Genomic DNA, 56,892 nt, shown 5'->3' with positions numbered 1-56,892 from the left:
GGTGGTCTGGCTTTTTTTGCGTGAAAGGATATGATTACGCTGCCTAAGATCATTGACAATTAATGTTAAATTGGTGTATTGTAAATGATAAGTAGTAAGTAGTAAGTAGTAAGTAGTAAGTAGTAAGTGAATCACACGCTCGACATTCGGAATAAATATCATCATCCAGTAAATACGAATTTATGGATAGGGGTGGATGGTTATGATGGATTTAAAATTAGCGCCGAGTTTCTCATTGATTGCGCTAAATGCACAGAGAAGTCTTCATATGACTACTGTCAAGAAAGTGTCTTTACGCTGTATGGCGGCTGCGGTTATCTTGGAGCTTTACTTAGAGGAAAGTATTACGCAATCTGAGTACAACTTAATTTTGCATAAGGAAGCTCTTGAGCAATCTCATTCAACTCTTTATAGAGAAACTGTTCTACAACCCTTATTTCATAATAGTGCTGAGGTGAAGGGTGACCTGAATTGGTGGTTAAAAAAGGCATCCATGCCGTCTAACAATCAATTGAAAAAGTTTGAAACCGCGATTTCAGATTATCTTAAAGCAATGAATTTGCTTGAAGATATCCCAAGTCTGTTAGGGAGCGACATGTTTTTTGACTCTGCTGAAGTTGAAGTTAGAGCTTATCGCAGTAATATGCAGGCATACACAAGCATTACAGAGAACATTCGGGCAGAAATTTTGGAAGAGGGTCCTGTAACGGATGAGGTCATTTGTATGTTATGGCTACTTCGTGAAAGTGGATGTATGCATGCTTTTTTCTCGCTGAATGAATTAGAAAAGGTAAATATCAAACTACATGAACTATACCAAAGTAATTTATGGGCAAAGGCTTTATTTTCTATACAAATTCGCCATGGAATTGAGTTAGGTCTTAAACGTTTCTTAGAATTGAAGACAAAGTTTGCGAAGACATTTATCGGTAGCAGTATCAACCTAATCTTCCCTGCCCTAGAGCGTTCACGAGCTGTCTTTATTGAAACAGAGTCTTGGTTTGATAATTCTAATCAAAGACTAGACGCAGTTATTACAAGATTAGAGTCCTATGGACATGAAGTTAAGGTGATGGAGAGAGGATCGATTGCGACTCTTAAAATTGATAATTTGTTATATGATGCGATCCCGCATTTTGTAATGATGAAAGTGCCAATTCAAGGTGTGCGTATTGTTCCGAAACGCCCGCTGTAAAGGAGTTGGTAATCAATGTCTAGACAACGTACCATGGAGAATATTTTGGCGTCAGAGTATGTATCTATAGGTGAATTGGTAAGAATCACAAATGCCCGTTACAGTACACTCAAACATTACACAGAGGAAGGCATGCTGCCCTTTGAACAGGCGGAGGAGAATTTAACACGCAGATATAAAAGAGAGGAAACCGTCGCACGCATTCTTTGGATCAAAGAGATGAAAGCCAACGGTTTATCTATCCCACAAATGAAAGAAGCTTTAGGAATGAAATAAACACTGGGAATTCCGGTGTTTTTTTCTTTTTTTAGTCAAAGAATTTAACATTCTCTGATAACTACGTACCAATCATCCGAACGAAATGCTCAGCCGCAACAGATAGCTTTCTATCCCGTCGTACTGCAAAACCTATACTGCGAGGTAAAAGCGGATCGTCTAGCTTCAGCTCATAAAGTTTTCGACTATGAATATCCTCTTGCACGAAAGAACGGCTAATAAAAGCAGCCCCGTACCCTAATCTAGCGAACTCTGCTAGCAGTTCTATACTCCCCAACTCAATATCTGGAATTACCGACAGTCCCTTAGCTGCAAACCATTGCTCTACAAATACTCTTGTACTGCTCCCCTGTGAAAATAGGATTAACGGCAGCTCTGACACTTCTTTCATGGTTAATGAACGATTCGCTATTTCTTTATAGGCTTCACCAACTACAAAACAATCCTCCAACACCGCGAGTGTCTGGATGTTTAGCAGTGGATCTTGAAGAGGCATATGTACAAAGGCGCAGTCGATCTCACCATCTTTTAAACGCTTAGTGATATCGGGTGTCTTCCCATGTGAAAGCCGAATTCGTATACCTGGGTATGTGCTATGAAAGGTGTTCAACTGCGGCAACAAAAGATGCTTGATCAGATAATCGCTAGCTCCGATGCGTATTTCTCCTTCATTTAATTGCTTCAAGTTCTTCAGATGTTTTTGTGCAGAATCCAGCATAGTAAAGGATTGCTCTACATATTCGAAAAGAGCTCGCCCTTCTTCTGTAAGTTCTACACCTTTGGATAACCTGTGAAACAGCTTCAGCCCCAAGGCCTCTTCCATCTGTTTAATGGCATAACTCACAGAGGGCTGTGTAATATGCAGTTCCGCTGCTGCTTTTGTTAAATTTCGATGACGTGCCGTTTGCCAGAAAATTCGATACCATTCTAAGTTGAACATGGTGGTATAGATCACCTCTATATCATTATAGTGAAAATACGATTTCATTTATTTCATTTCATTTATTATAATCAGTCTAGAGGAATAATTCAAAGGGGTGGATGTAATGGAATCCAATCAACCGGACTTAGAAGCGCGTTCTCCTTGGTCAACAAATAGCGATAAACAAGTAGTGAAGGTTAGTCCAGCGGAAGCGGCAATCAATGGGACGATAATTATATCAGGGAGCAAAAGTCTGACGAATCGGGCCTTGATAATCGCTGCTTTAGCTGAAGGACGTTCAGAAATAAAGGGAATATTAAGAAGTGACGACTCTTATTGGTGTATTGAATCCTTAAAGAAACTTGGAATTTCCGTTGTGATAGATGAAGAGACAGCAGTTGTCGAGGGATGTGGAGGCAATTGGCCGAATCCGACTGGGGAACTATATGTAGGAGCGGCAGGCACAGTTGCGAGATTCTTACCCGCTGCACTCGCGGCAGGGAATGGCACTTGGACAATGAATGGAAGTAAACGACTGTGTGAGCGACCTCTGGCGCCATTACTCGACGCATTAACGAACCTTGGCGCACAGTTTGAGTATAAGCAAGCCGAACGCTGTTTACCTTTTACATTAGAGACACAAGGTCTGCAAGGAGGAAAGGCAACACTACCCGGCTCTACTTCAAGTCAATTTATTAGCGGATTGCTGCTAGCTGCACCGTATGCCAAAGAACCGGTAACCGTGTTTATTGATGGTGAAGTTGTGCAAAGAGACTATGTCGAGATGACTCTTGCTATGATGGCTTCATTTGGTGTAACACCAGAAGCCTCTCAGGATGGTCACTCGATAACAGTTCCAACGGGAAAGTATCAAGGTCACACGATTACTTTAGAGCCTGATGTATCCACATGCTGTTACTTTTGGGCGGTAGCTGCGCTTACGGCAGGGCGTGTACGAATTGAAGGGATCAATGCTAGCAATACAAGTCAACCTGATATCGAGTTCTTAGACGTTCTGGAGTTAATGGGCTGTACCGTTCTTCATGGGGAGAACTATGTTGAAGTACAAGGTGTCCCACAGATTAAGGGTGGATTCACAGTGAGTATGAAGAAATGGTCGGATCAAACACTAACTGTGGCTGCTATGGCTATTTTTGCCGACGCTCCAATCACTTTGAAAGATGCTACGCATATCAGACATCATGAATGTGATCGGATATCCGCGATATGTGAGGAAATTAGTAAGCTCGGAATCCGTGTGGATGAGTTTGAGGATGGCCTAACGGTATATCCGGGTCAGCCTATTCCCGCTTTGCTAGATTCTCACGACGATCATCGCATGGCTATGGCGCTTTCTTTAATCGGCTTGAAGATTGAGAATATTCAGATAATTGACCCCGGTTGTGTCTCCAAGACCTGTCCAGATTATTTTGACAGATTGTCAGCGTTAGGTGTACAGATCCAATATTAAATAAGGGGTGCATATATAATGGCAGGAAATACATTCGGTGAAGTGTTCAAAATTACAACCTTCGGTGAGTCACATGGTGTGTCGGTAGGTGTCATAGTGGATGGTGTAACACCTGGCGTTGAGATTAACGAAGCTTATATTCAGAAGCAAATGGATCGGAGAAAACCGGGTCAATCTTCAGTGACTACGCCTCGTAAAGAATATGATGTTGTCCACATACAATCAGGAGTATTTGAGGGTAAAACAACAGGGACACCACTCTTTGTAGTTCTACAAAACCACGATATGAGGCCAGAAGCGTATAGTGAGATACAGGATGCTTTTCGGCCGGGCCATGCCGATTTTACTTATTTAGAGAAATACGGCATCCGGGATCATCGCGGTAGCGGACGTGCTTCAGGCAGAGAAACTGCGGCAAGAGTGGCTGGAGGTGCAATAGCCCGTAAGCTGTTAGAGAGAAGAGGCGTGCAGGTAGTAGCATACTCACAAGAAATCGGTGGTATAAAGTGTGAATCCTTCGATGAGGAGATTATTGAACAAAATGCTGTCCGCGCCTGTGATCCGATTGCAGCTGCCAAGATGATTCAAAAGATTGAGCGGTTAGCTGAGGTTGGAGATAGCTGTGGAGGTATCGTGGAATGCCGCATTCGTGGCGTAATTCCGGGTCTTGGAGAGCCGGTTTTCGATAAATTGGATGCAGAACTGGCGAAAGCCATGCTGTCCATTGGCGCAGTTAAAGGGATAGAATTCGGAGCTGGCTTCGAAGCGGCAACGATGCTGGGGAGTGAGCATAATGATGCGATGAATAGCGATGGTTTCCTTACCAATCATTCCGGAGGAATCATCGGGGGAATTAGCACCGGACAAGAAATCGTATTTCGGATTAGCGTAAAACCGACGTCTTCCATCTCTGTACCACAGCAAACGACTAACATCAGAGGCGAAGAACAAGAGATACGCACTGAAGGTAGACATGATCCATGTATTTGCCCGAGAATTGTCCCTGTTGTAGAGGCTATGGTCTGTTTAGTGCTGGAGGATCAGTATAAACGACAAGCTGCTATGCTTGGATAAATCAAGAGTGGCATAATGTTAATGTTTGATTTGATATCACTTCCATAAAACCCCTTATATATAAATATTGGGGATATCTAATAAAAGTTTCACACGTACCTGTCATTGATGAGATGTTGGTGAAAATCAATTTTTCAAAGAAGCTTCTGTTGATGTTATGACGGGAGTTTTTTTGTTTGGAAGTATGGATTTAGTGATCCTATTCTTACATTTAATGGTATGATAAAAGTGAGCTTTAAAAGGGCTGTTTAAACACGATGGGTTTGAATTGTTGTTCTTATTTTTACGGACTTCGTAAATATTACGTTATGTGCAATTGCCAAAAAAAATTGGAGTGAATATCAATGGAGTTTAGACCTTCTAATTATTTGCTAGATAATTTTATCTCTGCGGATCTATCCAGCTTAACTGAAAATAATACTATTCCATATAGTAATGAAGTACAGTGGGTCAATGTTTTTTTGTTAAATGCTACTCTAAGATATCAATATGAAGAAAAGCAAAGAATATATTTGATGAATCTTTTAAGAAGAATAGAATCTACATTCCATCAGTATAATACTGGAAGTTATTTACTAGATGATTTTCTATGTCACGATAAAGTAAGTATATCTACATATTTATCAGCAGTTGTTTGTATTGAGACTTCGATTTCCCATCTGTATCAGGCATATATGCTAGGTAATAAAATGGTTGATGAAGTTAATAAGTTGTTTATAAAAAATGAGGGTTCTTCTATTGATAGACTTAATACACTTTATAATGTATCGAAACACTATGACAGCACTATAAGTAGTGGCATCATAGAGGAATTAAATAGTATACCTATTTGGATAACGAATCAAGGAATTAAATCCAATAAGGTCTTTCTAGATTTTAAGGAATTACATGCAATGATGGGTGAAATGGAGTTTATAGCAAATGAATTAATAAAATAATTAAGATTGCATATTCAAGGAGTTGGAAACCAACAAATAGTAACGTATTTACGAATTAATCTTCGCCCTTGTTCGCGAGAAGTGGAAGGTAAGGATGTTTTCAGCTCATAACCCTGTGAATTTAAATCTGTCTGACCCGGCACAGTGCATTTTTAAGCTTTCGGGTTCGTGAATATAAGAACGTTACGTGGAAGATTGTGATAAATAACTAGTAGTAGGTGAGGCTATGAAGACAGATCCATGGAATAATTTTTTGAATCCTGAAATTCTCAAAGGAAATTTGATCAAGTCTTCAATGTTTATTACTGCATTTGAGCTATTAAAAGACAGTATAATTGCTCACCCCGAAACTTTCTTTACAGATGGGTTTGACTCAAATGGCTGGATAATTAATGAAAACTATCGAACTAAAGTTTTATCGAGGAATAAGAGTCCTCTATATGCTTCTCTAGATTGGTTTAAAGAAATGGAGGTCATTAAACAAGAAGATATAGAAAATTTCAATAAATTGAAAGACTATCGTAATAAACTCTCTCATGAAATGGGAAATAGTATTTTTCATGGAATTAATGATGAGGAGCACTATAAATTATTTATTGATTTGATTAATTTGTATGAACATATTGATAAGTGGTGGATACTCAACTTTGAACTAGCTATTGATACGGACATAGATATTGAACAAGTGGATGAAGTGCATTCGGGACCTGTTTTGATGTTGAGGGTAATGTTAGATATTGTTTTATCAAATGAAGAGGAATCTTGGAAATACTATAATGATTATCTGAAGGGATTTAAAGATTTGTAGTTTGTCTATGATTCGAGGTCACAATCCATCACACAACAACGCATTCACGCATCGGGCCATACGACCCTTGGAACTCCAGAAGTGAAGAAGCTAGGAAGCGGAATCAGACGTGTGAAGTTCTTGTTTATTGGTGAACGCAAGATTTAATTATGATAACAAAGAAGTTTTTAGTGTTGAAGGTGATCCTGATTTATTCGCAGTTTCAAGCCGTGAAAGCTCAAATTTCATTTCGGTCAGTTATTGGTATATTCATAATGATGTGCTTAAGATGATGAAGAGCCCAGAAGGGTATGAGGGCTATACATCCTGAAGGAGAATATTAAATCTGTTGGAACCAATAAATATCAATCGGTAGCTTATTATAACGCAGGCGATGTTTCATGGGTGTTTGATAACTGGATTTTGGATGTATCACATGAAAAAGCACTGACGTTTACTTAGCAACGTTCTAAGGAAGGCCAAAATCACTTTGATTGATTCCAGAAAGAGAAAAGAATATATTGTAATAAAATAATGAAGCGTGCAAAAGGAGTTGATGAAAGAAATGGCAGTACCAGGTTATCAAGATTTTATGTATCCATTTTTAAATCAGTTAAAGGATGGAAACGAATATAAGTTGCAAGAAATATATGTGTTGCTATCTAAATACTTTCACTTAACGAATGAAGATGTAGCAGAACTTTTACCAAGTGGAAAGCAAACATTGTTACATAATCGTATTGGATGGTCCAGAACATATCTATCAAAAGCAGGTCTAATTAAAGTGGTGAGAAGAGCTGTATTCAAAATTACAGATGATGGATTGAAAGTATTGGCAGATACCTCTGTCACTAGGATCGATAATAAGTTTTTAAGTAGATATCAGAGTTTCAATCAGTTTGTAAATAATGTGGATAAACCAAATATTGATGTAGTGGAGAATGACAGAACTCCTTGGGAAATTATTGATCACAATTATAATATTTTAAAAAATGAACTACAAGATATGATTTTAGAAAAGATAATGGAATGCTCACCTGCTTTTTTTGAACGATTAGTGGTTGATTTGATTGTAGCTATGGGTTATGGCGGTTCTGTAAAGGAAGCAGGTAAAGCAATAGGCAAATCAGGTGATGAAGGAATAGACGGGATTATTAAAGAAGATGTGTTAGGTTTGGACATGATCTACTTGCAAGCAAAACGATGGGGCATAGAATCTAAAGTTTCTCGTCCTGAAATTCAGAAATTTGTAGGGAGTTTGGTAGGTAAGAAAGCATCTAAAGGCATTTTTATTACAACAACTAAGTTTTCAAAAGATGCTCGAAACTATGTAGACTCAATTGATAAGCGAGTAATACTAATTGATGGGCTAGAACTCACGGATTTAATGTTCACCTACAACATTGGTGTATCGAATGAAGAAGTATATATAACTAAAAAACTTGATTTAGACTTCTTTGAGGAGTAAACAGTGTTTTTAGAAATCGATCATTGCGTGGAATAACACTTTTACAATTACTTTGAGGTGATAGAATGATTGAGAGTATTTGGAAGAGGATTAGTGAAAATGAAGGTGAAGTTTTTAAGCAGAAAAGAGGTGCTGAGTTTACGTACGAGGTTAAGGGGAATTCTATAAAACTAAGCAGAACGAATAGAATAGTCTCTAAAAACACTTTTATCGAAGCATTGAAACATATACCGCTTGATAACACTGTGCCACTACAACATCTTCAGGGTCCATCATATTTGTTTGCGATACTTATGGACAGTAGAATACGTAAAGATAATTGGTAATGTTTTGATAGTGGGAATTTAAAATGTCATTTTGGACACAGCCTCTCGTTAGTGTCTTTTTATCGTACAATGGGTAATAATAACAATGGCATATTTAGTACAAGGAGGCTATATTAATGGCACTCAAAGAAGGTAAATAATCTAACCGATTAATTAATGGAAATCCCCCTATTTACTGCAACACGCTTTTAATCCTGTAGATTGGTATCCATGGAGAAATGAGGCTTTTGAAAAAGCACGCTCTAAAAATAAGCAGATTTTCCTCTCTATTGGATATAGTTGTTGTCATTGGTGTCACGTCGGTGAATTCCACTTAGTAATTTCAGCAAGTCCATTCGTTCATCTCCTCTTGAATATGCCTTCCTCCTTCCTGCTAATCTTTTATACAGTTAACCCTCATAGGCAATGTGAGAAATGGTTTTATTATGTCGCTTCTTAAGCTGATATCGTTCAATATTATCTAACAGGGGTAAAACTATCAAATTTATTTAGTGGATATGGTATTATATACCTATAGTTTCTAAGGAGGGATGATCCGTGGGAGGATACTCAGAAGAATGGGAGAGAGAAATTGTCAGACTTAGAAATTTGGAGATAAAAGACGGAAGGTTGAAATGGGAGGAATACATAAGGCATCTGTTTCCGATTGAAATTCCAAGTAAGTTCGAATGGATTAATTTGGAGTCAATTTTAAAAGTACTCGCATATGTCCCCTTATATAATATCCCTGCACATATTTTTCTTCCAACTGGTGGTGGGTTAGAACTTTTTTCTGTAGAGCGGGTTGCTGAAGAGGGATGTATTGGCTTGAGTCAGCAAGGTGGCTGCGTGACAATTATGAAACCTAAAAATCTCACTTTTTATTCTTTTGGAGAAGAACTGCAATGGGCTTACTTTCGTTTAGAATCGGATCCCCTTAAACCAGCGGGCATTTATGAGAAGGATTTACACAGTCAAAGCGAAGAACTAACCGAGCTAGGGCGAGGTGTTTATGAAGACAGATCTTACTGGGAGGAGGGGAATATGGGCTGGGATCAAGATGGAGAAATACCCCTTCCTCAAGAATCAAGACTAGTTTCGAGAAGATTTAGTGGGAGTTATGTGATCTTTGGTAAGTATTCTGATTATAATCTTGATAACTCAACTTATGATGCAAGGCATAACAGAATGACTCCTGAGAAATTTCGAGAGTATATAGACAGACAATATATTAGATAATAGCCAGCTTTTAATAAAGTGGACGAAGAAGAAAGATTTGAGAAAATCTAAAACCCTAAGATTACAGATTTAAGTTTCATTAGTAGAAATTGTTAAACTGGTAAAAAACTATTTATTTTTTAGAGAGGGTATCATTCATTAGTCAGAGATACTTGTGTGAAGACCATTGATTCTATTGATGAATTTCCTTAATGTGTGCGTGACTAAAATAAACGAGATTTTCTTATGTTTATTTTCAAAAGAAAGGTCAGATGAGTGTGGGAGATTTTAGATTGCTGTATTTTAAAACAGTTGATGACTATGGAAATAAGCTAGAAGTAGATTTACTAGATGATAAAAAGAAATATGAAGGATTGTTAACTACTTTAATAATAGGACCAAATGGTACACGGAAAAGTACTCTTCTCTCATTAATGACGGATGTTTTTCGTGAATTAGATGATCTTAAAGCTCTAAGAAGAGATCGTACTCCAAAAGTTTATTTTGAAATGGTGTATAAAATAAATGATAACGAATATTCTGTGGAAAATAACATTAAAGGAATCTATTTCTTTTGTAACAAAAAGCAAATATATATAGAAAAGCTTGAACTTCCTCAACGAGTACTTGCGGTATCGTATATGGTTAATGATAAATTCGTGTTTAATAAATTGGATGATAAGGAAAACGGTGGGAAAGAAATATATAGATATTTGGGTGTTAGACAAGCTTCTAATATAACATTCATAAATACAATAGTAAGAAATATAATTGATCGAATTATTAAGAATTCTTCAGATCAACTATTTTTAAAGAGACTTAAAATAATTCTTGAATTTCTGGATATAAAGGGGGATTTAGAGATTTGTTTTGAGCCTAAAAGAAGAAAAAATCTTTTCGAAAGTGGAATCACAAATAAAGACATAAAAATTTTGACAAACAGAATGTCTAATCAAGCATCATTTAGATCAGATAAAATAAAGAATTTTAGTGAGAATGATTTATTAGAAATCTCCAATTTTATAAATACAACTTCTAATCAGCGTAACCTAATTGCAACAAAGAATAGTGTATCCCTTTGTTACAATATTAATTTACATCACTTTAATGAGAATACCAATTTAATTCACGATTATCCTATAATACAAAAACTAATTTCATTAGATTACATTCTAACACCAACTCTCAGATTTAAATCTGAAAATCAAATCTTTGACTTTGAAGGCACAAGTTCAGGTGAAAAACATTTTTTATTTACTATGCTAAGTATCGCTTCAGAAATTAAAAATTCGTCCGTGATATTTATGGATGAACCAGAATTAAGTCTCCATCCAAATTGGCAAATTAAATATATAAGTTGTCTTAAAAAAATATTCAAAGATTATTCCTCTTGCCATGTAATTATTGCGACTCACTCACATTTCATGTTATCAGATTTAGAAGCTTTTTCTTCATCTATTGTATCTTTAAGAAAAAAAACAGATAATTCTATTGACTCAATACTTCATGATGAGAATACATTTGGTTGGTCTGTTGAAGATATTTTATATAACATTTTTGGTGTTATTACCACTAGGAATTTATTTGTAGCAAAAGAAGTTGATGCTATTTTAGAAAAAATTAGTAAAGGCGAAGATTTGATTGAAGATGATATAAAAAAACTTATATATATAAAAAAAAATATGAATGAGAACGATCCATTGAACGGTGTGCTTAAAATCATTTTAGGCAGGTTTGACAAATGACAATTCCATATGAATACACAACTATTGAGCAGAATATGATTGCTGAACATTTTAACGTTCTTGACTCAGAAGATTGGAATAAAAATATTTTTTTTCAGTTGAAAAAAAGAATGAGAAATTATCTAATTAATTTGAATGATAAGAAGTGTTATTATTGCAAGACGAAACTAAAACTAGGAACGAGTTTAATCCCAATAGAACATATACTTGATAAATCAAATAATCCTAGATTCACATTTGAACCTAAAAACTTGACAATCTCCTGTCAAGCATGTAATACAAATAAAGGTAAAACAAATACCCTTCACGTCCACTTAAATGTTAATGAAGAATATCCAGATTGTGGTGAAAGTTTTAATATAGTACACGCATATTTTGATACCTATTCTCAACATATTGACATTGAATCAGGTGTTTTTTTTGTTGCTCTTAATGAGAAAGGTATGAAAACAATAGAGATATGCAAATTATATAGAAGTAAGCTAACTGAAGAGAAATTTTTAGATTTACAGACAGAGCAGTTAACTCTTTGTTCGGATTTTGCAAGAGCAACTTTTGATCAGAGTTTGAGTCAACAACTTGAAGAAGAAGTTCTTCGAATTTTAGGTGATTATGATAAAGCCCGAAAACTTAACGAGTTATCTCAGATATTAGGAGAGGGTGAAGTATATAATCTTATTATTCGAGGATTCTATGGTAATAAAGAGATTTTGGACTGCTTACAATTAGTTCAAGTTGATGAACTAATTAATTATAAGAACTTAATTTGTAACACAATAATAATACAAAAAATAAAACATTGCACTGATAGCAAAAGAATTCGATTACAAATTAAGGAGTTAGTTCAGTTTGTCCAAACTGGTACCTTAAAATCGGATGAATATATACATGAAATTAAAAAAATAATTACAATAACTGATGACACAACAGATTTGGAACTAGGTTTTCTAGTAACTATACCGCAAAAAATAATAACGTTGATTAGTATATTAAGTAGAGCAAATGGGAAATTAAAACGATTAATACTAGCCATAGAAAGAGTGACCGTCTTGAGATTACAAGGTATACTTGATTCCATTCTAGAGGAAGGAGAATTTACCTTGCAATTAAGAAAAATATTAATTTTGAAGGAAATCTTAGAAATTGAAAATGTTAAAGACTATAATAATATATTCAAAGATATTATTATAAGTTAGGAAAATAAAGTAACTGATTGATCATTACAATTTAGTTGTAGTTGAGTTATATATAGGATTTCTCGAAATTTGTTGAAGAGTAAAAAAGAAAATCAATGGCAGTGTAGGCCATTATTACACGGGTACCCATAGACTGGACACTTAGAAAAAAGGAGTGCGGGCTGTGGGTACCTTTTTATATACTGGAGTAAACGAGGGGATTACATCATGAGCAAGAAACGCTTTACGGAAGAAGAACGTGAACAGATGAACAGATATCTTCTAGATATTCAGATATGGAAGATACATGGAAATTAATTGATGTTTGTGTTGAAACATCGAACAAGGGGTTAAACTTCAGAAAATGCCTTAATACTTTCAGGAAGTATTAAAAAAAAAGTTAGGTGATTTTGCGACTTATAATATTACCGAATTGTTAGAGTCAGAAATGGATACTTTTATTTCTGAGAGAATAGAAGAGTATGAATCAGAATATTCGGAGGATTATACATAAGAAATTGTTTATGAAATGGAGAATGAGTTTGCCTTAGAAATCTTAGAGAGGGTAAAATCAACTTTTCAACTTGAGGCAGAGAAGAAATTAATTTATACAACATTGATTTTGATAGTATTGAGTATAATATTATTGATGACGATGGCTACCTCTACGAGGTAGCGGAAAATAAGCTAAACGAACATCTTTCAAATATTTAGTCAGCTCAAATTAATAGTTGGATGATATTTTCGCGATTCCTTATCGAAAAAATTAGTTTAAATGATTTTTTATTAAATTCTTGACAGACGCAGTTTTTACTATGTTTTGGAGTGAATGATAAGTCATATATATGCCAAAAGTCAAAGCTGTGATGCCCCTAACAATTCAATAAGTAAGATCAAGTTTCCGTACTTACTGCAACACGCACATAAGCTGATGAACTGGTTCCCTGATCGGACTAGGCTTTGATATTGCCAAACACGAAAACAAGCCTGTATTCTTATCAATTGGTTATAGCTGCTTATTGACCCACACGTTATTGGTGTCACGTTATCGAGAGAGTATCCTTTATGGGTGAAGAAGTATCAGATTAGTATTTATACATAAAAGCTCATTAACGCATATTGCGCTAATAGGCTTTTTATGGTTCATACAAAATGTACTTTCACACACTAAGGCAGTCTTCTTCCGTACATTCCTATTAACACTAATGGGAATCTTTAGTTCTACAAAAGGAATGGGAAACTTCGATTTCTCCCCATATAGAAACCTCATTTAGTATATTATGGAATTAAACGACCGCAAAAGAACTCTAACAAATACTAAATAAAGGAGGGCCGTTAATAGACAACAATAAGAACAGCAATGAGACATCCAAAAAGAAACAAAGAATGAGTTAAAAAAGGGGGTTTTATGAGAATATTCACGTTAGGTATTGTAGTGTTGATGTTATTTGTTTTAAACCCTACCACAATGAATGACAATTCCATTGAATCGATATCAAAGATAGAAGCATCTGTTGAACCGTCAGAGAAATCAGAAACAGAACTATTAAGTGAGTTGGCTAATCGACAATTTTTCATTAAAGAAGATCAGATCAGTGAAGATGATTATGTTTCCATTGAGGCTTTTGGAAAAGCTTTCGTTAATCTTTATACCGGAGCTGTTACAAAACAAGAAATTGTATCATTTGAGAACTACATCTCGAATGCAAATCTTCTTAAATTCACAGATAAAATGTTGGAATTAACACAAAAGCAGGAATTGAATGGTGCCAGTAGTGTGAATTTCGGCTTCGATAATGAGTTTAAGGAAGTAGAGTTTAATAAACTTGATAAGAATCTTTACTATTTAAGCTTACCTTTTTCAAACGAAGGGTCTGGAATGACTTGCGAATTACTAGTTCAATCTTCAAATAAGTCTTTAGAATTAGTTGATTTGTACTTTGGATACAAAGATGGTGTAGATACTATCACAACGGGTCACCCTGCGGTTAGAAAGCTTAACAATCCCAAGCTATGGGACGACCAAGAATGGGTGAATGGTGTTTTTGAAAAGCTTGAACAATATGAATCCGAACTCAAGTGACCACTTGCTTTCAGTGTTCACCGATAACAATAAAGCAGCGGTGCTAAGGCTTTGGTTTCTAGCACTAGCACCGCTGCTTATTTATTAGGGAGTTCTAGTTCAAATCTGTAATTATTTCACGGCTTTACCCAGGACTCGTTCAGATCCATTTCCCGAATACATTCAGCCGAGTCATTTCTGTTGTTGTTAATCATTGGTGTGACCGGGTACACCTGCATTTCATCTGCTGAATAAGGCCGCAGAATCGGATTCAGTGCTTCAAGATCATTGGTCTCCTCATCAAGCCATCGAGTGATATCCTGGGGGGACAAAATCGCCGGCATCCGGCTCTCAAATTCACTAATCAGCGGGTTAGCTTCTGTCATGACCAGAGAGCAGGTGCGAAGAGGTTCCCCGCGTGTATCACGCCAAATTTCGTATAGACCAGCTACTCCGAACATACTGCGATTATTCATGACTACCCGAACTGGATAAGTCTTCTTGCCTTCTTTTTTCCAATAGTAAAATCCATTGCACGGAATAATACAACGATGCTTGTCCACCATCTTGCGATAGGTTGGATTCTGATGCACATTTCGGAGATCTGCATTGATTGCATCTTTTCCCCAATAAGGAACGAAACCCCAACGGAACTCATCTAGAATTCGCTCGCCATCCTGTTGTAAAACTACCGGCATATCCTGCGTGGGACTAATGTTATAGCGGTCTTTATAGTAGTACATCACCCGGTTAATTTCAAAATGATCCCTAATTTCCTGCAGTTCGGCCGCCAGGGAAAAACGTTGACACATGAAACATCAGCCTCCTTTTGTTTCGTAGTGTTTGTAAAAGAAGGTAAATTATTCATGGCTTTCGTAGTCATTCGAAGTGAGGATGAATTAAGTTTTCAATCAATCCTTGATAGCAAAAGAGAAGCCGTTAGGTAACGGCTCCTCGAATTATTAAGCTTACTATATAACCTGGAGTTTTTTTGCAGATAAGTCATTGCAGACTAACACTATCTACATAAATAGCTGATTGGCCACTACTGTTTGAGGAGGCGCGGAATTCTACCCCAATTTCTTTGACTGTGGACAAATTCGAAATGCCGCTGAGGGATAGTGTCAAAATGGTACCGCCGTTTGACTGAATCAGATTCTCTCTGGAATCGTACCATGTCCACCCGGACCCGGTCTTTACGTATAGTTTTGCATAAATCCCGTTGCCGATATTGCCCCAGTTCGCATGCTTAACCGTTGCTTTCAGACTGCTTTTTCCAGACAGATTTTGATTAGAGGTTATATATAGACTATGCGTGGAATTGGATTGTAAGGAGACATCGGCTTTGAGAGTTTGCGCTCCCGTTGCTTTCCATTCATTGGTGACCCATGGGCCTCCCGAAATATTGTTTCCCGACCAACCTTGAGTTCCTGATTCGAAATCATATAAGATTGTCCCGTTATTCCCCGGACTCGGGGTCGGACTTGGCGTAGGAGTAGGAGTAGAGGTTGGCGTAGATGTAGGTGTAGAAGTAGGGCTTGAGGTTGGAGTTACACCCCCGAAAATGCCGGATAAAACAGAAGTTGCTTTAATGCCGTTACTGCCATTCACTACGGTATTACCGAACGAGGTGAGGGAGTTACCAGCCCAATCATTCGTCATATCGAGATAAGCCAAATCACTGCTATTTCCCTTCCAGGACCAAGCCAACCAGCCGACTCCCTTCTCTTGGGAATAACTCATAATGGTGGCTTCATCCACATCACCGTTTGTATGTTGTCCACCAAATTCGCCGATAATCAGCGCAAGATTCTTGTTCAGCACACCGTCAATATTGGATTTGACGGTACTTGCATTGCCCCCAGCATATTCATACATATGGATAGAGAATACTGTATTTTTTAACGGGTCTGCATTCAGTACTTCTGTCCCATAATTTTTGACGGAATCTGGATATTGTCCCCATCCAGCGGAGTCAACAATCAGCGTATGAGTTAGACCAGCGTTACGCAGTTTGGGTATGGCTTGCTTATAACCATTAGCCCAGGCGACTCCATCCCATGTTCCGTACCACTCGTTAGCTATATTAATGATTACACGGTCTTCCTTACCGATCAATGCGCTTTTAATACCAATCCAGTAATTAACGGCGTTGTCCAAATCGGATAGACTATCGCTTCCTGTAGCGTCATGTACTTCCAAAACGGCAATTAGTTTGTTTTGTTCACAGAGGGTGAGAATATTGTTGACGGTGTTTACATCATCAAGCGTCCATTTGTGTCCATTCGCCAGTACAATACGTATCGTGTTGGCACCTGTTTTGGCAATGGCTGGTATTGCGGTGGATAGTTGATCTTTATACCATGTGTGCGCATGATTGACTCCTCGCATCACAAATGGTTGTCCTGTAGCATCCAATAATTTGGTACCGCTTACATAAAATCCGCTTGCAGCATGTGCTTTGTTCGTAAGTTGTCCAGTCCACGAGAACATCAGTAAAAATGCGACAAAAGCAATCAACCACTTGCGTAAAATCACTAAAAACCACCCCATGAATTTTATTTATGTAAACCCTCATTAGGTTAATACCGGTAGCGTGCGTTCACCTCCTAGTGTTGAATAATGAGGGTGACATATTTAACTATGCTTTCGAGGAATTGCTAACTTCATAGGAATTGTCGTTATTATATTAGCATTATGTTATTTAAGGGACGTATAATTATTTTATGCAGTTGACCATTTTTTTCTTGGAAAATTTGTTTTTAATTGTTAATTAGTGATTTTGAATAAAAAAACTTAATAAACCGCTAGAATATTCGAAAAATATGTGTTTTTGTTATCTTTTTGTTATTGTATTTACTCCTAGCTCCGCGGAAGCTTTCCTCCATACTGCGCTCTTAGCTGCTGCAAATTGTCCAGCTTGCTCAGACTACTATCCCTATTTGCTAAACCTACGCCAAGAATCAGATTCTCGATGATATAAGTGGGACCGACCATAGAGTGAAATTCCCATACCTCACCTCTCCCGGCATACAGTACAATATCTGCATCTTGGGATCGAGGATATACGAGTCTGTCGGTGATCAAGATGACCTGATATTTTACTTCCCGTGAATGGTCCAGAATTACTTCGATTTCCGGTAACAGTTGAACGAATCCAAAGACAAGCACTAAATCTTGTTTATCAGCATGCATCAAGGACTCTAACAACTCGTGTCCGCTGGGAGCCATTTTTTTCATTTGTAATCCAAAACGTGCCATACGATAGATCATCAGCTCCGCCAATCCAGCACATGGACCGGGGCTATATACATATACAATGCGAGCTGTAGATAATGCTTCTATTGCACGTTGCAGTGCCTCGTCGCTCAAATAGCGGCGTGTTTCCTGGAGATGATGTGAGCAATTGTCCAGCAGTACTTGAGGGAGTGAACTATCATCCGATCTTTGCATGGCATCACGCATTTTTATGGAAGGTGTGGACTCGAAACGGAAACGAAGTCGGTTCTTGAAATCCTTGGCATGGTTGTATCCAGCCGCTTTCCAGAAACGAGAGACGGAAGCGATGCTCAATTTAAGCTCATCGGCCATTTCCTGTTCGGTCATATAGACCACACGTTGCTCATTTTTCTGGATAAAGTCAGCAATAATTCGTTGATTTGGTGAGAAAGCGCGGCGATTCCAATCTTTATACAATTTTTCATTCCTCCTAATATGAAGCGATAAATAGAATATATCGTGCGAAGATGTTGTAAATATTTTTACAACGTTAAAAATATTGAAAAAAATATTACTCTCATTTAACAATTGGTAAAAGTTGTGCTGACATGACCTTCTTATAATGAAGATAAATTCCTGTAGGGAGGCCAAATATTCATGAGTACGATAAAAACGCGCTACACGCTGACACAGTCACAAAAAATGATGATTTTTGTACTATCGATGTCGCTTTACGGTTTGTCCAATATGTTCACGGAGCTAGTGCCTGGGATCAAACTAGGCCCCATTGAATTATCGATTGAATATTTTGCTTTCATTCCTTTGACCTTATGTATGCTGTTTCATCCTTTATATGCGGCCATTGGGGCAGCTGTAGGTGAAGTGATTTTCGGGGAACTGATGTTAGGTCAATTTGGTGGGTTAGGTGAACTGGAGAAATTCATTACCTTCTCACTAGCGATGTATACTGCAGGTCGTATGGTATCCGATCCGAAGAATCGCAGACAGGTTGGAGTGGCGGCGATTACTGGTGTAGTGATTCATCAGTTCTTCAGCTCTGTTGTGGATATAGTGAAGGTATGGGTGGGTGTGGAAGAGCTTGAAGCTGTTAAAGGTCTAGCAGAGAGTATCGTAGTCATTGAGGGAGTTGGCTTTTTGAATGATGTACTCTTCTCTGGTATCTTGTTCGCCTTGATTCCTACCATGTATCTGGTTCCACGCTTATATGGAAAGATCGAACCTTTACTTGGCATGAAGCCGCGTGAACGGAATATGAAATATGCAACAGGGGCTTGGTTATCTCCTAAGCTCGTCATTTCTGGAACAATTCTGGTAATGGTTGCGCTTGGATCGGAATTGCTGTCCGAATCCGGATGGAATTTTGGTGATTTTGAGTTTGCTTGGGCAGAGTCCAATGAAGAGAGCTTGATTTGGCTGAGTATGCTGGTAGCAGCGGTTGTTGCAGCAACAGCGATTATATCCCTCATTCGGCGGTCAGTACGTAAAAGACAGGAAGCAGGTCAAGTAGATGCGTAAATCAATACTCGAACTGAATGGGGTCACCTTTACTTATCCGGGAGCCGAACAACCAGTACTGCGAGATGTATCTCTGCAGTTAGATGAAGGAGATTTCATTGCCATTATAGGTAGTAACGGTTCGGGAAAATCCACGCTCTGTAAATGCTTTAACGGCTTAATTCCTCATTATTACACAGGTGATTTCGCGGGTGAGGTGACGATCTGCGGTCAACCGGCGGATGGGAAAAGTGTAGCGGAGCTTTCCAAACATATAGGATATGTATATCAGGATTTTGAGAATCAGTTGGTACGCCCGACGGTACTTGACGATGTGTCGTTTACACCGCTCAATTATGGATTTGCCGATTATAAGGAACGGGGAGAACGGGCACTGGCGCTAACCGGACTTAGCGATTTAAGAAATGAATTTATCTGGCAATTGAGTGGCGGACAAAAGCACTTGCTCGCTCTTGCCGGAGCACTAGCGATGGATCCGGAAATTCTGGTTATTGATGAACCAGTAGCTCAGCTGGATCCACAGCATGCCCGCCATATTTATGATATTTTGCGCCGATTGAACGAGGAGCAGGGGAAGACCATTGTAGTAATCGAACACCATGCGGAATTTATTGCAGACTATTGTAAGAATGTCGTCCTGATGGATAAGGGGGAGGTTCGATGGCAGAAGCCTGTAAGGGAGGCTCTTTCATCTGTAAAAGAACTGTTGGAGCTTGGCATCTATCCACCGGATGTCACCCGTGCAGCTTGGCTGTTGCAATCTGATGCACCGCGAACCCACTTACTTCCCTTAAATGCTGTGGAAGCGAGCGCCCACATGGTGCTTCGCCAGGATGCGATCGTGAGAACGGAATCATCTGAACCTAATTACGAGCAATCCCTTACTATTACTGGGGAAGTGAAGCACGTCGTTCAGATGGAGAATGTTCACCTATCTTATCGCACGATTCATAAGACGATGCATCCTGTTTTGAATGGTGTTCAGTTAGAGCTGCGGCAAGGTGAATCTATTGCTCTTATTGGAAACAACGGAGCGGGCAAATCTTCTTTAATGAAGCTGATTGCTGGAATTGTCAGACCTACAGCAGGAACGGTAAATGTGAAGGGGATGGTTGTGAACGGTCTGCCACCCGAGCGTCTTTCCGGTACCGTAGCTTACGTATTTCAGAACCCAGAGGAAATGTTTATTGAGGATTCTGTACGTAAAGAAATTGCTTATTATTTAAAAGCGCGAAAGCTAGTCGACGCAGAAGAGAGAGTAGAAGAAATGCTCACAGCATTCCGGCTCAGTGAATTAGCAGAACGTGACGCTCGTCTTCTGAGTGGAGGTCAGCAGCGCCGTGTATCACTGGCTATTGGAGCAGCGGTTCGTCCTGCTGTTATGCTGCTCGATGAACCAACGGCGAATCTGGATATTTCGACGAAACAGGAAATGGTACATGTACTAGATACGCTTCGCAGCCATGTTGAGACGGTTGTGATAGCGACTCATGATATGCAGCTTGTATCAGAATGGGCGACTAGGATTATCGTTATGCATCAAGGTCAAATTATTGCTGACGGAACGAAAGATGAAATCTTCGCGGACGGACTTCTATTACGGCGTGCGGGTCTGGCTCAGACACAATTGATGGAAATGAGTCGGTTGCTCGGTCTGCCCCGCATTTGCAGCAGCTTGGAGGACTTCGTAAGTCTAGTGGAAGTACAGAAGGAGGTGGCAGCAATTCATGGAAGCCGTTAAACGGGCACTTGACCGTATATCTGTAGAACAAATCAAACTGGAACTCTTAGGGACGGCTTATAACAGCAGCAGCACTTTTCTAGGGAGACTCGACCCGCGAACTCTGCTGCTCTGGTATTTGTTCTTTGCCATAGTACCTTGGTTCGTACATAACCGTACGGTCCTGTTAGGGATGTTCGTACTTATGGTCTTAACGACAGTCCTCTCCCGCGTCAGTCCATATATTATTTTCATATTGTGTTTGGGATTAATCAGCCAAATTGGGTGGATGTTCATCCTGTCGCTCTTTTTCGGCGGAGGAATTGAATCGTTGCTGCCCATGTTGACGCTGACACTTAAGCTCTCAGTGATTTCACTAGCGAGTATTACAGTGTTCTCCAGTCTCGATCCGGAAAGGCTTAGTGACGGCCTGCTATCTTTAGGAATACCTGATACGTTTGCATTTAGCTTATCTTATGGTTATCGTATTTTACCTACGTTACTGGAGGAATTTCATCAGATTTTGTTGTCTTTCAGACTGAGAGGGCAAAGACCCCTGCAACATGGACTGTTGTATTGGAGAACGGCAACGTATTATTTACGAATTGTAATTTTGGCCTTTTACCCACTTATGCTGAACACAGCTAAACGTTCTCGGACCACGATCGAGGCGCTTGAAACTCGGGGATTTAGCTACGGTTTGAACAATAAGAAAGTGAAGAAGATCAAGCTATCTTACTTGAAAATGAAGCGGTCCGACTGGTATTTTTTATCCGGTTCCACGGCTTATATCATTTTGCTATTCTGGATCGGTTATCTCTACCCTAAACTGGTGTATTAACATAACTTACAAGCTCAAAGGAGACGAATTAGTCATGAATATTGATCTGCATACTCACGGTAAATTATCTAAGAAATCAACGTTTTCCCCAGAATATTTTGCTGAAATGATGTTTGAGGCAAAAGCGAACGGATTACAGGCAGTGGCTTTGACTGAGCATTTTAACACTTCGAATTTCTTTGCAATGTATGAAGAACTGGATCAGACTTATCCCTATAACGGGCATTATTATGATGTAAATGGGCTAAAACTGTTTCCGGGTATGGAAGTAGATATTGCGGAGACAGGTCATATCCTGCTGATCGGACTTAAGGAGAATGTGCTAGCGGTCCGAGCTTTACTGGATGAGCATACTCAGGAGGGCAATTTTATTGCTTTTAAGAGATTGCTTGATATGGCGGACGAACATAACCTTTGGAAAATCGGAGCACATCCCTTCCGCACTTCTACGCCATTACATCAACTGGACCCGGAGCTGCTTCGGAGATTAGATGCTTTTGATTTCAATGCAAAAGATATTTACATGCAGGGAGCAGAGACCTATAAGAACCTGATTACACCCTTTGCGAAGACGTTGGGTGTACCCGTGATCGCCGGCAGTGATAGTCATCAATGTCTGCAATATGGGAGCGTATTGAATCGGTTGAATACCAACTGCTCCACTGTTGAGGAATTGAAAGAAACGATTAAGCAAGGCAACTACGAAATTGAGCTCTCACCTTGTCTTCATACTAAAGTGAAGGCCTCGGTCATGATGAAGAAACTATTGAAGCAGCTGATCGGTGAAGCTCCCTCCAGAGATGAAGCAGAGGTTGGCTATAGGGTCTAGTCGGTTCCAAACATTCCTGTTATACTTTTTTCGTGAATGTATTTGGAGGTGATACTGTGCTAATGCTGGTTTGCCCATTAGCTAGAAGTTCCTCACGCAAAGCCTAAATTAGGGCGATACTTTGCGTGAGGTGCGATAGATGGATGATCGCCCAAACTAAACATATCGTTTCTAATAATGGGCTTTGCACCTTATGGAATTTCCATAATAAATAAGGGGCTGAAAAGCAATGAACACACCATTTATTAGAAACCATCAATATAATTTTATTAAGAAGCAAACAGATTTTCTTCTGAAAACACTGCGAACTGTAGCAGATCGAAGAGTCTTGGAGACAGTGAGATATCGTTCATCGTTGAACGTTATAGAAGCTTTTCCAACACTTAATGATACTCAGCAGCAGATGCTGCAACAAATATCTACCTTTGAGACGGCAGATGATTTTCAGAAGTATCTAAGTGGATTAGAAGTTTATTTAGAACCTTTTCCACAGATTTCGCCGAAACAAGTTCAGAAGTTATTTCCTAAGAATAAGAAGCTGAAGGTACCGGATTTATCAGTGATTGACTTTCGATATATGACATATCTGAGCTGGATAGATATTGCTACCAACAAATTATTTATCGTATATCCGTTCGAAGGGCAGTTTATCGGTATCGAGGGAAGAATGACACCTATGAACAAGAAGGGGTATTGCTTGTTCTGTAATCGGCAGCAACAGCTTGCTTTTTTTACGGTTAAGACCAAGCTTGCGAAATCCTCGCCGGATGATTACTCTTCTATTGGCCAATATATATGCATAGAAAGCCAAGAATGTAATCATAGGATTACGGATACAGCAGCACTTGAGAGATTCATTCTCTCCACACGTGCATGAGGTTTAGATTAGCAAAGGCTGCCCTTGAGGGCAGCCTTTTTTTAACGTTATTGTTTATCTTTGGAATCTTTATTGATGACCCGCGTTGGACGAGTTACCCAGTTTGTACGATTCATCGGTTTAACTGTATCAATTCTAGAATTTGATAGTTCATTCGATGCTTCATTGGTCTCTGTTTCAGTAGATGCTGTTACTTCTTGATCTACACTTTTTTTCCTTGATAGTCCTGTTCCATCATGCTTGCCTCTATTCCATACTCTTCCCTTACTCATACATACACTCCATTTCTATACGCTTATTCATAAACCATATCATATTAGGACAAGTTAAGGAAGAATGACATAAGCACAAATCGAAGGATTTTTCAAGTTATAAAGGTTACTGGAGATTTCATTTTATGCTAGCTATAATAGTACTGATATTGAAAGGAGAGTACTTATATTATGGCAATCAAGATCATAACAGACAGCGGTTCTGACCTACCCCTTGACTACATGGAGAAGTATAATGTTTCCGTCATCCATCTACCGGTTCACTTTGGGCATGAGCTTATGCCTGAGGATACGGATACGAAAACCTTTTATGCTAAAATGGCTGAATCCAAGGAGCTGCCCACTACGGCAAGTCCAAGTCCAAACCAATTCCTTGAGGCATTCAGGCAAGTAGAGGAAGGCACTGACATTATGGTCATATGTATGTCCTCTAATATTAGTAGCACTTATCAGACTGCTATGATCGCTATGGAAATGTATCAAGAAGAAGGGCACTCCAATGCGATAGAGGTTATAGATTCTAAGACCTTCTCAGGAGGTTTGTCACTGATTGTGGGTCTCGCAGCCAAGTGGTCATTGACTTGTACGAGTCTGCAAGAACTGAAGGGAAAGGTGCTTCAGCAAATTGACGAAGTTCGCGCTTATTTCACACTGGATACACTTGAGAACGTGATGAAAGGCGGACGTCTAAGTCGGATATCGGGGGCAGTTGCTTCCGTGCTAAATATTAAATTACTGCTCAAAATCAGCGAAGAGGGCACCGTTGAGGTAGTAGAGAAGACCCGGGGTCTTCCAAAGGCATTAAACCGTCTGCTTGCACATTTGGATGAGAAGCAGCATGATTACGAGAAGGCTGTTATCGCTATAGTGCACAGTAACTGTGAGAAACTTGCGCTTGAGATTAAAGAGCGTATTTTACAAAAGCACCCCTTCAAAGAGGTTTTACTCTCAAGTATGGGGCCCGTAATGGGAACCTATGCCGGTGAAGGTGGAATTGGGGTAGCTTTTTAAGACCTGATATTTTGATTTTTGGGATTTTACGATCGTACATGGGATGAGTTCCTGTGTGCGATTTTTATTTAAATATATGAATTAATATGACTTGGTTGATGGACGTGATAATTTAGCTTTTCTTTAGATTGCATTTAGGTGGGTTTAATAATCGAAGCTTATAGTTAGATGGGGTGATTACTATGTATACAATTCTGATCGCAGATGATGAAGCAGAAATTGTAGAATTGTTGAGATTATATTTAGAGAAAGAGTACAACATTGTGGAAGCGAACAGTGGTACCGAAGCGTTAATGCAAGTTCAGAACCATAAAATTGATTTAGCGATCCTTGATATTATGATGCCTGGTTTAGACGGATTGCAATTATTGAAAAAGATTCGTGAGGTTCATCATTTTCCGGTGTTGTTTTTATCTGCAAAAAGCGAACATTACGATAAAATCCTAGGACTTGAACTCGGTGCCGATGATTATATTTCTAAACCGTTTAATCCATTGGAAATTGTAGCTCGTGCGGGAGCTTTGCTGCGGAGGGTGCATCATTTTGACGCACAAATCATTGAAGAAAAGGCTGCTGAACAGATTGTATTGGGAGAATTGAGGCTGGATCAAAGCCAGTGTCTGCTCTATCGTTCAGGGGAGCCCGTCGTCCTAACCTCTACCGAGTACAAAATTCTGGAATTAATGATGAAGCAACCGGGACGGGTCTTTACACGGAAAAAAATATATGAGGCTGTATGGGAAGATTTCTATGTGTACGAAGATAATAGTATCATGGTACATATCAGTAATATTCGTGAAAAGATCGAGCAAGATTCCAAAAAGCCGGTTTATTTAAAGACTATTAGAGGGCTGGGATACAAAATTGAAGCGCCTATGGAGCAATAGAGATCAACGACCTTTACAATCATCGCTAACGCTGGATTTTTTGTTGTTCATCTGCATTTTGTTTTTTCTTGTGATTGTTTATTATTTGTTCATTAATCTTGATGTGACCCATATGTTCGAAAAAAATAAAATCGCTGATCCGGATTTAAAGGTTGAAGCAAGTGCCTATCGAGATAATCTGGAGCATGGGATAGAAACCAAACGCCTTCTGCGTAGCAGTGGATGGATAGAGGTCTTGGATCAAGACAAGATGGTTATTGAGGTTGTTGGGGAGAAGAAAGATAATGTGACACAATATACCGATGACCAGCTCTTGAAAAGTCTGGAAAACGGAGAAGACCAGGAGTACTACTACTCATTGGCTACACGTAATACTCAGAATGAATCAGAATGGCTGCTTCTAAAGGTTCCTAGAGAAGTGATTGATATTTCAATTAATAGTGACCCACTGGTTGCTTACTTCAACCACTCGATTTCATACTATGTCTTTTTTGGAGTCGGCATGGTTCTCATGCTTATTATCGTGTATAGCTATTGGGTGGCACGAAGAATCAGGAAGCCGCTGCGGATCATTACGCTTGGTTTGAAGCAGATGATTGAAGGGAACTATGATACTCGTATCTCGTTATATGCAGAGAAAGAATTTTCTCAAATTGGGGAGACTTTTAATTATATGGCGGACGTAATTGAGAAGACGACCAAAGAGAAACGCCAAGCAGAGGAAAGTAAGAAACGTATGATGGTCGATCTTTCCCATGATCTGAAGACGCCTATTACGAGTATACAGGGTTTTGCACAGGCATTGGTTGAGGGTCGTGGTGAGGATGAAGAACGCCAAAAACGGTATTTAACCTATATCTATAATAAATCCTCGCAAGTGACTAAGCTGATTCAAAATATGGTGGAGCTGCTCAAAATAGATTCCCCGGATTTTTTGTTACGTATGGAACGTCAAGAACTGGGTGAATTTATTCGTGAAATCGTTGCAGACTCTTATGGTGAGATAGAACAAAAGAACTTTATCCTGCAGCTGAATGTTCCGGAACAGGAAGTATTCGCAAGTTTTGATGCGGAGCTGCTCTCGAGTGTAGTTCATAATTTGATCTCCAATGCTTTGACCTATAATCCGCCAGGCACTCATTTACGCGTGGAGGTTATACCCGCAGAGAGTGAGGTTGCTATTGAAATTGCGGATACCGGAGTAGGCATTCCTGAAGAGCTTTGGTCAACGCTTTTTGATCCGTTTGTTCGTGGAGATAAAGCGCGGTCAACTACAGGTGGAACGGGACTTGGCTTATCCATTGCTATGAAAAATACAGAGAAAATGGGTGGCACGCTTCATCTCAGTCGCGGAAAGAAGGAACCAACGGTATTCACCATACGTATTCCCAAATAGCGAGATGAAAGACACCCAAAAATAGAAGATGGGAGAGAACTATGGCTAAACTGAACACATTCATTCGAGTTTGTATAGCGATCCTTTTGGTGTTAGGCATCGTATTTTTAGGCTCGCAAGTTAATTTTATTTTCAGTCCAATCTTGTCTTTGTTCAATGTTATTATCGTGCCCTTAATGTTGGCAGGATTTTTCTATTATTTACTCCGACCTCTAATCAATACTTTGGAGAGATATAAACTTAATCGCTCTGTTGCGATCATCATCGTATATGTGGTCATTGCATTGCTTTTGTTTGGTTTTAGTATTGGAGTATGGCCTTCACTTCGAACACAGCTCATTAATTTTGTCGATAATATGCCAAATCTGATCGCAGCCGTGAATCAGCAGCTATTGAGGCTCGAGGACAGTGGATTTTTGGCTTCTATTATCCCAGCAGATATGGACCTTGCTTCCCAATTGACTGAATATTTGAATAAAGGATTTAATCTGATTTCGAATTACGTTACGGGTCTATTCTCCTTTGTTTCAAATTTCGCGATTATTTTATTTACCTTTCCTATCATGTTGTTTTACATGCTTAAGGAAGGTGGGAAATTTGGTCGTAAGATTGTAAGTTTCTTTCCAAAGAAGTATCGTGGAGAAGGGACTTCAATGATGAGTGAAATTGACAGTGCGTTAAGTGGATTCATCGTTGGGCGGGTATTAGTCAATCTGGCGCTTGGTGTTCTGATGTATATTGGTTTCCTTATTATTGGACTACAGTATGCATTGTTGCTGACAGTGATTGCCGTAGTGATGAATTTTGTACCTTTCATTGGTGCAATTCTCTCCAGTATCCCAATCTTTATTATAGGATTCATCCAATCGCCGTCCATTGCAGTATGGTCCATCATCATCGTTCTTGTAGCTCAGCAAATTCAGGATAATCTGATCGCTCCCTACATTTTTGGGAAAAAGCTTGATATTCATCCGCTGACAACGATCATCTTAGTGTTGGTTGGTGGAGATATAGGCGGGATTATTGCGATATTGCTGATTATTCCACTGTATATGATTGTGAAAATCCTCTTGACCAAAGTGTATAAATCGTTTGTTAAGAACCACAGGGCAGAGGTAGAAGTAGAGGTAGAGGAGAGCCTTTAATATCTCTTAAATTATCAAATATGATGGAGGTTGTTTATATGAATGAAGGAACGGAGCAAGGATTAATTCATATCTCAGATGATGTAGTCACATCGATCGTTGGACAGGTGGTTCTGGAAACGCCAGGTATCGCTGGAATGTCAGGAAGCAATATTTCGGACAACTGGGCCAAACGTTTGGGCGGTAAAAATGTGAAAAAAGGATTGTCTGTAGAAGTAAAAGAAGTAGACGTTGCCATCGACCTGCGGGTTATTGTTAATTACGGATGTGTAATTCAAGAGGTCTGTTATATGTTGCAGAAAAATGTACGAAATGCAGTGGAAAATATGATGGGTCTGTCCCTTGTCTCGGTAAATGTGAAAGTTGAGAAAGTAGCCCTCCCAGTATAATGATGTCTCTCAAATAGGCACCGTGATATAGGCTTCTGCATAGAATGGAGCAAATCCATTTACGGAGGTCAGAGCATCCATGTCGACATATAACACTGGGCAAGAGCAGAATGTGATTCATCAGGCCGATCCTGCGGTGATCCGGCACCTGCACGGTGTTCGTGATTCCCTGCATCAATCTTGCAAGCCCTACTTAAACCATAGGGTGAATGTACAGACTTTAGATGGCTTAGTGCACGAAGGTACTATTGCCGGAGTAGATAATAAACATTTGTATTTGAACGTTGCGGTGAATGGGCAAATGTCACGCGGATATTATAATCCATACCAGCCTTATCATCCGCATCCGGGTCCTGGCCCATATCCAGGTCCATACCCAGGTCCTCCTAATAATAATGTGATCTTGCCGCTTGTGTTGTTTGAGCTACTTGCTATTTCTTTACTCTAAAGTGTACATTATATTGAATAAGGACATGTGCTGAAATCGCGATTGCACGTTGACGCGACTAGCCATGTTCTTTTTTTGTGTAAATGATGTGTACTCTTGATATAATTGCTATAAACTGGAGGTGTCATATGATTAGATATCCTATTTTGAACAAGAATGCGACAGTAGGGGTAACAGCACCTTCATCTGGTGTAGGCGCTCAAAATGCGGACTTAATTAAGTTGGCTACAAGTCGTTTGGAGTCTAAAGGATTTGAAGTGATTTGTGGCGAGACCGTATGGACGCAAGAGAAGGCCAAGTCCGCACCCGCTAAAGTTCGTGCTCAGGAGTTTAACGAGATGATGGGCAGTGAGCATGTTGATATAATTATTCCGCCTTGGGGCGGGGAGTTGTTGATTGAGATTCTTGAATTTATTGATTTTGATACCATGAAGAATAAGTGGATCTTAGGGTATTCGGACATTAGTGTGCTGCTCCTTGCAGTTACGTTAAGAACAGGGATTGCAACGGCTCATGGGACAAACCTTGTTGATTTAAGAGGGGAGTATTCGGATGATACCACAGCGATGTGGGAAGCGGTACTTACGACGCAAGTAGGCGATTCTATTGTCCAGCGTTCATCCGATAAATATCAAGGGGAATGGCAGCATGATGCTCCAACGCCTTATGTATTCCACTTGACAGAAGTTACCAGTTGGAAGACTGTAACATCTGTCCCTGTAACTATGAAAGGGCGTCTACTAGGGGGCTGCATAGATGTAATTAGGCATCTAATAGGCACACCATTTGGCAATCTGCGGCATTTTCAAGAAAAAATGATTAACAATGAACCAATCCTATGGTACTTAGAGAATTGCGAACTGAATACGGTTGATGTACGCAGGTCATTAGTTCAGATGAAGCTGGCAGGTTGGTTCGAGAATTGTTCTGGCATTATGTTTGGCAGAAGTCCGGCTAATCGGCCAGTAGAGAACTATACGGCCGAAGACATCTACGCTGAGCTTTCTGAGGAGCTTCAAGTGCCCATAGTGTATGATATTGATTGTGGTCATATTCCACCGCAAATTACGCTGATTAACGGAGCGTACGCTGAAGTTGATGTGGCGAACGGAGTAGGAACGGTAAAGCAATTTTTCTATGAATAGGTGCATACAAAAAAAGGGACAACCACTTGGGCTGTCCCTTTTCTTATATTTGTCGCTAAAAGGCTTAATTCTGTGTAGTTACAATTGCGGTGATTTCCTCATCTAGGTCTAGCCTTACATCTTCGCGATAGGCACGAATGCCATATTCACTAAGCATGTAACGCAGGATCGCCTCGATCATGTTGGACTCCACTAGATATTGACTACGGCCCTGTACCCAAACCTCAGCAGAGTAGCCAGTGTCTTCTTCCCAGCTCAGTTCTACCTGAACATCTTCAGGGCGTACCGCTTTACGTTCAGCCATGTGTAAACATAGGGCGTTGATGATCTCATCCATGCTTAGAACCATTGTTGACATTAGTAACGACCACCTTGATCTTCTAAGCGGCGACGTTCTTTTCTACGACGGAAGAAGGACATCACAAGCATTACGAGCACATAGATAGCAAGCATATTAATGGCGAGTCCTAGAATGTTACCGAAGGCACCCATACCGGCGAACATACCGCCGAACATTAACCCAGCCAAACCGCCGATCATCATACCTTTCATTAAGCCGCCACCGCTGAAAAATCCGCGTTTCGTATTTGCAGCAGTAGATCCTGCTGTGGAGCTTTTTGTGCTATCGCTTTTTCTTACGTTATCGGTTGTTGATTTTTTTGGAGTTGTTGAATAGCTGCGAGTGCCGGATTTAAATCCACCACCACCTCGCTTCGCATCCACAAAGTTCGGGGTAGCTACGGCGAAAAATAGAGTAAAGGCCATTACAATCATCATTACGCGTTTCATTGGTTTCATTTAGTACGAAAACCCTCCTGTGAGTATGAATTTGTGTGCATATTCGTTAATACGCAGCACGTCCCATGAGGTTTCAATTTTTATTTAAAATATAAGAAAATTTATGCTTGTCATAACTTATACTTTTTTAATCGAAAAAAGCGTGGATCCAGGATCCACGCAATCAACTGTTATAAGGTTGTTACTTAAATCATTTATACCCGTCAGCGACTAGCTCAAGCGCTCCAGTGGCGGGATCAATGATCATGCCATGAACAGGTACATCAGAAGGAAGCAGTGGATGACGTTTAATCAAGTCTACGGTCTGAATGACCCCTTGTTCTATGTTGTCAAAACCGCGGAGCCATTTGGTTAGCTTGATTCCGGAATTCTCCAGCGTGTTCAGCACCTCTTCGGATACTCCACGTTCTTTAATGGAATTGATCATATGGTCTGCGTTGAGGGAAGCCATACCACATTCATAGTGTCCAACGACAATAACTTCTTCAGCATCAAGCTCATACAGTGCAACCATTACACTACGCATAACACTACCAAAAGGTTGAGAAATAACCGCTCCGGCATTTTTGATGATTTTGACATCACCGTTCTTAAAGTTCATAGCTTTTGGTAATAGTTCAACCAGACGGGTATCCATACAAGTGATAATCAACATTTTTTTATCTGGATAACGACTAGTTAAATATGCTTCATACTCTTTATTCTCTACAAAACTCTTATTAAAGTTAATAATATCGGATACATGGCTCATGGCTGTTTTTCCTCCCTAAAATTACTGAATTGTACTTACATTACGCATATCTCTGACCAGGATATTTTTTCCGTAAATCTGTGAATCACTGTCTAGCTTAAAGGAAGAGAATCGTTCCTCGGCATCTAGACGCATCTTGTCTTCATAAAAAATTTCTTGCTGGCGGCTTACGATAAAGGGAAGGGAATCACTTTCAATCCTAGAATCGCCGTCCTCCATTTCTGAAACAATTAGTAATACATTAATTCCGTCACACCCGCAGCCTTCCGTATCATAAAAGAGCTTGAAAAATCCTGGCCGATCTTCAAGCCTTTCCTTTAACTTCCTTTCTGCGAGAGGTGTAACTTGAATCATCATAGCCTGTTCACGCTCCTTCGAATTTTGTGCGAAGCAGGTCCTGCTTCTTATGTAACCCATTGAATATTTTAAATTAGAGATGTAATCTCTGAAGTTGATTATACTCATTCAAAAAAGTATCATCAAGAGGAGTCGGCAAAACAGAGAAAGCAGGTGTAATAAAATGGAACAGCAAGTGAAGGAACAGTGGGAGAAATTTAGCGAGTTATTATCAAAAATAAGTGGATATTCAGAGGCCATTGAATTACTTCACTGGGATTTGCGCACCGGTGCGCCGCGTAAGGGAGTAGAGGTTCGTTCGGGTACGATAGGGATGCTGAGTGGAGAACTGTTCAGACTCGGAATTTCGGAGGAAATGGGAGATTTTACAGCATTTTTTACCCGTCCTGAAGTGATTACCCAGCTATCGCATGATCAGAAGAAGATCGTTACCGATTGCCGTAAAGAATATGAGCGCAGCAAGAGCATCCCTTCCAAAAGATTTGAGGAGTATGCTGTTCTGTCCGCACATTCCCAAACGATCTGGGAAGAAGCTAAGGAAAACGATGATTTTGCCACTTTTGAGCCTTACCTAAGCAAGATAGTTGCTCTGAAACAAGAATTTATCGATTATTGGGGTGTAAAAGGAACGCGGTACGATACGCTTCTGGATATGTATGAGCCCGATCTTACGGTAGAAAAAGTGGATGAAGTATTCAGCCGGCTGCGTAGCCGTTTGGTTCCACTCGTAGAAGCTATCGCAGCTTCGCCTAATAAGCCGGACACAAGCTTCTTACAGCAGATCTTCCCTAAAGAGCAGCAGGAAAAGTTCGGCAACTTTATTTTAGAGCAAATGGGCTACGATTTTGACGCAGGTCGTTTAGATGAGAGTGTGCATCCTTTTGCTACAGGATTGAATCCAGGCGACGTTCGTATTACGACCGCTTACTTGCTTGATAATGTGACTAGTGCCATATTCAGCTCACTACATGAAGGTGGACATGCGCTTTATGAGCAAAATATCAGCAAGGATTTTGTTGGAACACCACTCGCACAAGGTGCATCGATGGGAATTCATGAATCTCAGTCGAGACTATGGGAGAACATGATCGGACGCAGCCGGGCCTTCTGGCAACGTTATTACGGGGATCTTCAACAACAATTCCCAGAGCAGCTTGCAAATGTGGATTTGGAAGATTTCTACCGGGCGATCAATAGCGTGGAGAACTCATTTATCCGGATCGAAGCAGATGAGCTTACATACAATCTGCACATTATCGTGCGTTATGAGATCGAGAAGCTTATTTTTAATGAAGGACTTTCTGTAAAAGACTTGCCTCAAGTATGGAATGCTAAGTATCAAGAGTATTTGGGTATTACTCCACCTTCTAACGCACTTGGTGTGCTGCAAGATGTCCACTGGTCTGGTGGGGATTTCGGATACTTTGCTTCCTACTCCTTAGGTAATATGTACGCTGCACAAATTTTGAATACACTTCGCAAAGAGTTACCGGAGTTTGATGAATTGATTGCAGCAGGAAACCTACTCCCTATTAAAGAATGGCTAACGGAAAAGATCTATCGTTTCGGAAATAGCTTAACGCCATCCCAAATCATTGAACAAGTAACAGGTGAACCGCTAAGCCCAGATTATTTGGCTGATTATTTAGAAGCGAAGTATACGGAGATTTACAAACTGTAATCAAGTAGGGTACGCGTGGTATAATAGAAAGAAAGCTTAGACGGAAGGATATGGATATGGCAAATACTCACACCTACAGCCGGAGAGAAGAAGTCGCGAATGCGATAACGCACGGGATCGGAACAGTATTAAGCGTGGCTGCACTTGTCCTGCTTGTTGTTTTTGCAAGTCTAAAAGGAACGACATGGCATGTGGTCAGCTTCTCCATTTATGGAACGACAATGCTGCTTCTATATCTAAATTCAACACTAGTGCATAGTCTCAAAGTGGGTAAGGCGAAGGATTTGTTCGAATTTTTCGATCATTCCGCTATTTATCTGTTTATTGCAGGCACGTATACACCCTTTTTGTTAGTCGCCATTCGGGGCACGCTTGGTTGGAGTTTATTCGGAGTTATTTGGGGGATCGCAGTGTTTGGCGTTTTCTTCAAAGCATTTTTTGTTAAAAAGTTTCTGTTCATGTCTACCATATTCTACATCGCGATGGGGTGGCTGATTGTAATCGCCTGGAACCCTCTTTCGGCTGTTGTAGCAGACGGTGGTATGATCCTGCTGATGGCTGGTGGGGTGCTCTATACATTAGGTACGGTGTTTTATGTATGGAGAGGGTTTCCGTACCATCATGCGATTTGGCATGTATTTGTCCTTGCAGGTAGTGTCACACACTTCTTCGCCGTATTGATTTATGTACTGCCGATCCAATAATTTCAAGCGAATAAATTGCATGAAAAAGGATTTTTAATAAAGAAAGAGATGACAAGCAAAAATGCTTGACATCTCTCTTTCTTTTAGGTATCATAAGGGACGTTGTGAAGGTGTAAAGTGTTTTTCCTTGACGAAGGGAGTGCCCTTAATGAGTCAGGAGAATAGACTCGAGAAAACGAATCGTATCAATTTGCTTTTTGCCTTCTATGAACGACTGCTTACAGATAAGCAGCAAACGTTTCTTAAATATTATTTTCACGATGATTTTTCCTTGGGAGAGATCGCCGCTGAATTTGAAATCAGTCGCCAAGCCGTTTATGAGCATATTAAACGGGCGGAGCAAGTCTTAGAGAATTATGAAGAAAAACTTGGTTTATTAGAGAAACATGAGAGTCGTACCAAATATTTAGATGAACTGCGCAGACTGCCGGAGAATGGGATGCTGCCTGAGCAATATAAACTTCGGTTCGCGGAGATCGTGGATCGCTTGCAGAGGTTAGAGTAGCATGAAGGGAGAAATCTGCATATGGCGTTTGAAGGATTAACCGGAAGATTGCAGAATGTGTTCAGCAAGCTGCGCGGTAAAGGTAAAGTATCCGAAGATGACGTAAACGAAGCTATGCGCGAAGTACGGCTGGCCCTTCTGGAAGCCGATGTAAACTTCAAGGTAGTTAAAGAATTCGTGGCCAAGGTGAAAGAAAAGTCTATTGGTAAAGAAGTTATGGACAGCTTTACACCAGGTATGGTCATTATCGACATCGTTAACAAGGAACTAACCGAGCTGATGGGCGGAAGCCAAGCGAAGCTGGCCAAGTCGAACAAGCCACCGACTGTCATTATGATGGCGGGTCTACAAGGGGCAGGTAAGACAACCACTTCGGGTAAGTTGGCCAAGCTGTTACAGAAGGGCAATCATCGTCCATTACTCGTTGCGGGAGATATTTACCGTCCTGCTGCGATCAAACAGCTTCAGGTGCTGGGAGAACAAATTAAAGTTCCGGTATTTTCGCTAGGTGATCAGACTAGTCCGGTAGAGATTGCCAGACAAGCTGTACAACATGCCAAGGATAACGGACTTGATTACGTCATTATCGATACTGCAGGCCGCCTGCATATTGATGAAGAATTGATGGAAGAACTGAAGCAGATTCACAATGTTGTAAATCCAGATGAAGTTCTTTTAGTAGTAGATGCAATGACCGGTCAAGACGCTGTGAACGTGGCTGAGAGCTTCAATAAGCAGCTTGAGCTTACAGGGGTTGTATTGACAAAGCTCGACGGCGATAGCCGTGGTGGTGCTGCACTATCCGTCAAAGCTGTTACTGGTTGTCCGATCAAATTCGCTGCGTTAGGTGAGAAAATCGATGCGCTGGAGCCGTTCCATCCGGAACGTATGGCTTCACGGATTTTAGGTATGGGTGACATGCTGTCGCTGATTGAGAAAGCCCAAGCGAATATAGACACAGATAAAGCTAAGGAAATGGAACGTAAGATGCGTAATGCAGAATTTACGTTTGATGATTTCCTTGAGCAAATGGATCAGGTGAAAAAGCTGGGTCCGATCGATCAAATACTTGATATGCTGCCTGGCATGAACAAAGCCAAGGGCATTAAAGATTTAAAAGTTGATGATAAGCAAATGGGTCGCGTTGAAGCCATAGTTCATTCTATGACGAAGACGGAGAAACGCCAGCCTGAGATCATTAACCATAACCGCCGTAAGCGTATTGCTGCCGGTAGCGGAACCTCGGTCGCTGAGGTCAACCGCCTCATCAAGCAATTTGATGAGATGCGTAAGATGATGAAGCAATTCTCCGGCATGATGGGCGGAGGCGGCAAGGCCTCCAAGAAGAATGCCATGAAGCAGCTTAAAGGACTAGGCGGAAAAGGGATGAAGTTCCCTTTTAAATGATCTTGCTGTTCTAATATCCCGAAACTATTATAAGGAGGTGATTTTTCGTGGCAGTACGTATTCGTCTAAAAAGAATGGGAGCGCATAAAGCGCCCTTCTATCGTGTAGTGGTTTCCGATTCCCGGTCCCCTCGTGACGGTCGTTTTATCGAGGAAATCGGTTATTATAATCCGATTGAACAACCGGCAGTAGTTAAGATCGATGAGGAAAAAGCTCTTAAATGGCTTCAAACAGGTGCGCAAGCATCTGATACAGTACGCAACTTGCTTTCCAAAGCAGGCGTAATGAAGAAGTTTCATGAGCTTAAGCAACAGAAATAATGACTGATTGCGAGGGTCCTCTATGGAAGAATTAGTTGGAGTAATTGCTAAGGCTTTAGTGGATCATCCAGAAGATGTGACGGTACGAGCGGTGGAGAAGGATCACCTAATTGTCTATGAACTGTCCGTGCATCCTGATGATGTAGGAAAGGTCATTGGCAAACAAGGAAGGATCGCTAAGGCGCTCCGTACAGTAGTCACATCTGCAGCAGTCAAGAGCGATAAACGCGTAACTGTAGATATTTTATCTTAAATGATGCGTACAATGAGGGGCTAGGGATAGTATATCCCGGCTCCTTTTTGTTCAAATATAAGAAAGTATAAGTTTCACACCATACTTTATGTCTTATATTTCTCGCATTAACGCTTGCCGTCCTTATAAGGACGCCGAAGGCGTTTATGCTTGAAATATAGATTAGATGAAGCTTGTAAAGGAGAGGGTTGTATGACAGAAGAGTTAACCGTAGGCAGACTTGTGAATACGCATGGTATTCGCGGGGAGATTAAAGTATTATCACATACCGATTTCCCTGAAGTTCGTTTTGCTGCAGGCAAGAAGCTGCTAGTGATCCCTGCAGATGGCGGTGCGAAATTCGAAGTAACTGTAGAATCCGCTCGTGAGCACAAGGGGATGTTCATCGTTAAGCTCAAGGGGTATACGAACATCAACGAAGTGGAAAAGTATAAAGGAAGCCTCCTGAAGGTTCCAAGTAATGATCTGGTTGATCTGCCTGAGAACGAATACTACTTCCACCAAATCGTCGGTTGTGAGGTATACACGGATGAAGATGAAAACACACCACTTGGTACGATAACGGAAATCTTACAGCCAGGCGCGAATGATGTGTGGGTTGTTAAGCCTGCAAAAGGACAAGACATCCTTATTCCTGTAATCAATGATGTAGTGCTGAATGTAGACATAGAAGCCAAAAGAATTACTGTTCATTTGATGGAAGGGCTATTGCCATGATGAGAATTGATGTGCTTACGCTGTTTCCGGAAATGTGCGAAGGCGTATTCAGCACAAGTATTCTTGGTAAAGCGCGTGAAAAAGGAATCGTATCCTTAAATGCTGTGAACTTCCGCGAGTTCTCAGGGAATAAACACAATAGTGTGGATGATACTCCGTATGGAGGCGGCGGGGGCATGGTGCTCAAGCCTGATCCGATTTTTAATGCAGTCGAGCATGTGCTCGGTATTACATCGAATGAGAAAGATAACCGTCGATCTGATGAAGAGGTTTCTGTAAAACCACGTATCATCCTTATGTGTCCACAAGGGAAAACCTACAATCAGAAGATTGCTGAGGAACTGGCACAAGAGCAGCATTTAATCTTCATTTGTGGGCATTATGAGGGGTATGATGAACGGATTCGTGAGCATTTGGTAACAGATGAGCTTTCAATCGGTGATTATGTGCTAACTGGCGGAGAGTTGCCTGCTTTGACGGTTATAGATTCCGTAGTCCGGCTTCAGCCAGGAGCACTGGGAAATGAAACCTCTGCGATATCTGACTCGTTCAGCACTGGACTGCTAGAATATCCACACTACACACGTCCTGCCGAGTTTCGTGGCTGGAAGGTGCCAGATATTTTACTGAGTGGTCATCATGCAAACATCGATATATGGCGGAGAGAGCAGGCACTGCTGCGCACGTTGGAACGCAGACCGGACCTGCTTGAGACTGCAGAACTTACGTTGAAAGACAAGAAGACACTGGAACGTCTAAGAAATGTGGACAAGCCGGAGTGATAATTTAATGAAACAGGTATATCTGACGTCTTTTTAACGTATCTTACGTTAAGGAGGCGTTTTTGTTATGTGAACCTGAGAACAAATAAAATAATAGTTTTCAAATTAATATGCTTATTGGTGCGTTGAAAGCTTCCTTTTAGGGTAATGAATAGAGGTGCCGCACTAATATATGCAGCTGATGATGCAGCAAGCTTAACTATTGAAAGGAATGAACTGAAGTGACTACGAAGACGCATGAAGAATTCAAGCCTAACGTGGACACGATCCACAAGGAAGCGGAGCCGCTCCGCACCGTGAATGATATTATCGATTTTTATACAAATCGCAATTCCCATTCGCCATATAAAGAGTGAACATATAAGATCGAACGTTAGGGATTGATTGTTAGGCTGAATAAAACCATTAGATACAGTGAATTTTGTATTCGCTGTCGCTAATGGTTTTATTGTTTAGAAGGTAACATGGTTTGAACTCTGTTACCCCGATTAAACTGTAAATAACCACTTTCCTTCGAGATCTAGGATCTAGAGAGAAAGTGGTTATTTTTTGAAATTATAAGAAAGTACACGATTCACGATATACTTTATTCTTATAATTCTCGCACAAACGCTTACCGTCCTTAAAAGGACGCTTAAGGCGTTTTAGCTTGCTATAAGAGTTCGTGGAGGCACATGTTATTCTTTGCGTAAGATTTTGTGTACTCCAGTAAGGAGGGAGTACAGCGCAACACATACGAGAACAGTAACAGCCCATGCATAGTTGCGAACGGTGTAAGTAAGCGATGCTAAAATAACGAAAATGGTAATACGCAGTACGCCTTCCTTAATAAACTGTTTTCTTTCTACATTCATGAGATTGGCCTCCTCGAATGGATGGAATAAGACGAACTACAGGTGAAAGAGGAATACGAAAGATACAGGGGACGAAAAAGTAAATATTGACCCAAACTCCGACCTATGTAACTTCGCCGTTACCGACCTGTACTCCTACACATAGAGTATATCATTACTGACAAGGAGGAGTACACTAGTGGAAGCATATTATAACTGTTTGCGTTGTAAGGATAAAAGGGTGCGGATTCTGACTAGAGATGGTAGACAGCACGAAGGCGTTATAACAGATGTAGACAGATACAATGTTTACTTAAGAACTGACAATGGCTCTGTGCATACTTCTGCTTTTTGGGGAAATCCTTTTGCCGCAAATCAGATTTTAACTTTGAGTTTATTCACTTTGCTGGCCATCGCATTAATCTAATCATGGAATCAAAAACAGACCGCCTGGTTATCCCGGCGGTCTGTTTATTGTCTATTTACTGTACTGTAATTGCACCTATATCTGAGCTGAGTGATACCAAAGGACCGCCTCCATTGATATCGGTCTTTCCGCCTTCTACCCCTTTGATTTGTCCGAGATCACTTTTGGCTTCCAAGCTGCATTTCATTCCATCGGCTAGGACAGCGCTAAGGCTGCCAACCTCTGTTTTAGCTTGTAGGCTGCTGTCACCCTTCATCCCTGCTATATCCATACGTATGCTACCCGTATCGGACTTTACAGTAGATTTTCCAGTAAATTTAGCCCCTTCAATATTGATCGCTCCAACGTTGCTGACGATTTGATAATTCCCCTCCAGGTTACGAAGACGAATTTGTCCTACGTTATTTGTAATGATATATTTATTCATGCTGGCAGGGAGCTCTATATTATAGCTTATGCTAAAATCGGAATAACCATATTTGTCTTGCGCCCATGTCCATAAATCCTTCTTAGGATTTGATTTAGAATGCGTAGACACCTTTAATGTATCGCCACTCACCTTAACTGAAACTTCAGCATCATCCATAATCTTTTGACGGTCAGAGGTATGGAAGGAACTATTGTGTGAGGAGATGGTTGCACTTACATGGATCAGATCTCCTGTAACAGCTGCAACTTCTATTTCTCCTACTGCGTTGTCCATGCTGAGTACGGATGCTGTACCGATCGCTTGTGATACTGAGAGTTCTTTGCTAATGCTATCTGCTTTAATTTCGTCAACTACCGTAGTAGCAGTTTCCTCAACGGCTTGCTGTACAGTTGCAGCTGCTTTACCTAGCTCTTGCTTGACAACTTCACCAAAGTTCTGGTGTGCATCCTCAGAAATACTCTTTTCCACCTCATTTTTCGCAGATTGTCTGCCTGGTAATTCTGTACAACCTGCCAAAAGTACGATAGATAATACGGCTACTGCTGCTAATACGCTATTGCTATTTCTTTTCCTCATGAAACGAACTCCTCCTCATATATGGGTGTATGTGATCTTACCAATGTGACTTCGTTATGTACTTCTGTAAGTATAGCTTATGGAATTTTTCAGTAAAAACGGCTGGAGGCGGGTTATTATACTGGACCAAAGACTAGGTCACTAAAGTGTCCACTACACTTCGATTTTTAATTGTGCTAAAATAAACGAAAGATCTCTTATTGAAATACGGTATAGGTACATATAAAAAGGGCGTGGAAGCCAGCCCTCATATAGAACCTTCAGCAGCTTCTGGAAACCGCTTTTTTTCGGATAGAAGTGCTTAGGTGTGCTAAGGCTACTTTGTATACAGATATAGACCGTTACCTCACTTGAAGTACAGGGCGGTCTTTTTACTTTCATTTAATAAATCCTGAAGGGTGGAGGGAGCCAAATGAAATATGTAGCCATTTTGCTTGCCTTAGTAGTTTTGGCAGTCGTGTATTTTTTAGTCAAGAAGCAGAAAATAAATACGACAAGCAATCATTCGCACACCACACGGAGTAACGTGATCTCAATGGACAGTCATCGAAAAGCTAAACAGAGCCCAGGGGAGCAGCCTTGTTCTTCTTGTAAGAAGAAGAATGGAAAATTAATCTTCTACGCTCAAGATAATGGAACTGTAGTTGGCCTGTGTAAGGATTGCCAATCGAAGGCGAAAAAAAGAGATATGTTGCCGCTTTAAATAGACAAAAATAAGAAAAATATGTTGTATTAGCCCGTCCTTTATGGTATTATTATTTCTGTTGTGTGGAATACGGTGGTCCGCTGCGGATAATGAGGGAGAGAAAGATCTCTCCGGAAGAGGCAAGAACACCTGTACGGAAGGAGGAAGTCCTTAATGAATATCCTACAAGCTATTACGCAAGAGCAACTTCGTAAAGATATCCCGAGTTTTCGCCCGGGTGACACTTTGAAGGTGCATGTAAAAGTTATCGAGGGAACTCGTGAGCGTATCCAGTTGTTCGAAGGCGTTGTAATCAAACGTCGTGGCGGTGGAATCAGTGAGACTTTTACGGTTCGTAAAATTTCTTACGGTGTTGGTGTGGAAAGAACATTCCCAATCAACTCGCCTAAAATCGAGAAAATCGAAGTGGCTCGTCGTGGTAAAGTGCGTCGTGCTAAACTTTATTACCTTCGTGAACTACGTGGTAAAGCAGCGAGAATTAAAGAAATTCGTCGCTAGAATAGTGACAAAGGAAAGGGGCTTGAGTTCAAGCCCCTTTCGTTTTATTATTTTTTTTGAAAATATAAGAAAGTATAAGTTTCACGTTATACATTATTCTTATATTTCTCGCATAAACGCTTACTGTCCTTAAAGGACGCAAAGGCGTTTTAACTTGGTATACAATGCGTACGACATATACGCTTGGGGATCAGCTTCTCCGAAAAGGCCTCCTGAAGGAGTATCTGTGGAGGGGTTTTTGGCAGGAGTTTTTTTGTGTTGTATAGTAAGAGTAGTATTTTAGAGAGGACGGTGAACTATGCAGCAGGAACAAAGTGAAACTTTGGAATCAAGCGCGCAGAACCCACGTAAACCCAAAAATGAAGTTTTGGAATGGATTAAAGCCATTGCGATTGCTTTAGTATTGGTTTTTCTGATCCGCTGGCTTTTGTTCAAGCCTTTTATTGTAGATGGACCTTCCATGCAGCCTAATTTCCATACGGGTGAACGTGTTATCGTAAATGAGATTTTGTACGATATTAGATCTCCGCAACGGGGCGAGGTTATAGTATTCCACGTGCCTTCTGAGGGTAGAGATTTTATTAAACGTGTAATTGGTGTAGCTGGAGATACCGTGAAAGTAGAAGGGGATGTAGTTACAGTTAACGGAGAGGTTGTTAACGAGACATATATCCAAGGCGCTATTGATGCTGCGCATAGTAACAACGCTCTGTATAATAATAAAGACTTCCCTAATGAAAAGTTTACGGATGGTACCGTACCTGAAGGACATGTATTTGTTATGGGGGATAATCGCTCGGATAGTACGGATAGCCGAATGATCGGTTATGTACCACTGGGGGATATAGTGGGTCGTGCAGATTTAATCTTCTGGCCGCTAAAGGATATTACACTGATTAACCATTAAGTTGACAGAAGTCAAAGGAGGTGACGGCAATGGCCATTCAATGGTTTCCTGGTCATATGACGAAGGCTAGGCGGCAAATCGAGGATAAGCTGAAGCTGATTGATGTTGTAATAGAATTGCTCGATTCCCGTCTGCCGCTTTCCAGCCGCAATCCGATGATTGACGATATTTTGCGGGACAAGCCAAGATTGATTATTTTGAACAAGGCGGATCTGGCAGATCCGGAGATTACACGGAAGTGGCTGGCGTACTTCAAGGGACAAGGGCATGTTGCTTATCCTGTTGATGCATCTACTGGAACGGGTATTAAGGAAATACCAGAGCAGGTCAAACTGCTGCTAAAAGAAAAGATTGACCGGCAGATCGCAAGAGGAATGAATCCGCGAGCTATGCGTGCATTGATTGTCGGTATTCCTAACGTTGGTAAATCAACACTCATTAACCGGATGGCTGGTAAGAGTATCGCTGCTACTGGTGACCGCCCTGGGGTAACCAAGGGTCAACAGTGGATTAAGACAGCCGGTAATTTGGAGCTTCTGGACACTCCGGGTATTCTTTGGCCGAAGTTTGAGGACCAAGATGTAGGTTATCGCCTAGCGGTAACGGGTGCAATAAAAGAAGAAATTCTGAATGTTGAGGACATCGCCTTTTACGCGGTGAAATATTTGGTGAAAGACTACGGATCTAGATTTCAAGAACGCTTTGGCATTGAGAAGCTTCCTGAGGATCTGGAGAATCCAGATGAGATCGTAGCTGTTATGGAAGCTGTGGGTCGTAAGCGCGGTTGTCTGATTAGCGGTGGACGTGTAGATCTGGAAAAAGCTTCCCGAGCCTTGTTGCATGAGCTGCGGGCAGGTAAGCTTGGACGTTTTACGCTGGAAACGCCTTAAGTGCATTGAATTCAGTGTTTAATGACTAGGTATGGAAGAGCCATCCGAAATTTCGGAGGCTCTTTTTTTATGGAATGGATCAAATTGGAACGTCTATTTTAAGATGACCATGTAAGCTTTACTGTGATAAGCTGACTTATATAGATCATTGAATAATTCATAATTGGCGGTGACAAAATAGTGAGTTCGTTAGATATGTTAGCCTATGAAAAAGAGGGCTGGGAACAGTCTTATCGCCGTATAGCAGGCGTAGATGAAGTGGGAAGAGGCTGCTTGTTTGGGGACGTCGTTGCAGCAGCAGTGATTTTGCCAGAGGGGCTTATTATTGATGGTGTAAATGATTCCAAAAAGCTTACAGCTAAAAAGAGAGACGCTTTATACGAGATTATTATGGAGCAAGCGCTGGCGGTAGGTGTGGGATATGTGGATTCTACTGTCATTGACGAAATTAATATCAAGCAAGCTTCACGCTTAGCCATGAAAAAAGCGGTAGAGAGTCTGGAACACATTCCTGACTATATGCTGATCGATGCTGAAAAGGTAGACCTCCCTTTGCCACAACGGGCAATTATTAAGGGGGATGCAAATAGTCAGTCTATTGCAGCAGCTTCGATTATTGCGAAAGTGACACGAGACAGGCTGTGTGAAGGTCTGTGGGAGGAATTATACCCTGAGTATGGGATTGCGATACATAAAGGTTACGCGACCAAGCTTCACCGGGAACAAATTACGGCTCTAGGTCCAACACCTATGCATCGGCGCAGTTTTATTGGGCGGATTCTCGCGGAGCAGCAAACGTTTTTCTAGAAGCCATGCTTAAAAAAGTAGGATGAATACCGATATAGTAAGAAGAGAGAAAATGGAGGGAGGAGAAACGGTATGAATATCGGAACATTGATCCGTGGATTACTTGGAGATCAAAAACCGGGCGCGGCCAAGTCTTTAGAGTTAAAAGAAGGGCAAGTTGTTCGTGGTGTTGTTCTCTCTGTATCGGATTCAGGAAAAGAAGCGGTTGTACAAATCCAAGGTACACCTGTTCGTGCGGAATTAGAAACACCGCTGCTGCCTGGAGAAACCATGAATTTACAGGTCGGACCACCCGGAGAAGGCGGATTACCCGTATTGAAGCCGGTCTCCCTCGGTGAAACGGCGTTAGTCACCCCTCAAAGCATGGGGGAAGCCTTGGAATCACTAGGGCTAGCTGATTCCAAAGCAGGTAGAGAAATCGTATTAGCGATGCAATCAGGGGGCGTCCCGCTGACCAAAGAGACAGCGGCTGCGCTGAATGCGGTAATGAGTGCCAAGCCAGCTGGTGTGCCTACATCAGAGTGGCTTGACGCGGCAGTCATTTCTGTAAAGCGGGGACTCCCTGTTACAGCTGAGAGTGTGAAAGGATTGCAGCAGGCTGTATTTGGTCCGCAGCTGCATCAGCTTTTGTCAGCACTAGAAGACCAGATTACGATATGGGCAGGGCAAATTGCTAGTGAAGAAACAATAACCGCGGAACCTAAAGCTGGAATGGGCACCAGTACTGGAAAGCTCGATCCTTCTGTAAATACTAGTGCAACAAGTGGGAATAACGTGGGTGTTGCTGAGAGTGACACTACAGAGGCGGATGCCATCCAATTGGCAGCCAGAGGAAATGGACAAGCTGTGAGTAAAGCTACTGATGGTACTGTCGCAAGCGGAAGTACTTCTCTTTCGGGAGGAGCCGCTGTAGATGCCTCCGGCCTTACGGCTACTATGACATCGGATGAACAAGGTGCACCAGTCAAAGCAGCTCTTAACATTACTTCTGATAATGAAACGGGTATTGCAACTGGTAAACCAGTAGCTCTTGATGAAACGGCTGAAGGTGCACAGATTTCCAAGGGTGCACTGGTTACGGAACCTGCGGCTGGTAAAACGACAGCTGCTACGCCTTCTAGCGCTCTGAATAATGCTTTAAGCGCTCAAGCTGATGTTGCGACGAGCAATCTTATCAGCTCCAGTCAAGGTGAGATTCAAGGTAATACCTTAAATTTGAATAAGGATGGAGCACTGGATAGTGCTATTCTTGCAGATAAGAGCTTGGCAATGAATATTGATAAGAGCGGGGCAGGGGTTGGTGGCGCGAGTGTGAGCGCCGAAGGCACTGCTGCTGGTGCTGCGCCCCAGGCAGCTGCACCTAGCGGTGCCGCCCTGCTCGCGAAGCTGCAGGGCGTGCTCACCGAGCTGCGCGGTTCCCTGCCGCAGCTCGCCATGCTCCCGCTCGCTGATGCGGCGGGAGCAAGCCCTGCCCCCGCGGCTGCTGCGCCGCGCGGGGAGACCCCGGCTGTGACGGCTTCGCCGATACAGCCGGACACCGCCCCACCCGCGGACGCGGAGTCGTGGGTGGGGCGGGTGCTGAAGCTGCTCGGTGCGGAGCACGAGCAGCAGGCAGTGCGCGGCGGCGCAGTAGCCGCCGCTGAGACGGCCCGCGCGGCGGCAGGTACGGCCGCGCTTGGCAGTGCAGGTGTCGGCAGCGATCAAGCTGCCGACACCCTGAAAGGCGTGCTGCTGCAGATCATGAGCAGCAGTGAGGTGCCGCCCGCGGTCAAAGAAGCCGCGAGCGGACTAGTGCAGCAGCTGACAGGACAACAGCTGTTGCTCAATACAGATCGAACGGCTCCTTTCGCGCAAGTGACTTTATTTTTGCCGCTGCAAGGTCCAGATGGGCAGGAGACAGCTTCCGTTCATATTCAGTCGCGTCGGGGACGCAAGGGTGAATTGGATGCAGCTAATTGCCGTCTCTGGTTTGATTTGGACATGAAGCAGATCGGTCAGACGCTGGTTGATGTACAGGTTGTTGATCGAATCGTTAGTCTTAAGCTGCATAATGATCATCCTTGGGTGCTTGAGCTGCTGGAACAGCGGCGTGATGATATTAAAACGGCAGTGGAATCTATTGGTTATCAGTTGTCGGGATTAAGAACTGAACCTTTACCGGAACTAAAACTATCTACAGAACTTGCCAATCCCCATAGCAAGCTTGTTGATTATGTTCCTGATGCTTATAAAGGAGTGGATTACCGTATATGAACGAAAATGAGCCTGTACCTCCAATTTCACAAGGGCTCAAAAAAGCGGTCGCTCTCAAATATAGCCCAGGACAAAGCGAGGCGCCTGTCGTTGTTGCCAAAGGACAAGGGGCGATAGCGGATCTGATTCTGCAAAAAGCTAAAGAGAGTGGGGTTGCTGTCCAAGAGGACGCAGCTCTCGTAGAAGTTCTTTCAAAGCTCGATCTAGATCAACAGATTCCATCTGAACTTTATCAGCTAGTGGCTGAAATCCTCAGCTTTGTGTATCAGAGCGACCGTTCCGCCGGTGAACGGAGACCGGAATGAAAGAGCGATACACAAGAGAGCGCTATAACCGCAAACAGAAGGGGGCCGCTGCTGAAGACGGGGCTGTGCAGTACTTATCTACTTGTGGATACAAGATCTTAGAACGAAATTGGCGTTGTCGAACTGGAGAACTTGATATTATTGCGGAGAACGAAGGCTGTATTATTATTGTTGAAGTTCGCAGTCGTAGTGGAGAGCTATATCAGGGGACTCCGGAGGAATCAGTGAATACTCGAAAAATACATCAAGTGCGAAATACAGCACAGGTTTATTTGCATATGAAAGGTTATGGTGATCGAAGAGTAACTTTTGACGTCATTAGCATTTTACTGAATGAAGATTTAAGCATCGCTTCTTTGGGGCATATACGTGAGGCTTTTTAAGCTGCACCCCATATTCTCGCTCCATTCATTATGGGCACTAGCATTCTTGTAAAAAAGTCTTTACATAGCCTCCGCGCAGTGGGTCATTTCTCAAAAGAAATGGGTAAACATTAGAGTAACTTTTTAATGTCATCATGAGGAGGGCTGTTTAAGTGAAGAATAAACCTTTTGAAATGCAGGTTAGTTTTGCTTGCCAATATTGCCAGCAGAAGATTGAAGTGAAATTTACCGCAGAACCAGTATCCGTTGTCTGTTGTGCAAATTGCAATAAGAACTTCACGGTTATGCGGCCCACTATAGCTGAGGAAATATTAATCGATTGGAAAAATGAGGCGCTATTTCAAAAAATCCGTGCTGATAAATCACAAAACAGCAATAGCAGTCTCTTAGCGCTTGTTATAAAAGTCATAGAGCTTCTTACATGGCGTGATAAAGGAAATGGACAGGTAGAAGCGATTAAAGAGATGCGTGGCTGGCTCATTGAGAATGAAGAGACTCCTCCTCTAGCTGAACTGATCCAGAGCGATAATAAAAAAAGATCACATAAGCGGCGTGACTGGAGATAATCATACAAACTATGATCAAAAAAGAAAGAAGGGTGAACATGGCTAACGTTTTTTTTACATCCGACCATCATTTTGGACATAAGTTGATTATTGATTTTGAATCCAGACCCTTTATAGATGTTGAGCAAATGAATGAAGCCATGATTGAGAGTTGGAATTCAGTAGTGGGTCCGGATGATAAAGTGTTTCATTTGGGTGACTTTTCGTTTCTTAACAAGGAAGCGACACGTGCTATTGTGCGGAGGTTACATGGTTATAAGACTCTGATTCTCGGCAATCATGATCGCGGGCGCAGTCGTAGGTGGTGGCTTGAAGCAGGCTTTGACGAGGTAAGTGAATATCCGCTGATTTACAAGGACTTCTTTTTTCTCTCCCATGAACCAATGTATATGAATAAGCATATGCCTTACGTAAATGTGCACGGTCATATTCACGGTCAAAAATATGAGGGGAATAATTATTTTAATATTTGTGTGGAGCATTGGAACTATAAACCGTTGACCTTTGAACAGATCAGAGACTCTGTAGTAGTCAGTGAAGAAGGATGATTTAGGTCTAAAGGGTTACGGATGCGCATTTATGCAATATAGTTTTTTGCTGATAATTATTGAATAATTGTTGATTACGATAAGTTTCTCTCTATATAATAAGATATAATAGCTATTTTATAGTCGGAAAATAAGGAAGCACCTTTTTTCTTGAAGATTTGACGCCCAATCAGGGGTGTATTTCAGGAGATGAGGTGTTTTTATGTATGGAAAAATGCATAGTGCGTGCTTGTATGGAATTGAAGGGGTAATGATTGGTGTTGAAATTGATCTTGCGAATGGATTACCGCAGACAAATATCATTGGCTTACCGGATTCAGCGATTCGTGAGGCGGTAGAACGAGTAAGAGCCGCCGTTAAGAACTGCGGTTATCGCTATCCACAGCAGCGCATCACGATAAATCTAGCTCCAGCCGACCTACGAAAAGAAGGCTCCGCCTTTGATCTTGCGATTGCTCTGGGAATACTGATTACTAGTGGTCAAGTGGTTATGCCCTCAGCTAAAGAGGTACTCTTCATTGGAGAGCTTGCGCTCGATGGCAGTCTGCGGCCAGTATCAGGAGTACTGCCGATGGTGGAAGCTGCCCGGAAGAATGGATTTAAGGCTGTTCTGCTCCCGGAAGGCAATGCAGTCGAGGCAGCTTTGATCAGTGGCATTAACATTTACGCAATCGACCATTTGCGAGCTTTAGCGAACCCAGAAGAACAGCAGTCCAACTCAGCAATGGATATAAAAGGGAGCAACGAGCAGTATCAATTGAATGGGAGAGATTCGGTAGAAAAACCGTCTATATCAACTCTTCCTTTTCCTGTATCTGTAAGCAAGGGGATGGATCTAAATGAACGACCTCCGGTACTTGTCCTTTCTTTGGAACATCTTAAATATACCCCGATTTACGGTACTTCTGAGGTCTCCTCGTGTGCAATGAATGAGATGATGGATGATTACAGTGATGTGCTTGGTCAACAGCATGTAAAAAGAGCCCTAACCATTGCGGCAGCGGGCATGCATAATATTTTGCTCATGGGTCCACCCGGTACAGGGAAGACGATGCTGATTAAACGACTCCCGAGCATACTTCCAAAATTGACTGAGAGTGAGGCACTTGAGGTAACCAAAATTTTTAGCGCAGCAGGAACTTTAAAAGATGCCCACAACGGCTTGCTGCGTAGTCGTCCTTTTCGCTCTCCGCATCATACGATATCAGCCGCAGGCCTTATTGGGGGTGGGGGAATTCCGAAGCCGGGTGAAGTCAGTCTCGCCCATCGAGGTATTCTCTTTCTAGATGAATTGCCCGAATTTTCTCGGAATGTACTAGAAGTGTTGCGTCAACCGCTCGAAGATGGGGTTGTTACTATAAGTCGTGCTCGTGCTTCCTTTACCTATCCTGCAAAATTCATGCTCGCTGCATCGATGAATCCATGTAGCTGTGGTTATTTTGGGAGTGGGCTTTCCCAACAACATTGTACTTGCAGTCCCGCTAGGATTGCTCAATATCGCGCAAAGATATCAGGCCCCTTATTGGATCGTATTGATTTACAAGTGGATGTTCCTCGCCCCAAGGAATGGGGTCGACAGGGGCATGCTTTATCTTCGGCTGAGATGTATGCAGCGGTGATGGCGGCACAGGCGATACAAGCTAAACGGTTTAAACGCTTGCCTATTTCTTGGAACAGTGAACTTTCTGGCGCTTCACTTCGGCGCTATGCAAGTCTTAGCCGTGAAGGTGCCGAATTGCTGTATGATATTCTGGAGAATTTAGGTCTAAGTATGCGAGCGCATGATCGAATAATTAAGCTATCCCGTACAATAGCTGATCTGGAAGGCGTACAGGATATTACTTCTGCTCATCTTGCGGAGGCTGTACAGTACCGTAATTTAGACCGGCAAGTGATGACAGAAGAATAAATAAAATAGAGCAGCGATTCCCGATAATGGCGAATGGCTGCTCTGGAATTTTGGGCCAATGATTCCGCCCGAGGATGTTTTTATAGCTGCTTACAGTACATTCAATTCAACAGCGATATTGCCACGAGTTGCGCGGGAGTAAGGGCACGCGCCATGAGCTGCTTCTACTAAAGAAGTTGCAGTTTCTCTGTCAACACCTTTAACCAGCACATCAAGCTTAACTGCGATGCCGAAACCTCCATCTTCAACTTTACCGAAGCTGACCGTAGCCGTTACTTCACTACCTTCAATTTTCACCTTTCCGAGTCGAGCAACCATGTTTAGCGCGCTATCGAAACAAGCGGAATATCCCGCTGCAAATAGTTGTTCAGGGTTTGTACCTTCGCCGCCGGCACCTCCCATTTCGCGTGGTGTACTGATTGTAAGATTGAGCTTAGGGCTTTCTGATTCGATATAACCGTTTCTTCCTCCTACGGCTTTAACAGTTGTTTCATACATTTTTTGCTGAATAGTCATCATATTGTATCTCTCCAATTCCAAATTAGTTTGTGTACAATCTAATTTAACACAATTAATGTAAAAGTCAAATTGATTTTTCGCTATTAACATGATGTTATGAGTGAATTATGATAAAATAAAGGAATAAGGCAGGTGAATAAGATATGAAAATGAATGAAGAAGATACGCAAAAGATGACGACCACACCTGAGCTGCTGATTGAGAATCAACTTTGTTTTACCATTTATGCTTGCTCTCGTGAGATGACAAAGCTGTATCAACCTTATTTGGATAAGATCGGTTTAACATACTCGCAATATCTAGTAATGCTTGTATTATGGGAACGGCAGCAATGTACAGTTAAGGAAATCGGTGAGGCGCTATTTTTGGATTCGGGTACGCTGACGCCTCTTTTGAAACGTCTGCAGGCTGCAGGTTTAATCGTGCGTGAGCGTTCGACACAAGATGAGCGAAAAGTTCTGATATCATTAACGGAACAGGGCTGGGCTCTTCAAAGTAATGCGGCTTGCATTCCAGGTAAGATGATGGAAGAAACTACGATGTCCAGTGTTGAGACTTTAGAGCTGCTTGAACAGTTCAAAAGCTTGCTGAACCGTGTTCATGAGGCGAACACTCAGGTTAGTAAAAAGTAAGTGTCTTCCGCAGTCAATGCGATCGTTCGCATTCCGGCATGAAACCAAGCGAAAAAATGTGTACAAATCATGAATATATTTAAGGAAAGCGTTTTAAAAACATGTTACACTATTCTGGGTTCCTTTATATGGCATATAGGTAAGTATAAGCTTAGTCTTATAGATTTACTCAATGTCTCTCACAGAAACAAGGCCATTCTTATAGGAGTGGTAGAACAGTTTCTGCTGGTTCCGGAATAGTGCTGCATGTTTAGCATGAGCCTATCCCTAACCCCGCGGCAATCAAAACGGAAGGCGAGATGACAACAGGCTGCCTGTTAGGTCACCACGCTACTTTAGGAGGCTACCGCTATGAATATCCACGAGTATCAGGGAAAAGAAGTGCTTAAGAAGTACGGTGTGGCCGTACCGAATGGAAAAGTAGCTTATACAGTGGAGGAAGCGGTAGAAGCCGCAGAGTCACTGAGTACACCGGTTGTTGTAGTCAAAGCTCAGATTCACGCAGGTGGACGCGGTAAAGCTGGAGGCGTAAAGGTTGCTAAGAATATCGATGAAGTGCGTACTTACGCAACCGAGATTCTAGGCAAGACCTTGGTTACTCACCAGACTGGTCCGGAGGGTAAGGTAGTAAAGCGGCTTCTCATAGAAGAGGGCTGTCAAATTGTTAAAGAGTATTACATCGGTATCGTTGTTGATCGAGGAACGGGTCGAGTGGTCATGATGGCTTCTGAAGAAGGAGGCACAGAGATTGAAGAGGTTGCAGCAACACATCCGGAGAAGATTTTTAAAGAAATCATTGATCCGGCAGTAGGTTTGCAGACTTTCCAAGCTCGTAAGCTAGCTTACAGCATCTCTATTCCGAATGAATTGGTAGGCAAGACTGTAAAGTTTATGCAAGCGCTATATCTAGCTTTTGTGGATAAAGATTGCTCTATTGCCGAAATTAACCCATTGGTAGTTACAGCGGATGGTAATGTGATGGCTCTAGACGCTAAGTTAAATTTTGATCCCAATGCTTTGTTCCGCCACAAGGATATTCAAGAGCTTCGGGATCTAGATGAAGAAGATTTGAAAGAAATCGAAGCCTCGAAGTATGACCTAAGCTATATTGCGCTTGATGGCAATATTGGTTGTATGGTGAACGGTGCAGGCCTAGCGATGGCAACGATGGATATTATTAAATATTACGGAGGCGAACCCGCCAACTTCCTCGATGTAGGGGGCGGTGCAACAACCGAGAAAGTTACTGAAGCTTTTAAAATCATTCTATCGGATGAAAAGGTAAATGGAATTTTCGTTAACATATTCGGCGGTATTATGCGCTGTGATGTTATTGCTAACGGTGTTGTGGAAGCGGCCAGTCAATTGGGATTGACCAAACCGCTTGTTGTGCGTCTAGAAGGAACAAATGTTGGATTGGGCAAGCAAATTTTGGCTGGATCGGGACTTAACATTGTAGCTGCTGATTCTATGGCGGACGGTGCCCGTAAGATTGTATCTCTTGTGCAATAATGGCTTGGAAGTAGGAGCCAGTTATCGTATTTGACAATATAAGTAGGGATGTGACTTAAGGCATGAGCATTCTTGTAGATAAAAATACGAAAGTTATCACGCAAGGTATTACGGGAGCAACGGGCTTGTTCCATACTAAGGGTGCGCTGGATTATGGGACACAAATGGTTGGAGGAGTAACGCCGGGCAAAGGTGGAACGACAGTTAATATCACCCTTGAAAATGGCAGTGAAGTTAGTCTTCCGGTATTTGATACTGTTGCAGCCGCTAAGGCAGCTACTGGAGCAACTGCTAGTGTAATTTATGTACCACCAGCATTCGCAGCAGACTCCATCATGGAGGCTGTTGATGCAGAGCTGGATTTGGTTATTTGTATTACCGAAGGTATTCCCGTACTTGATATGGTAAAAGTCTCACGTTATATGGAAGGCCGTTCTACAGTGTTGATCGGTCCGAACTGTCCGGGTGTTATCACTCCTGGAGAGTGTAAGATTGGAATCATGCCTGGTTATATTCATATGCCTGGTTATGTTGGAGTAGTCTCACGTAGCGGAACGCTAACCTATGAGGCTGTTCATCAGCTAACCACACGTGGAATTGGGCAATCTTCTGCTGTAGGTATTGGCGGGGACCCGGTTAAAGGCTCTGAGTTTATTGATATTTTGAAGCTGTTTAATGAGGATCCGGGTACGAAGGCAGTTATCATGATTGGAGAGATCGGTGGTACTGCAGAGGAAGAAGCGGCAGAGTGGATTCGTGAACATATGACCAAACCGGTTGTAGGTTTCATTGGAGGAGCAACTGCTCCTCCAGGCAAACGCATGGGGCATGCTGGCGCTATCATTTCTGGAGGTAAGGGTACGGCTAGTGAAAAAATTGCCGTACTGGAAGCTTGCGGAATTAAGGTAGCCCCTACACCTGCTGAAATGGGCTCAACGCTCGTAAGTGTGCTAGAAGAACGTGGTATTCTCAATGCTTTTACATCGCACTAATGATTGACGTTATGACATGTAAATCACTCCACGTAGTGAGGTTATTTCGTGTATAATTAATTTAAGAGGTAAGCAACCTTTTGTTCCTATCCAGGGATGAAAGGTTGCTTTTTTTATTTTAAATAGAAATTTATAGAATTTAAAGAAATGCTTGCGTTTTCAGAATGTGTAACACAAAATAGGGAAGGCTAGGCCTTCCATGTTAAGGAGCGAAAAATGATATGGAAGAACGGGAACTACTATTCGGCTTTAATGAAGTGGAAGGTATTGGCTGGAAAACAATCGACAAGATTCGCAGAGCCGGGCTTTTGTCAGAAAAAGCATTTTCTTGTAGCGCAGAAGACTGGGAAAAGATTGGGTTGACCGAGAAAATGTCGATTCATCTTGCTTCCATATACACATTGGAGTGGATAGCAAACCGCCGCTTACTAATGAAAGAAAGTGCTGTGAACATGGTTACGGTTTTTGATGCAGGCTATCCAAATTTATTGAAGGAGACAGTTCAGCCGCCATGGATTCTTTATTATCGTGGGCGTTTGGAACTGTTATCGACACCCAGTGTGGCGATGGTCGGTACTCGTGTGCCAACAGCTTATGGACGGAAGGTAGGGGAGATCCTCGCGGAAGAGCTTTGTACAGCTGGTCTAACAGTGGTTAGCGGATTAGCTAGGGGGATTGATAGTGTGTGTCATGAAGCTGCACTAAGACGCGGTGGAGGCACTATAGCGGTAGTAGCTACAGGACTTGATCGGGTCTACCCTCCCGAGAATAAGGAGCTTGAGCGATTGATTTCCCGTGATGGGCTAGTGCTCACAGAGTATCCCCTTGGAACCAAAAGTCATCCTGGGTTATTTCCGCAGCGCAATCGTATTATTGCAGGTCTCACATACGGAACAGTAGTTGTTGAGGCGGATAGTAGAAGTGGGTCACTCATTACCGCTGATGCTGCCTTGGAAGCAGGACGTGATGTTTTTGCTGTCCCTGGACCGATAACATCCCCTAAAAGTAGAGGTGCTCTTGATCTAATTAAACAGGGGGCAAAACTGGTAACCAGTGCATTAGATATTTTAGAAGAATATACTTCTTATCTCCCGATAAACCGTTCAAAAGCGGATGAAAGCTGTCCCCCAAAACAGGTGATTGATGACTTATTAATTGAAAAGAAATTGACAAATGAGGAGTCACACCTATACCATATACTGCATCAAGGCCCCTTTATTTTGGACGATCTGCTTGTGAAGACTGGATGGGATTTTGGACATTTGCATTCAGTTCTGTTATCTTTAATCATAAAAAAAGCGGTAGTACAATTACCAGGAGCTATTTATAAGGTAATTTAATATAGAGGTACGAGTGTTAACGAGGAGGAAGAGTCTATGGCAGATGCATTAGTAATTGTCGAATCGCCCGCAAAAGCGAAGACAATTGGCAAATATCTAGGTAGTAAGTATATTGTGAAGGCATCTATGGGACACATCAGAGATCTACCGAAGAGCCAAACGGGTGTCGAAGTGGAGAATAATTTTAATCCTAAATATATTACTATTCGTGGTAAAGGTTCTATATTGAAGGAATTGAAAGACGCCAGTAAAAAAGTGAAAAAAGTATATCTCGCAGCTGACCCTGACCGCGAAGGGGAAGCGATCGCCTGGCACTTGGCGCATGCACTAAATTTGGATCAAACACAGGAATGTCGAGTTGTATTTAATGAGATCACCAAACAAGCGGTGAAGGATGCTTTTAAGACGCCACGCAAGATTAACATGGATCTTGTGAATGCGCAGCAAGCAAGACGTATACTGGATCGGCTGGTAGGTTACAAGATTAGCCCCCTATTATGGAAGAAAGTCAAAAAAGGGTTATCGGCTGGACGTGTTCAATCAGTAGCTGTAAAGATCATAATGGATCGTGAGAATGAAATCTCCGCTTTTGTACCTACTGAATATTGGAGCATTACGGCAAAGCTAGGGATTCGAGATTCCGTCTTTGAAGCTAAGTTTCATAAGCTGAACGGTGTGAAGAAAGAACTTAATCAAGAGAGCGATGTTCAAGAGGTCCTTGAGGCAATCAAAAACGCAGCTTTTAAGGTGAGTAATGTGAAAGAGAAGGAAAGACAACGGCATCCTTCGGCTCCTTTTACAACAAGTTCCCTTCAACAAGAAGCCGCACGTAAACTTGGGTTCCGAGCAGCTAAGACAATGTCTGTTGCCCAGCAACTATACGAAGGTGTGGAACTAGGCAAAGAGGGAACCGTAGGTTTGATCACTTATATGCGTACGGACTCGACTCGCTTATCTGTCACAGCACAGGATGAAGCTAAAGAGCTGATTACTGCTAAATATGGTGAAAAGTTCTTACCAGAGGCGCCGCGCCAGTATTCAAAGAAAGCAGCTGGAGCCCAAGAAGCGCATGAAGCGATTCGACCAACTTCAGCACTTCGTGAACCTGAGATGGTTAAAGAGTTCTTGAGCCGCGATCAATTCCGTCTTTACAAGCTGGTTTGGGAGCGGTTCGTATCCAGTCAAATGGCTTCAGCTCTTCTTGATACACTCTCAGTTGATATAGAAGCGGGT

General features: G+C 41.6%; 62 protein-coding genes and 1 pseudogene (1 of these 63 cut by a window edge). 51 read left to right on the top strand and 12 right to left on the bottom strand.

Going from position 1 to position 56,892, the window contains the following annotated elements:
- Positions 1-202: 202 nt before the first annotated feature.
- Positions 203-1,195 (top strand): hypothetical protein, encoded by a 993-nt coding sequence (locus ACDZ28_RS27700; protein ID WP_341113726.1) that lies wholly within the window; start codon positions 203-205, stop codon positions 1,193-1,195.
- Between the two features lie 15 nt (positions 1,196-1,210).
- The gene (locus ACDZ28_RS27695) at positions 1,211-1,471 is read left to right on the top strand and encodes a helix-turn-helix domain-containing protein (RefSeq protein WP_042129035.1); all 261 of its coding nucleotides are present in this window, start codon (positions 1,211-1,213) and stop codon (positions 1,469-1,471) included.
- A gap of 61 nt (positions 1,472-1,532) precedes the next feature.
- On the opposite strand, the gene ACDZ28_RS27690 is transcribed toward ACDZ28_RS27695, so the two are convergent.
- Positions 1,533-2,411, bottom strand: coding sequence for a LysR family transcriptional regulator (locus ACDZ28_RS27690; RefSeq protein ID WP_375105426.1), 879 nt, complete (start codon positions 2,409-2,411; stop codon positions 1,533-1,535).
- Positions 2,412-2,517: 106 nt separating this feature from the next.
- Here ACDZ28_RS27690 and aroA point away from each other — a divergent pair, with 106 nt between their 5' ends.
- The 11 genes and pseudogenes from aroA to ACDZ28_RS27635 all read left to right on the top strand — a co-directional run bounded on the left by aroA (position 2,518) and on the right by ACDZ28_RS27635 (position 14,657).
- Complete coding sequence (aroA, locus tag ACDZ28_RS27685; protein WP_375103321.1) at positions 2,518-3,864, top strand: 3-phosphoshikimate 1-carboxyvinyltransferase; 1,347 nt, start codon at positions 2,518-2,520, stop codon at positions 3,862-3,864.
- Positions 3,865-3,882: 18 nt separating this feature from the next.
- The gene (gene aroC / locus ACDZ28_RS27680; RefSeq protein WP_341113719.1) at positions 3,883-4,938 is read left to right on the top strand and encodes a chorismate synthase; all 1,056 of its coding nucleotides are present in this window, start codon (positions 3,883-3,885) and stop codon (positions 4,936-4,938) included.
- A gap of 344 nt (positions 4,939-5,282) precedes the next feature.
- Positions 5,283-5,876, top strand: coding sequence for a hypothetical protein (locus tag ACDZ28_RS27675; RefSeq protein WP_375103320.1), 594 nt, complete (start codon positions 5,283-5,285; stop codon positions 5,874-5,876).
- 226 nt (positions 5,877-6,102) lie between these two features.
- Entirely contained in the window at positions 6,103-6,684 is a 582-nt protein-coding gene (locus ACDZ28_RS27670; RefSeq protein WP_375103319.1) for a hypothetical protein, read from the top strand.
- A 130-nt stretch (positions 6,685-6,814) separates the two neighbouring features.
- Positions 6,815-6,994: a hypothetical protein gene (locus tag ACDZ28_RS27665; RefSeq protein WP_375103318.1), complete on the top strand. Its 180-nt coding sequence runs from the start codon at positions 6,815-6,817 to the stop codon at positions 6,992-6,994.
- Positions 6,995-7,228: 234 nt separating this feature from the next.
- Entirely contained in the window at positions 7,229-8,131 is a 903-nt protein-coding gene (locus tag ACDZ28_RS27660; protein WP_375103317.1) for a restriction endonuclease, read from the top strand.
- A gap of 478 nt (positions 8,132-8,609) precedes the next feature.
- A pseudogene (locus ACDZ28_RS27655) lies at positions 8,610-8,764 on the top strand (DUF255 domain-containing protein); the annotation flags it as partial.
- A 230-nt stretch (positions 8,765-8,994) separates the two neighbouring features.
- Positions 8,995-9,675 (top strand): hypothetical protein, encoded by a 681-nt coding sequence (locus tag ACDZ28_RS27650; RefSeq protein WP_375103316.1) that lies wholly within the window; start codon positions 8,995-8,997, stop codon positions 9,673-9,675.
- 251 nt (positions 9,676-9,926) lie between these two features.
- Positions 9,927-11,399: an AAA family ATPase gene (locus ACDZ28_RS27645; RefSeq protein WP_375103315.1), complete on the top strand. Its 1,473-nt coding sequence runs from the start codon at positions 9,927-9,929 to the stop codon at positions 11,397-11,399.
- Positions 11,396-12,595, top strand: coding sequence for a hypothetical protein (locus ACDZ28_RS27640; protein ID WP_375103314.1), 1,200 nt, complete (start codon positions 11,396-11,398; stop codon positions 12,593-12,595). Before ACDZ28_RS27645 ends, ACDZ28_RS27640 begins: the two co-directional genes overlap by 4 nt.
- 1,387 nt (positions 12,596-13,982) lie before the next feature.
- The gene (locus ACDZ28_RS27635; RefSeq protein ID WP_375103313.1) at positions 13,983-14,657 is read left to right on the top strand and encodes a hypothetical protein; all 675 of its coding nucleotides are present in this window, start codon (positions 13,983-13,985) and stop codon (positions 14,655-14,657) included.
- A 116-nt stretch (positions 14,658-14,773) separates the two neighbouring features.
- Here ACDZ28_RS27635 and ACDZ28_RS27630 read toward each other — a convergent pair whose 3' ends face one another.
- From ACDZ28_RS27630 to ACDZ28_RS27620, 3 genes are all read right to left on the bottom strand, one after another.
- Positions 14,774-15,448, bottom strand: a complete 675-nt coding sequence (locus tag ACDZ28_RS27630) for an SOS response-associated peptidase (protein ID WP_042129026.1) — start codon at positions 15,446-15,448, stop codon at positions 14,774-14,776.
- 190 nt (positions 15,449-15,638) lie between these two features.
- A complete protein-coding gene (locus ACDZ28_RS27625; protein WP_375103312.1) occupies positions 15,639-17,174 on the bottom strand; it encodes a glycoside hydrolase family 5 protein in 1,536 nt (511 codons plus the stop codon).
- A gap of 324 nt (positions 17,175-17,498) precedes the next feature.
- Positions 17,499-18,332: a MurR/RpiR family transcriptional regulator gene (locus ACDZ28_RS27620; protein ID WP_375103311.1), complete on the bottom strand. Its 834-nt coding sequence runs from the start codon at positions 18,330-18,332 to the stop codon at positions 17,499-17,501.
- Between the two features lie 180 nt (positions 18,333-18,512).
- Between ACDZ28_RS27620 and ACDZ28_RS27615 the strand changes: the two genes are divergently transcribed.
- The 5 genes from ACDZ28_RS27615 (at position 18,513) to ACDZ28_RS27595 (ending at position 23,658) form a co-directional block, all read left to right on the top strand.
- Complete coding sequence (locus ACDZ28_RS27615) at positions 18,513-19,391, top strand: cell division protein FtsQ (protein ID WP_375103310.1); 879 nt, start codon at positions 18,513-18,515, stop codon at positions 19,389-19,391.
- The gene (locus ACDZ28_RS27610; protein WP_375103309.1) at positions 19,384-21,132 is read left to right on the top strand and encodes an ABC transporter ATP-binding protein; all 1,749 of its coding nucleotides are present in this window, start codon (positions 19,384-19,386) and stop codon (positions 21,130-21,132) included. The genes ACDZ28_RS27615 and ACDZ28_RS27610 overlap by 8 nt, the downstream gene beginning before the upstream one ends.
- Positions 21,119-21,952 (top strand): energy-coupling factor transporter transmembrane component T, encoded by an 834-nt coding sequence (locus tag ACDZ28_RS27605; protein ID WP_339287189.1) that lies wholly within the window; start codon positions 21,119-21,121, stop codon positions 21,950-21,952. The genes ACDZ28_RS27610 and ACDZ28_RS27605 overlap by 14 nt, the downstream gene beginning before the upstream one ends.
- A gap of 34 nt (positions 21,953-21,986) precedes the next feature.
- The gene (locus ACDZ28_RS27600) at positions 21,987-22,781 is read left to right on the top strand and encodes a PHP domain-containing protein (protein WP_341113713.1); all 795 of its coding nucleotides are present in this window, start codon (positions 21,987-21,989) and stop codon (positions 22,779-22,781) included.
- A 229-nt stretch (positions 22,782-23,010) separates the two neighbouring features.
- Complete coding sequence (locus ACDZ28_RS27595; protein WP_375103308.1) at positions 23,011-23,658, top strand: FusB/FusC family EF-G-binding protein; 648 nt, start codon at positions 23,011-23,013, stop codon at positions 23,656-23,658.
- A gap of 47 nt (positions 23,659-23,705) precedes the next feature.
- Here the strand turns inward: ACDZ28_RS27595 and ACDZ28_RS27590 are convergent, their stop codons facing one another.
- Positions 23,706-23,930 (bottom strand): hypothetical protein, encoded by a 225-nt coding sequence (locus ACDZ28_RS27590; RefSeq protein WP_341113711.1) that lies wholly within the window; start codon positions 23,928-23,930, stop codon positions 23,706-23,708.
- A 171-nt stretch (positions 23,931-24,101) separates the two neighbouring features.
- On the opposite strand from ACDZ28_RS27590, the gene ACDZ28_RS27585 reads away from it, so the two are divergent.
- The 7 genes from ACDZ28_RS27585 to ACDZ28_RS27555 all read left to right on the top strand — a co-directional run bounded on the left by ACDZ28_RS27585 (position 24,102) and on the right by ACDZ28_RS27555 (position 30,351).
- Entirely contained in the window at positions 24,102-24,941 is an 840-nt protein-coding gene (locus tag ACDZ28_RS27585) for a DegV family protein (protein ID WP_042129011.1), read from the top strand.
- 182 nt (positions 24,942-25,123) lie between these two features.
- On the top strand, positions 25,124-25,828 hold the full coding sequence (locus tag ACDZ28_RS27580) for a response regulator transcription factor (protein ID WP_042129010.1): 705 nt from the start codon (positions 25,124-25,126) through the stop codon (positions 25,826-25,828).
- A 112-nt stretch (positions 25,829-25,940) separates the two neighbouring features.
- The gene (locus ACDZ28_RS27575; RefSeq protein WP_375103307.1) at positions 25,941-27,224 is read left to right on the top strand and encodes a sensor histidine kinase; all 1,284 of its coding nucleotides are present in this window, start codon (positions 25,941-25,943) and stop codon (positions 27,222-27,224) included.
- 41 nt (positions 27,225-27,265) lie between these two features.
- Entirely contained in the window at positions 27,266-28,369 is a 1,104-nt protein-coding gene (locus tag ACDZ28_RS27570) for an AI-2E family transporter (protein WP_375103306.1), read from the top strand.
- Between the two features lie 38 nt (positions 28,370-28,407).
- Positions 28,408-28,758, top strand: a complete 351-nt coding sequence (locus tag ACDZ28_RS27565; RefSeq protein WP_042129003.1) for an Asp23/Gls24 family envelope stress response protein — start codon at positions 28,408-28,410, stop codon at positions 28,756-28,758.
- Positions 28,759-28,837: 79 nt separating this feature from the next.
- Entirely contained in the window at positions 28,838-29,206 is a 369-nt protein-coding gene (locus ACDZ28_RS27560) for a hypothetical protein (RefSeq protein ID WP_375103305.1), read from the top strand.
- Between the two features lie 128 nt (positions 29,207-29,334).
- Entirely contained in the window at positions 29,335-30,351 is a 1,017-nt protein-coding gene (locus ACDZ28_RS27555) for a S66 peptidase family protein (protein WP_375103304.1), read from the top strand.
- 64 nt (positions 30,352-30,415) lie between these two features.
- Here ACDZ28_RS27555 and ACDZ28_RS27550 read toward each other — a convergent pair whose 3' ends face one another.
- The 4 genes from ACDZ28_RS27550 to ACDZ28_RS27535 form a co-directional block, all read right to left on the bottom strand.
- Complete coding sequence (locus tag ACDZ28_RS27550) at positions 30,416-30,700, bottom strand: YxcD family protein (RefSeq protein WP_042132285.1); 285 nt, start codon at positions 30,698-30,700, stop codon at positions 30,416-30,418.
- A gap of 8 nt (positions 30,701-30,708) precedes the next feature.
- Positions 30,709-31,140, bottom strand: a complete 432-nt coding sequence (locus tag ACDZ28_RS27545; RefSeq protein ID WP_076119612.1) for a hypothetical protein — start codon at positions 31,138-31,140, stop codon at positions 30,709-30,711.
- A gap of 199 nt (positions 31,141-31,339) precedes the next feature.
- A complete protein-coding gene (locus ACDZ28_RS27540) occupies positions 31,340-31,900 on the bottom strand; it encodes a carbonic anhydrase (protein ID WP_042128995.1) in 561 nt (186 codons plus the stop codon).
- Between the two features lie 21 nt (positions 31,901-31,921).
- A complete protein-coding gene (locus ACDZ28_RS27535; RefSeq protein WP_076119538.1) occupies positions 31,922-32,257 on the bottom strand; it encodes an iron-sulfur cluster biosynthesis family protein in 336 nt (111 codons plus the stop codon).
- 163 nt (positions 32,258-32,420) lie between these two features.
- Between ACDZ28_RS27535 and ACDZ28_RS27530 the strand changes: the two genes are divergently transcribed.
- From ACDZ28_RS27530 to ACDZ28_RS27490, 9 genes are all read left to right on the top strand, one after another.
- Positions 32,421-33,938 (top strand): carboxypeptidase M32, encoded by a 1,518-nt coding sequence (locus ACDZ28_RS27530; protein ID WP_042128990.1) that lies wholly within the window; start codon positions 32,421-32,423, stop codon positions 33,936-33,938.
- Between the two features lie 56 nt (positions 33,939-33,994).
- On the top strand, positions 33,995-34,642 hold the full coding sequence (locus tag ACDZ28_RS27525) for a hemolysin III family protein (RefSeq protein ID WP_375103303.1): 648 nt from the start codon (positions 33,995-33,997) through the stop codon (positions 34,640-34,642).
- Between the two features lie 148 nt (positions 34,643-34,790).
- Positions 34,791-35,147: a putative DNA-binding protein gene (locus ACDZ28_RS27520; protein WP_042128986.1), complete on the top strand. Its 357-nt coding sequence runs from the start codon at positions 34,791-34,793 to the stop codon at positions 35,145-35,147.
- A gap of 21 nt (positions 35,148-35,168) precedes the next feature.
- The gene (ffh, locus tag ACDZ28_RS27515; protein WP_042128985.1) at positions 35,169-36,554 is read left to right on the top strand and encodes a signal recognition particle protein; all 1,386 of its coding nucleotides are present in this window, start codon (positions 35,169-35,171) and stop codon (positions 36,552-36,554) included.
- 47 nt (positions 36,555-36,601) lie between these two features.
- Positions 36,602-36,874 (top strand): 30S ribosomal protein S16, encoded by a 273-nt coding sequence (gene rpsP, locus ACDZ28_RS27510; protein WP_036688604.1) that lies wholly within the window; start codon positions 36,602-36,604, stop codon positions 36,872-36,874.
- Positions 36,875-36,896: 22 nt separating this feature from the next.
- A complete protein-coding gene (locus ACDZ28_RS27505; RefSeq protein ID WP_042128982.1) occupies positions 36,897-37,127 on the top strand; it encodes a KH domain-containing protein in 231 nt (76 codons plus the stop codon).
- A gap of 192 nt (positions 37,128-37,319) precedes the next feature.
- The gene (gene rimM, locus ACDZ28_RS27500) at positions 37,320-37,844 is read left to right on the top strand and encodes a ribosome maturation factor RimM (RefSeq protein WP_042128981.1); all 525 of its coding nucleotides are present in this window, start codon (positions 37,320-37,322) and stop codon (positions 37,842-37,844) included.
- Positions 37,844-38,626: a tRNA (guanosine(37)-N1)-methyltransferase TrmD gene (gene trmD, locus ACDZ28_RS27495; protein ID WP_375105425.1), complete on the top strand. Its 783-nt coding sequence runs from the start codon at positions 37,844-37,846 to the stop codon at positions 38,624-38,626. Before rimM ends, trmD begins: the two co-directional genes overlap by 1 nt.
- A 221-nt stretch (positions 38,627-38,847) precedes the next feature.
- Positions 38,848-38,982, top strand: a complete 135-nt coding sequence (locus ACDZ28_RS27490) for a hypothetical protein (RefSeq protein ID WP_269321964.1) — start codon at positions 38,848-38,850, stop codon at positions 38,980-38,982.
- Positions 38,983-39,303: 321 nt separating this feature from the next.
- Here the strand turns inward: ACDZ28_RS27490 and ACDZ28_RS27485 are convergent, their stop codons facing one another.
- Positions 39,304-39,480: a hypothetical protein gene (locus ACDZ28_RS27485; protein ID WP_156113147.1), complete on the bottom strand. Its 177-nt coding sequence runs from the start codon at positions 39,478-39,480 to the stop codon at positions 39,304-39,306.
- Between the two features lie 178 nt (positions 39,481-39,658).
- Between ACDZ28_RS27485 and ACDZ28_RS27480 the strand changes: the two genes are divergently transcribed.
- Complete coding sequence (locus ACDZ28_RS27480) at positions 39,659-39,886, top strand: LSm family protein (RefSeq protein WP_042128979.1); 228 nt, start codon at positions 39,659-39,661, stop codon at positions 39,884-39,886.
- Positions 39,887-39,941: 55 nt separating this feature from the next.
- On the opposite strand, the gene ACDZ28_RS27475 is transcribed toward ACDZ28_RS27480, so the two are convergent.
- Positions 39,942-40,892, bottom strand: coding sequence for a hypothetical protein (locus ACDZ28_RS27475; protein WP_375103302.1), 951 nt, complete (start codon positions 40,890-40,892; stop codon positions 39,942-39,944).
- A 412-nt stretch (positions 40,893-41,304) separates the two neighbouring features.
- Between ACDZ28_RS27475 and ACDZ28_RS27470 the strand changes: the two genes are divergently transcribed.
- From ACDZ28_RS27470 to ACDZ28_RS27420, 11 genes are all read left to right on the top strand, one after another.
- Positions 41,305-41,595: a hypothetical protein gene (locus tag ACDZ28_RS27470; protein ID WP_042128975.1), complete on the top strand. Its 291-nt coding sequence runs from the start codon at positions 41,305-41,307 to the stop codon at positions 41,593-41,595.
- A gap of 156 nt (positions 41,596-41,751) precedes the next feature.
- Positions 41,752-42,096 (top strand): 50S ribosomal protein L19, encoded by a 345-nt coding sequence (gene rplS, locus ACDZ28_RS27465; protein ID WP_042128973.1) that lies wholly within the window; start codon positions 41,752-41,754, stop codon positions 42,094-42,096.
- 298 nt (positions 42,097-42,394) lie between these two features.
- A complete protein-coding gene (lepB, locus tag ACDZ28_RS27460) occupies positions 42,395-43,003 on the top strand; it encodes a signal peptidase I (protein ID WP_042128972.1) in 609 nt (202 codons plus the stop codon).
- Between the two features lie 29 nt (positions 43,004-43,032).
- Complete coding sequence (ylqF, locus tag ACDZ28_RS27455) at positions 43,033-43,893, top strand: ribosome biogenesis GTPase YlqF (RefSeq protein WP_042128970.1); 861 nt, start codon at positions 43,033-43,035, stop codon at positions 43,891-43,893.
- 195 nt (positions 43,894-44,088) lie between these two features.
- Positions 44,089-44,700 carry a ribonuclease HII gene (locus tag ACDZ28_RS27450; protein ID WP_076119543.1) on the top strand — a complete coding sequence of 204 codons (612 nt, stop codon included), beginning with the start codon at positions 44,089-44,091 and terminating at the stop codon, positions 44,698-44,700.
- 72 nt (positions 44,701-44,772) lie between these two features.
- Complete coding sequence (locus tag ACDZ28_RS27445; RefSeq protein WP_375103301.1) at positions 44,773-46,953, top strand: DNA ligase; 2,181 nt, start codon at positions 44,773-44,775, stop codon at positions 46,951-46,953.
- Entirely contained in the window at positions 46,950-47,258 is a 309-nt protein-coding gene (locus ACDZ28_RS27440; protein ID WP_042128964.1) for an EscU/YscU/HrcU family type III secretion system export apparatus switch protein, read from the top strand. Before ACDZ28_RS27445 ends, ACDZ28_RS27440 begins: the two co-directional genes overlap by 4 nt.
- A complete protein-coding gene (locus ACDZ28_RS27435; protein WP_339287166.1) occupies positions 47,255-47,641 on the top strand; it encodes a YraN family protein in 387 nt (128 codons plus the stop codon). Before ACDZ28_RS27440 ends, ACDZ28_RS27435 begins: the two co-directional genes overlap by 4 nt.
- Positions 47,642-47,793: 152 nt before the next feature.
- The gene (locus tag ACDZ28_RS27430) at positions 47,794-48,207 is read left to right on the top strand and encodes a hypothetical protein (protein ID WP_139328534.1); all 414 of its coding nucleotides are present in this window, start codon (positions 47,794-47,796) and stop codon (positions 48,205-48,207) included.
- 38 nt (positions 48,208-48,245) lie between these two features.
- Positions 48,246-48,755, top strand: a complete 510-nt coding sequence (locus tag ACDZ28_RS27425; RefSeq protein ID WP_339287163.1) for a phosphoesterase — start codon at positions 48,246-48,248, stop codon at positions 48,753-48,755.
- A 202-nt stretch (positions 48,756-48,957) separates the two neighbouring features.
- Positions 48,958-50,664, top strand: a complete 1,707-nt coding sequence (locus tag ACDZ28_RS27420; protein WP_339287161.1) for a YifB family Mg chelatase-like AAA ATPase — start codon at positions 48,958-48,960, stop codon at positions 50,662-50,664.
- Positions 50,665-50,754: 90 nt separating this feature from the next.
- Here the strand turns inward: ACDZ28_RS27420 and ACDZ28_RS27415 are convergent, their stop codons facing one another.
- The gene (locus ACDZ28_RS27415) at positions 50,755-51,183 is read right to left on the bottom strand and encodes an organic hydroperoxide resistance protein (RefSeq protein WP_042128957.1); all 429 of its coding nucleotides are present in this window, start codon (positions 51,181-51,183) and stop codon (positions 50,755-50,757) included.
- 143 nt (positions 51,184-51,326) lie between these two features.
- Here ACDZ28_RS27415 and ACDZ28_RS27410 point away from each other — a divergent pair, with 143 nt between their 5' ends.
- The 5 genes from ACDZ28_RS27410 to topA form a co-directional block, all read left to right on the top strand.
- Complete coding sequence (locus ACDZ28_RS27410; protein WP_212567874.1) at positions 51,327-51,815, top strand: MarR family winged helix-turn-helix transcriptional regulator; 489 nt, start codon at positions 51,327-51,329, stop codon at positions 51,813-51,815.
- Positions 51,816-52,166: 351 nt separating this feature from the next.
- The gene (gene sucC, locus ACDZ28_RS27405; RefSeq protein ID WP_042128955.1) at positions 52,167-53,327 is read left to right on the top strand and encodes an ADP-forming succinate--CoA ligase subunit beta; all 1,161 of its coding nucleotides are present in this window, start codon (positions 52,167-52,169) and stop codon (positions 53,325-53,327) included.
- Between the two features lie 62 nt (positions 53,328-53,389).
- Positions 53,390-54,319 (top strand): succinate--CoA ligase subunit alpha, encoded by a 930-nt coding sequence (gene sucD / locus ACDZ28_RS27400; RefSeq protein ID WP_042128953.1) that lies wholly within the window; start codon positions 53,390-53,392, stop codon positions 54,317-54,319.
- Positions 54,320-54,540: 221 nt separating this feature from the next.
- A complete protein-coding gene (dprA, locus tag ACDZ28_RS27395; protein WP_375103300.1) occupies positions 54,541-55,659 on the top strand; it encodes a DNA-processing protein DprA in 1,119 nt (372 codons plus the stop codon).
- 36 nt (positions 55,660-55,695) lie between these two features.
- Positions 55,696-56,892, top strand: the 5' portion of a protein-coding gene (gene topA / locus ACDZ28_RS27390; protein WP_042128949.1) for a type I DNA topoisomerase. 903 nt of this gene lie beyond the right edge of the window; only the first 1,197 of its 2,100 coding nucleotides appear in the window; it begins with the start codon at positions 55,696-55,698; its stop codon lies beyond the right edge, outside the window.

Source organism: Paenibacillus sp. RS8, from assembly GCF_041956825.1.
GTDB lineage: Bacteria > Bacillota > Bacilli > Paenibacillales > Paenibacillaceae > Paenibacillus_AQ.
The sequence above is the reverse complement of the archived record's forward strand: the minus strand, read 5'-3'. Positions and strand labels throughout refer to the sequence as shown.

Bases quoted from the DNA above. Each gene is read 5' to 3' on its own strand.
- ACDZ28_RS27605 (WP_339287189.1), top strand. From the start codon at position 21,119: ATGGAAGCCGTTAAACGGGCACTTGACCGTATATCTGTAGAACAAATC.
- ACDZ28_RS27550 (WP_042132285.1), bottom strand. From the start codon at position 30,700: ATGGTTCTAAGCATGGATGAGATCATCAACGCCCTATGTTTACACATG.
- sucD (WP_042128953.1), top strand. From the start codon at position 53,390: ATGAGCATTCTTGTAGATAAAAATACGAAAGTTATCACGCAAGGTATT.
- ylqF (WP_042128970.1), top strand. From the start codon at position 43,033: ATGGCCATTCAATGGTTTCCTGGTCATATGACGAAGGCTAGGCGGCAA.
- ACDZ28_RS27435 (WP_339287166.1), top strand. From the start codon at position 47,255: ATGAAAGAGCGATACACAAGAGAGCGCTATAACCGCAAACAGAAGGGG.
- ACDZ28_RS27410 (WP_212567874.1), top strand. From the start codon at position 51,327: ATGAAAATGAATGAAGAAGATACGCAAAAGATGACGACCACACCTGAG.
- ACDZ28_RS27565 (WP_042129003.1), top strand. From the start codon at position 28,408: ATGAATGAAGGAACGGAGCAAGGATTAATTCATATCTCAGATGATGTA.
- ACDZ28_RS27670 (WP_375103319.1), top strand. From the start codon at position 6,103: ATGAAGACAGATCCATGGAATAATTTTTTGAATCCTGAAATTCTCAAA.
- ACDZ28_RS27570 (WP_375103306.1), top strand. From the start codon at position 27,266: ATGGCTAAACTGAACACATTCATTCGAGTTTGTATAGCGATCCTTTTG.
- ACDZ28_RS27630 (WP_042129026.1), bottom strand. From the start codon at position 15,448: ATGTGTCAACGTTTTTCCCTGGCGGCCGAACTGCAGGAAATTAGGGAT.
- ACDZ28_RS27445 (WP_375103301.1), top strand. From the start codon at position 44,773: ATGAATATCGGAACATTGATCCGTGGATTACTTGGAGATCAAAAACCG.
- aroA (WP_375103321.1), top strand. From the start codon at position 2,518: ATGGAATCCAATCAACCGGACTTAGAAGCGCGTTCTCCTTGGTCAACA.
- ACDZ28_RS27595 (WP_375103308.1), top strand. From the start codon at position 23,011: ATGAACACACCATTTATTAGAAACCATCAATATAATTTTATTAAGAAG.
- ACDZ28_RS27525 (WP_375103303.1), top strand. From the start codon at position 33,995: ATGGCAAATACTCACACCTACAGCCGGAGAGAAGAAGTCGCGAATGCG.
- ACDZ28_RS27610 (WP_375103309.1), top strand. From the start codon at position 19,384: ATGCGTAAATCAATACTCGAACTGAATGGGGTCACCTTTACTTATCCG.
- ACDZ28_RS27420 (WP_339287161.1), top strand. From the start codon at position 48,958: ATGTATGGAAAAATGCATAGTGCGTGCTTGTATGGAATTGAAGGGGTA.
- ACDZ28_RS27690 (WP_375105426.1), bottom strand. From the start codon at position 2,411: ATGTTCAACTTAGAATGGTATCGAATTTTCTGGCAAACGGCACGTCAT.
- lepB (WP_042128972.1), top strand. From the start codon at position 42,395: ATGCAGCAGGAACAAAGTGAAACTTTGGAATCAAGCGCGCAGAACCCA.
- dprA (WP_375103300.1), top strand. From the start codon at position 54,541: ATGGAAGAACGGGAACTACTATTCGGCTTTAATGAAGTGGAAGGTATT.
- ACDZ28_RS27600 (WP_341113713.1), top strand. From the start codon at position 21,987: ATGAATATTGATCTGCATACTCACGGTAAATTATCTAAGAAATCAACG.
- ACDZ28_RS27575 (WP_375103307.1), top strand. From the start codon at position 25,941: ATGTTCGAAAAAAATAAAATCGCTGATCCGGATTTAAAGGTTGAAGCA.
- ACDZ28_RS27425 (WP_339287163.1), top strand. From the start codon at position 48,246: ATGGCTAACGTTTTTTTTACATCCGACCATCATTTTGGACATAAGTTG.
- ACDZ28_RS27590 (WP_341113711.1), bottom strand. From the start codon at position 23,930: ATGAGTAAGGGAAGAGTATGGAATAGAGGCAAGCATGATGGAACAGGA.
- ACDZ28_RS27540 (WP_042128995.1), bottom strand. From the start codon at position 31,900: ATGAGCCATGTATCCGATATTATTAACTTTAATAAGAGTTTTGTAGAG.
- ACDZ28_RS27635 (WP_375103313.1), top strand. From the start codon at position 13,983: ATGAGAATATTCACGTTAGGTATTGTAGTGTTGATGTTATTTGTTTTA.
- rimM (WP_042128981.1), top strand. From the start codon at position 37,320: ATGACAGAAGAGTTAACCGTAGGCAGACTTGTGAATACGCATGGTATT.
- sucC (WP_042128955.1), top strand. From the start codon at position 52,167: ATGAATATCCACGAGTATCAGGGAAAAGAAGTGCTTAAGAAGTACGGT.
- ACDZ28_RS27640 (WP_375103314.1), top strand. From the start codon at position 11,396: ATGACAATTCCATATGAATACACAACTATTGAGCAGAATATGATTGCT.
- ACDZ28_RS27700 (WP_341113726.1), top strand. From the start codon at position 203: ATGATGGATTTAAAATTAGCGCCGAGTTTCTCATTGATTGCGCTAAAT.
- ACDZ28_RS27660 (WP_375103317.1), top strand. From the start codon at position 7,229: ATGGCAGTACCAGGTTATCAAGATTTTATGTATCCATTTTTAAATCAG.
- ACDZ28_RS27675 (WP_375103320.1), top strand. From the start codon at position 5,283: ATGGAGTTTAGACCTTCTAATTATTTGCTAGATAATTTTATCTCTGCG.
- ACDZ28_RS27530 (WP_042128990.1), top strand. From the start codon at position 32,421: ATGGAACAGCAAGTGAAGGAACAGTGGGAGAAATTTAGCGAGTTATTA.
- ACDZ28_RS27505 (WP_042128982.1), top strand. From the start codon at position 36,897: ATGGAAGAATTAGTTGGAGTAATTGCTAAGGCTTTAGTGGATCATCCA.
- rplS (WP_042128973.1), top strand. From the start codon at position 41,752: ATGAATATCCTACAAGCTATTACGCAAGAGCAACTTCGTAAAGATATC.
- ACDZ28_RS27615 (WP_375103310.1), top strand. From the start codon at position 18,513: ATGAGTACGATAAAAACGCGCTACACGCTGACACAGTCACAAAAAATG.
- ACDZ28_RS27545 (WP_076119612.1), bottom strand. From the start codon at position 31,140: ATGAAACGCGTAATGATGATTGTAATGGCCTTTACTCTATTTTTCGCC.
- ACDZ28_RS27585 (WP_042129011.1), top strand. From the start codon at position 24,102: ATGGCAATCAAGATCATAACAGACAGCGGTTCTGACCTACCCCTTGAC.
- ACDZ28_RS27555 (WP_375103304.1), top strand. From the start codon at position 29,335: ATGATTAGATATCCTATTTTGAACAAGAATGCGACAGTAGGGGTAACA.
- ACDZ28_RS27645 (WP_375103315.1), top strand. From the start codon at position 9,927: ATGAGTGTGGGAGATTTTAGATTGCTGTATTTTAAAACAGTTGATGAC.
- ACDZ28_RS27470 (WP_042128975.1), top strand. From the start codon at position 41,305: ATGAAATATGTAGCCATTTTGCTTGCCTTAGTAGTTTTGGCAGTCGTG.
- ACDZ28_RS27695 (WP_042129035.1), top strand. From the start codon at position 1,211: ATGTCTAGACAACGTACCATGGAGAATATTTTGGCGTCAGAGTATGTA.
- ACDZ28_RS27475 (WP_375103302.1), bottom strand. From the start codon at position 40,892: ATGAGGAAAAGAAATAGCAATAGCGTATTAGCAGCAGTAGCCGTATTA.
- ACDZ28_RS27580 (WP_042129010.1), top strand. From the start codon at position 25,124: ATGTATACAATTCTGATCGCAGATGATGAAGCAGAAATTGTAGAATTG.
- ACDZ28_RS27535 (WP_076119538.1), bottom strand. From the start codon at position 32,257: ATGATGATTCAAGTTACACCTCTCGCAGAAAGGAAGTTAAAGGAAAGG.
- ACDZ28_RS27485 (WP_156113147.1), bottom strand. From the start codon at position 39,480: ATGAATGTAGAAAGAAAACAGTTTATTAAGGAAGGCGTACTGCGTATT.
- ACDZ28_RS27560 (WP_375103305.1), top strand. From the start codon at position 28,838: ATGTCGACATATAACACTGGGCAAGAGCAGAATGTGATTCATCAGGCC.
- ffh (WP_042128985.1), top strand. From the start codon at position 35,169: ATGGCGTTTGAAGGATTAACCGGAAGATTGCAGAATGTGTTCAGCAAG.
- trmD (WP_375105425.1), top strand. From the start codon at position 37,844: ATGAGAATTGATGTGCTTACGCTGTTTCCGGAAATGTGCGAAGGCGTA.
- ACDZ28_RS27415 (WP_042128957.1), bottom strand. From the start codon at position 51,183: ATGATGACTATTCAGCAAAAAATGTATGAAACAACTGTTAAAGCCGTA.
- ACDZ28_RS27520 (WP_042128986.1), top strand. From the start codon at position 34,791: ATGAGTCAGGAGAATAGACTCGAGAAAACGAATCGTATCAATTTGCTT.
- ACDZ28_RS27440 (WP_042128964.1), top strand. From the start codon at position 46,950: ATGAACGAAAATGAGCCTGTACCTCCAATTTCACAAGGGCTCAAAAAA.
- ACDZ28_RS27450 (WP_076119543.1), top strand. From the start codon at position 44,089: ATGTTAGCCTATGAAAAAGAGGGCTGGGAACAGTCTTATCGCCGTATA.
- aroC (WP_341113719.1), top strand. From the start codon at position 3,883: ATGGCAGGAAATACATTCGGTGAAGTGTTCAAAATTACAACCTTCGGT.